This is a genomic window from Streptomyces venezuelae ATCC 10712, assembly GCF_008639165.1.
GTDB classification, from domain to species: Bacteria; Actinomycetota; Actinomycetes; order Streptomycetales; family Streptomycetaceae; genus Streptomyces; species Streptomyces venezuelae.
The window spans coordinates 6,647,485-6,704,265 of sequence record NZ_CP029197.1 but is presented as its reverse complement, the minus strand read 5'-3'; the positions used below and the strand labels follow the sequence as shown (position 1 = coordinate 6,704,265).

The 56,781-nt window shown below is 73.6% G+C and carries 47 protein-coding genes (1 of these 47 only partly in view); 21 read left to right on the top strand and 26 right to left on the bottom strand.

Translation table 11 applies throughout. The features are described 5' to 3' along the window. The 6 genes from DEJ43_RS30805 to pcaDC all read right to left on the bottom strand — a co-directional run. A protein-coding gene (locus DEJ43_RS30805; RefSeq protein WP_015037330.1) for a glutamate ABC transporter substrate-binding protein crosses the window boundary here: on the bottom strand, positions 1–618 show its 5' portion. 300 nt of this gene lie to the left of the window's left edge; only the first 618 of its 918 coding nucleotides appear in the window; it begins with the start codon at positions 616–618; its stop codon lies off the left edge, out of view. Positions 619–632: 14 nt separating this feature from the next. After that, positions 633–1,379 (bottom strand): amino acid ABC transporter ATP-binding protein, encoded by a 747-nt coding sequence (locus DEJ43_RS30800; protein ID WP_015037329.1) that lies wholly within the window; start codon positions 1,377–1,379, stop codon positions 633–635. Between the two features lie 161 nt (positions 1,380–1,540). Next, a complete protein-coding gene (locus DEJ43_RS30795; RefSeq protein ID WP_015037328.1) occupies positions 1,541–1,984 on the bottom strand; it encodes a DUF6278 family protein in 444 nt (147 codons plus the stop codon). 108 nt (positions 1,985–2,092) lie between these two features. Beyond that, entirely contained in the window at positions 2,093–2,878 is a 786-nt protein-coding gene (locus DEJ43_RS30790; RefSeq protein ID WP_041663075.1) for an exodeoxyribonuclease III, read from the bottom strand. 78 nt (positions 2,879–2,956) lie between these two features. After that, positions 2,957–3,592, bottom strand: coding sequence for an MBL fold metallo-hydrolase (locus DEJ43_RS30785; RefSeq protein ID WP_015037326.1), 636 nt, complete (start codon positions 3,590–3,592; stop codon positions 2,957–2,959). 9 nt (positions 3,593–3,601) lie between these two features. Continuing rightward, on the bottom strand, positions 3,602–4,852 hold the full coding sequence (gene pcaDC, locus DEJ43_RS30780; RefSeq protein WP_015037325.1) for a bifunctional 3-oxoadipate enol-lactonase/4-carboxymuconolactone decarboxylase PcaDC: 1,251 nt from the start codon (positions 4,850–4,852) through the stop codon (positions 3,602–3,604). 237 nt (positions 4,853–5,089) lie between these two features. Between pcaDC and DEJ43_RS30775 the strand changes: the two genes are divergently transcribed. Beyond that, a complete protein-coding gene (locus DEJ43_RS30775) occupies positions 5,090–5,428 on the top strand; it encodes a hypothetical protein (protein ID WP_015037324.1) in 339 nt (112 codons plus the stop codon). A 59-nt stretch (positions 5,429–5,487) separates the two neighbouring features. Here DEJ43_RS30775 and DEJ43_RS30770 read toward each other — a convergent pair whose 3' ends face one another. Continuing rightward, positions 5,488–8,283: an AfsR/SARP family transcriptional regulator gene (locus tag DEJ43_RS30770; RefSeq protein ID WP_015037323.1), complete on the bottom strand. Its 2,796-nt coding sequence runs from the start codon at positions 8,281–8,283 to the stop codon at positions 5,488–5,490. Between the two features lie 328 nt (positions 8,284–8,611). Between DEJ43_RS30770 and DEJ43_RS30765 the strand changes: the two genes are divergently transcribed. The 6 genes from DEJ43_RS30765 (at position 8,612) to DEJ43_RS30740 (ending at position 18,773) form a co-directional block, all read left to right on the top strand. After that, positions 8,612–12,514: a Pls/PosA family non-ribosomal peptide synthetase gene (locus DEJ43_RS30765; RefSeq protein ID WP_015037322.1), complete on the top strand. Its 3,903-nt coding sequence runs from the start codon at positions 8,612–8,614 to the stop codon at positions 12,512–12,514. Between the two features lie 38 nt (positions 12,515–12,552). Then, positions 12,553–13,959, top strand: a complete 1,407-nt coding sequence (locus DEJ43_RS30760; protein ID WP_015037321.1) for a M1 family metallopeptidase — start codon at positions 12,553–12,555, stop codon at positions 13,957–13,959. A gap of 206 nt (positions 13,960–14,165) precedes the next feature. Then, positions 14,166–14,696 carry a hypothetical protein gene (locus DEJ43_RS30755; RefSeq protein WP_015037320.1) on the top strand — a complete coding sequence of 177 codons (531 nt, stop codon included), beginning with the start codon at positions 14,166–14,168 and terminating at the stop codon, positions 14,694–14,696. A gap of 186 nt (positions 14,697–14,882) precedes the next feature. After that, positions 14,883–16,100, top strand: coding sequence for a cytochrome P450 (locus DEJ43_RS30750; protein ID WP_041663074.1), 1,218 nt, complete (start codon positions 14,883–14,885; stop codon positions 16,098–16,100). 4 nt (positions 16,101–16,104) lie between these two features. Continuing rightward, positions 16,105–16,326 (top strand): ferredoxin, encoded by a 222-nt coding sequence (locus tag DEJ43_RS30745; protein WP_015037318.1) that lies wholly within the window; start codon positions 16,105–16,107, stop codon positions 16,324–16,326. Between the two features lie 194 nt (positions 16,327–16,520). Then, entirely contained in the window at positions 16,521–18,773 is a 2,253-nt protein-coding gene (locus DEJ43_RS30740) for an MMPL family transporter (RefSeq protein ID WP_015037317.1), read from the top strand. Positions 18,774–18,884: 111 nt separating this feature from the next. Here DEJ43_RS30740 and DEJ43_RS30735 read toward each other — a convergent pair whose 3' ends face one another. After that, positions 18,885–20,372: an MFS transporter gene (locus tag DEJ43_RS30735; RefSeq protein WP_015037316.1), complete on the bottom strand. Its 1,488-nt coding sequence runs from the start codon at positions 20,370–20,372 to the stop codon at positions 18,885–18,887. A 199-nt stretch (positions 20,373–20,571) separates the two neighbouring features. Between DEJ43_RS30735 and DEJ43_RS30730 the strand changes: the two genes are divergently transcribed. After that, positions 20,572–21,012 carry a MarR family winged helix-turn-helix transcriptional regulator gene (locus DEJ43_RS30730; RefSeq protein WP_015037315.1) on the top strand — a complete coding sequence of 147 codons (441 nt, stop codon included), beginning with the start codon at positions 20,572–20,574 and terminating at the stop codon, positions 21,010–21,012. A gap of 19 nt (positions 21,013–21,031) precedes the next feature. Here DEJ43_RS30730 and DEJ43_RS30725 read toward each other — a convergent pair whose 3' ends face one another. Continuing rightward, on the bottom strand, positions 21,032–24,763 hold the full coding sequence (locus DEJ43_RS30725) for a TIR domain-containing protein (protein WP_015037314.1): 3,732 nt from the start codon (positions 24,761–24,763) through the stop codon (positions 21,032–21,034). Positions 24,764–24,896: 133 nt separating this feature from the next. On the opposite strand from DEJ43_RS30725, the gene DEJ43_RS30720 reads away from it, so the two are divergent. From DEJ43_RS30720 to DEJ43_RS30695, 6 genes are read left to right on the top strand one after another with little or no spacing between them, the layout of a single operon-like run. Beyond that, positions 24,897–25,787, top strand: a complete 891-nt coding sequence (locus tag DEJ43_RS30720) for a DUF4231 domain-containing protein (RefSeq protein ID WP_015037313.1) — start codon at positions 24,897–24,899, stop codon at positions 25,785–25,787. Beyond that, positions 25,787–27,883 (top strand): NACHT domain-containing protein, encoded by a 2,097-nt coding sequence (locus tag DEJ43_RS30715; RefSeq protein ID WP_015037312.1) that lies wholly within the window; start codon positions 25,787–25,789, stop codon positions 27,881–27,883. The genes DEJ43_RS30720 and DEJ43_RS30715 overlap by 1 nt, the downstream gene beginning before the upstream one ends. A gap of 55 nt (positions 27,884–27,938) precedes the next feature. After that, positions 27,939–28,850 carry an AAA family ATPase gene (locus tag DEJ43_RS30710; RefSeq protein WP_015037311.1) on the top strand — a complete coding sequence of 304 codons (912 nt, stop codon included), beginning with the start codon at positions 27,939–27,941 and terminating at the stop codon, positions 28,848–28,850. Between the two features lie 25 nt (positions 28,851–28,875). Next, positions 28,876–30,000, top strand: coding sequence for a hypothetical protein (locus DEJ43_RS30705; RefSeq protein WP_071892251.1), 1,125 nt, complete (start codon positions 28,876–28,878; stop codon positions 29,998–30,000). A 53-nt stretch (positions 30,001–30,053) separates the two neighbouring features. After that, on the top strand, positions 30,054–32,957 hold the full coding sequence (locus tag DEJ43_RS30700) for an alpha-glucosidase C-terminal domain-containing protein (protein ID WP_150253479.1): 2,904 nt from the start codon (positions 30,054–30,056) through the stop codon (positions 32,955–32,957). A gap of 5 nt (positions 32,958–32,962) precedes the next feature. Then, positions 32,963–34,231: a toll/interleukin-1 receptor domain-containing protein gene (locus tag DEJ43_RS30695; protein WP_015037308.1), complete on the top strand. Its 1,269-nt coding sequence runs from the start codon at positions 32,963–32,965 to the stop codon at positions 34,229–34,231. 41 nt (positions 34,232–34,272) lie between these two features. On the opposite strand, the gene DEJ43_RS30690 is transcribed toward DEJ43_RS30695, so the two are convergent. From DEJ43_RS30690 to DEJ43_RS30665, 6 genes are all read right to left on the bottom strand, one after another. After that, positions 34,273–34,851 (bottom strand): hypothetical protein, encoded by a 579-nt coding sequence (locus tag DEJ43_RS30690; RefSeq protein WP_015037307.1) that lies wholly within the window; start codon positions 34,849–34,851, stop codon positions 34,273–34,275. Next, a complete protein-coding gene (locus DEJ43_RS30685) occupies positions 34,848–36,023 on the bottom strand; it encodes an ROK family glucokinase (RefSeq protein WP_015037306.1) in 1,176 nt (391 codons plus the stop codon). Before DEJ43_RS30685 ends, DEJ43_RS30690 begins: the two co-directional genes overlap by 4 nt. A gap of 56 nt (positions 36,024–36,079) precedes the next feature. Then, positions 36,080–36,874 carry an ATP-binding cassette domain-containing protein gene (locus DEJ43_RS30680; protein ID WP_015037305.1) on the bottom strand — a complete coding sequence of 265 codons (795 nt, stop codon included), beginning with the start codon at positions 36,872–36,874 and terminating at the stop codon, positions 36,080–36,082. After that, positions 36,871–37,923, bottom strand: coding sequence for an ABC transporter permease (locus tag DEJ43_RS30675; RefSeq protein ID WP_015037304.1), 1,053 nt, complete (start codon positions 37,921–37,923; stop codon positions 36,871–36,873). The genes DEJ43_RS30680 and DEJ43_RS30675 overlap by 4 nt, the downstream gene beginning before the upstream one ends. After that, positions 37,920–38,939: a sugar ABC transporter substrate-binding protein gene (locus DEJ43_RS30670; RefSeq protein WP_015037303.1), complete on the bottom strand. Its 1,020-nt coding sequence runs from the start codon at positions 38,937–38,939 to the stop codon at positions 37,920–37,922. Before DEJ43_RS30670 ends, DEJ43_RS30675 begins: the two co-directional genes overlap by 4 nt. Positions 38,940–39,038: 99 nt before the next feature. Then, positions 39,039–39,797 carry a GntR family transcriptional regulator gene (locus DEJ43_RS30665; protein ID WP_069202184.1) on the bottom strand — a complete coding sequence of 253 codons (759 nt, stop codon included), beginning with the start codon at positions 39,795–39,797 and terminating at the stop codon, positions 39,039–39,041. A 100-nt stretch (positions 39,798–39,897) separates the two neighbouring features. Between DEJ43_RS30665 and DEJ43_RS30660 the strand changes: the two genes are divergently transcribed. After that, entirely contained in the window at positions 39,898–40,902 is a 1,005-nt protein-coding gene (locus tag DEJ43_RS30660; RefSeq protein ID WP_015037301.1) for a Gfo/Idh/MocA family protein, read from the top strand. Between the two features lie 22 nt (positions 40,903–40,924). On the opposite strand, the gene DEJ43_RS30655 is transcribed toward DEJ43_RS30660, so the two are convergent. Genes DEJ43_RS30655 through DEJ43_RS30645 form a run of 3 tightly spaced genes read right to left on the bottom strand, consistent with a single transcriptional unit; the run spans position 40,925 to position 44,023 of the window. Beyond that, on the bottom strand, positions 40,925–42,103 hold the full coding sequence (locus DEJ43_RS30655; RefSeq protein ID WP_041663070.1) for a cytochrome P450 family protein: 1,179 nt from the start codon (positions 42,101–42,103) through the stop codon (positions 40,925–40,927). Between the two features lie 37 nt (positions 42,104–42,140). Further along, positions 42,141–42,812, bottom strand: coding sequence for a response regulator (locus DEJ43_RS30650; RefSeq protein ID WP_015037299.1), 672 nt, complete (start codon positions 42,810–42,812; stop codon positions 42,141–42,143). Further along, positions 42,809–44,023 (bottom strand): sensor histidine kinase, encoded by a 1,215-nt coding sequence (locus DEJ43_RS30645; RefSeq protein WP_015037298.1) that lies wholly within the window; start codon positions 44,021–44,023, stop codon positions 42,809–42,811. Before DEJ43_RS30645 ends, DEJ43_RS30650 begins: the two co-directional genes overlap by 4 nt. A 146-nt stretch (positions 44,024–44,169) precedes the next feature. Here DEJ43_RS30645 and DEJ43_RS30640 point away from each other — a divergent pair, with 146 nt between their 5' ends. After that, a complete protein-coding gene (locus DEJ43_RS30640) occupies positions 44,170–44,394 on the top strand; it encodes a hypothetical protein (protein ID WP_015037297.1) in 225 nt (74 codons plus the stop codon). A gap of 75 nt (positions 44,395–44,469) precedes the next feature. On the opposite strand, the gene DEJ43_RS30635 is transcribed toward DEJ43_RS30640, so the two are convergent. The 3 genes from DEJ43_RS30635 to DEJ43_RS30625 all read right to left on the bottom strand — a co-directional run bounded on the left by DEJ43_RS30635 (position 44,470) and on the right by DEJ43_RS30625 (position 46,553). Further along, complete coding sequence (locus DEJ43_RS30635; protein WP_015037296.1) at positions 44,470–44,826, bottom strand: hypothetical protein; 357 nt, start codon at positions 44,824–44,826, stop codon at positions 44,470–44,472. Between the two features lie 11 nt (positions 44,827–44,837). Next, entirely contained in the window at positions 44,838–45,773 is a 936-nt protein-coding gene (locus DEJ43_RS30630; protein WP_015037295.1) for a DMT family transporter, read from the bottom strand. 168 nt (positions 45,774–45,941) lie between these two features. Further along, positions 45,942–46,553 carry a dihydrofolate reductase family protein gene (locus DEJ43_RS30625; protein WP_041663069.1) on the bottom strand — a complete coding sequence of 204 codons (612 nt, stop codon included), beginning with the start codon at positions 46,551–46,553 and terminating at the stop codon, positions 45,942–45,944. A gap of 215 nt (positions 46,554–46,768) precedes the next feature. On the opposite strand from DEJ43_RS30625, the gene DEJ43_RS30620 reads away from it, so the two are divergent. After that, the gene (locus tag DEJ43_RS30620) at positions 46,769–47,509 is read left to right on the top strand and encodes an SDR family NAD(P)-dependent oxidoreductase (RefSeq protein ID WP_015037293.1); all 741 of its coding nucleotides are present in this window, start codon (positions 46,769–46,771) and stop codon (positions 47,507–47,509) included. A gap of 279 nt (positions 47,510–47,788) precedes the next feature. On the opposite strand, the gene alc is transcribed toward DEJ43_RS30620, so the two are convergent. Next, positions 47,789–48,907 (bottom strand): allantoicase, encoded by a 1,119-nt coding sequence (gene alc, locus DEJ43_RS30615; protein WP_015037292.1) that lies wholly within the window; start codon positions 48,905–48,907, stop codon positions 47,789–47,791. Positions 48,908–48,910: 3 nt separating this feature from the next. Next, entirely contained in the window at positions 48,911–50,248 is a 1,338-nt protein-coding gene (allB, locus tag DEJ43_RS30610) for an allantoinase AllB (protein WP_015037291.1), read from the bottom strand. Positions 50,249–50,574: 326 nt separating this feature from the next. Here allB and DEJ43_RS30605 point away from each other — a divergent pair, with 326 nt between their 5' ends. Continuing rightward, positions 50,575–51,381 (top strand): IclR family transcriptional regulator, encoded by an 807-nt coding sequence (locus DEJ43_RS30605; RefSeq protein WP_041663068.1) that lies wholly within the window; start codon positions 50,575–50,577, stop codon positions 51,379–51,381. 259 nt (positions 51,382–51,640) lie between these two features. Here the strand turns inward: DEJ43_RS30605 and DEJ43_RS30600 are convergent, their stop codons facing one another. Further along, complete coding sequence (locus DEJ43_RS30600; protein ID WP_071892247.1) at positions 51,641–52,324, bottom strand: ABC transporter ATP-binding protein; 684 nt, start codon at positions 52,322–52,324, stop codon at positions 51,641–51,643. After that, the gene (locus DEJ43_RS30595; protein ID WP_041663067.1) at positions 52,321–53,400 is read right to left on the bottom strand and encodes an ABC transporter permease; all 1,080 of its coding nucleotides are present in this window, start codon (positions 53,398–53,400) and stop codon (positions 52,321–52,323) included. Before DEJ43_RS30595 ends, DEJ43_RS30600 begins: the two co-directional genes overlap by 4 nt. A 176-nt stretch (positions 53,401–53,576) precedes the next feature. Between DEJ43_RS30595 and DEJ43_RS30590 the strand changes: the two genes are divergently transcribed. Together DEJ43_RS30590 and DEJ43_RS30585 are read left to right on the top strand one after the other, a co-directional pair. Beyond that, the gene (locus tag DEJ43_RS30590; protein ID WP_015037287.1) at positions 53,577–54,815 is read left to right on the top strand and encodes a sensor histidine kinase; all 1,239 of its coding nucleotides are present in this window, start codon (positions 53,577–53,579) and stop codon (positions 54,813–54,815) included. 5 nt (positions 54,816–54,820) lie between these two features. Then, entirely contained in the window at positions 54,821–55,447 is a 627-nt protein-coding gene (locus DEJ43_RS30585; protein ID WP_015037286.1) for a response regulator, read from the top strand. A 44-nt stretch (positions 55,448–55,491) separates the two neighbouring features. Here DEJ43_RS30585 and DEJ43_RS30580 read toward each other — a convergent pair whose 3' ends face one another. After that, positions 55,492–55,827, bottom strand: a complete 336-nt coding sequence (locus DEJ43_RS30580; RefSeq protein ID WP_015037285.1) for a DUF5955 family protein — start codon at positions 55,825–55,827, stop codon at positions 55,492–55,494. A 186-nt stretch (positions 55,828–56,013) separates the two neighbouring features. Here DEJ43_RS30580 and DEJ43_RS30575 point away from each other — a divergent pair, with 186 nt between their 5' ends. Next, positions 56,014–56,640 carry a nucleotidyltransferase family protein gene (locus DEJ43_RS30575; protein WP_015037284.1) on the top strand — a complete coding sequence of 209 codons (627 nt, stop codon included), beginning with the start codon at positions 56,014–56,016 and terminating at the stop codon, positions 56,638–56,640. The last annotated feature ends 141 nt before the right edge of the window (positions 56,641–56,781 follow it).

The window sequence follows — 56,781 nt, the reverse complement described above, 5'->3', positions numbered from 1 at the left end:
CGAGTACGTGTCGTAGGCGACGAGTTCGGCCTTCGGGTAGTCCTTCTGGATCCGCTGGTACGGGGTGGAGCCGGCGGCCGAGCAGACCCGCTTGCCCGCGAGGTCCTGGGGGCCGTGGATGTCGTTCTCGTCGGTGCGGACGAGCAGTGACTGGCCGGCCAGGTAGTAGGGGCCGGCGAAGCCGACGAGCTTCTTGCGGTTGTCGTTGATGGTGTAGGTGCCGACGTAGTAGTCGATCTGCCCGTTCTGCAGGGCGGTTTCGCGGTTGGCCGAGGCGATCGTACGGAAGGAGATGCCGGCCGGGTCGAAGCCGAGGGAGGCCGCCATCATCTTGGCGATCTCGATGTCGAAGCCGGAGTAGCGGCCGGTGGCCGGGTCCCGCTCGCCCATGTAGGGCTGGTCCTCCTTGGCGCCGACGACGAGGTGGCCGCGCTTCTTCGCCCGGTTCCAGGTGCTGGAGTCGGGCAGCGTGAAGCCCGACTGAACCTGGTAGACGGGGAGTTGGTCGGGCTGTGGGCCCTTGACCGGTGGGCTGCCCTCCCGGCCGCAGCCGCCGAGCGCCGCCGTCACGGCGAGCAGCAGGGCGAGCAGGGCCGGGGTGTGGTGCGTGCGCTGCATGGTTCCCACCCCGCTCAGTGCTTGAGGATCTTGGACAGGAAGTCCTTGGCGCGGTCGCTGCGCGGGGCGGTGAAGAAGTCCTCCGGCGCGCGGTCCTCGACGATCTTCCCGTCGGCCATGAAGACGACCCGGTTGGCGGCGGAGCGGGCGAAGCCCATCTCGTGGGTGACGACCACCATCGTCATTCCCTCGTGGGCGAGTTGCTGCATGACCTCAAGGACCTCGTTGATCATCTCGGGGTCGAGGGCGGAGGTCGGCTCGTCGAAGAGCAGCGCCTTGGGGTCCATGGCGAGGGCGCGGGCGATGGCGACGCGCTGCTGCTGGCCGCCGGAGAGCTGGGCGGGGTACTTGTCGGCGTGGGCGGCGAGGCCGACCCGGTCGAGGAGTTCGCGGGACCGCCGGTCGGCGTCCTCCTTCTTGCGCTTGCGGACCTTGATCTGTGCGAGGGAGACGTTCGCGAGGACGGTCTTGTGCGCGAAGAGGTTGAAGGACTGGAAGACCATGCCGACCTCGGCGCGCAGCCGGGCGAGCGCCTTGCCCTCCTCGGGGAGGGCCTGTCCGTCGATGACGATCTCGCCCGACTCCACGGTCTCCAGGCGGTTCATCGCCCGGCAGAGGGTGGACTTGCCGGAGCCGGACGGGCCGATGACGACGACCACCTCCCCCCGGCCGACGGTGAGATCGATGGACTGGAGGACGTGCAACGTGCCGTAGTGCTTGTTGACGCCACGCAGTTCGATCAGCGGATCGACGACGGCCATACGCTGCCCTGCCCCATTTCTCAGCGGTGTCGAGTCAGCGCAAACTATCCACCAGAAAAGGGACTTCACGCCCGACACGCATGAAACCGCAATAAGCCGTATTTACTGCAAAAGGGTGGCGTGAGCGGTCGTGCGGGCCCGCCGCGAGCGCGGCGACGTCATCAGTACTCGGCGGCCTCGGCGTACACCTGGGAGAGCTCGGGCGACCCCGTCATGGCCCAGTCGAGACCGGCCTCGACGACCTGGATCTCCCGGCCGGAGGCCAGCCGCACCACCGGGCCGCCGCCCGGCCACACCTGCCAGCGGGCACCCGGCACGTTCCGCACGACGACCGTGCCGAGGTACAGCCCGGCGTCGTTCCCGATCCAGGGCAGCTCCTCCGGGTCGTCGCGCCAGCGCGGCGGCAGCTGGTCCAGCTCCTGGAGGGAGCGCGGGGTGTCGTCGAGCTCCACCCCGGACTGCGCGACCCGGGCGCGCAGCAGCTCGCACTCGGCGAGCAGCTCGGCCACCCCGTCGGGGTCACGGTCGAAGGCAGCGGCCAGCGGGGAGTCGGCCGGCTCGGTTTCGTGCCGCTTGCGCCAGTTGTCCAGAAACGGGATGTTCATCCGACCAGCGTCGCACCGCCACCTCCTGGTCGACCACCCGGCGCGCGGAGATCGTTTCCGCCGCCGGGCGCCCCGTGCGCCCGCCGTGTCCGGCGGCTGCCCTTCGGATCAGGCCTTGACGTCGAGGTCGACGACGACGGGCGCGTGGTCCGAGGCGCCCTTGCCCTTGCGCTCCTCACGGTCCACATAGCTGTCCGTGACGGCCTCGGCGAAGGGCTTGTTGCCGTAGACCAGGTCGATGCGCATGCCCCGGTTCTTCGGGAAGCAGAGCTGGCGGTAGTCCCAGTACGTGAAGGGGTGGTCGTACTTCAGGGGGCGCGGGACCACGTCGGACAGACCGGCCTCGCGCAGGCCGGCGAGCGCGGCCCGCTCGGGCTCCGTCACGTGGGTGAGGCCCTCGAAGGCGGCCCGGTCCCAGACGTCGTCGTCGGTCGGCGCGATGTTGTAGTCACCCAGGACAGCGAAGGGACGGTCCCCCGCCGCGTCCTCCGCGACGGCCGCCTTCAGCGCCTCCAGCCAGCGCAGCTTGTACGCGTAGTGCTCGTGGGCGACCTCCCGGCCGTTCGGCACGTAGACCGACCAGACGCGGACCGGGCCGCAGGTCGCGGAGATCGCGCGGGGCTCGTCCATCCCGTCGTACTCCGGGCCGCCCGGCAGCCCCGTGACCACGTCGGCGAGGCCGACGCGGGAGACCAGGGCCACGCCGTTCCACCGGCCCGTGGCGTTGACCACCGACTCGTACCCGAGGGCGCGCAGCTCCTCGGTGGGGAACTGCTCGGCGGTGCACTTGGTCTCCTGGACGCACAGCACGTCCGTGCCGCTGCTCTCCAGCCAGGCGAGGAGCCGGGGCAGCCGGGCGGTGATCGAATTGACGTTCCAGGTGGCGATGCGCATGAGGGCAAGCCTACGTGCGGGGTCCGACAATCGACGCCGTGCCGGGCGCGGGCGGCGCCGGGCGGGCCGCCGCCCGGCTCAGAGCTCGGCGGAGGCGCCCGGGGCGAGCCGCTGGTGGTCGGTGCCGCCGAGCGCGCCGATCTGCCGGTCGTAGATGGGCCGGGCGAGGTCGGTGAGCAGGGCGTCGTGGATGTCGTACGCCCGGCGCGGCCCCAGTTCGCGGACGTAGTCGATGACCTCGGAGATCTTGCTCCACGGCGCCATGACGGGCAGCAGCAGCGTGTCCACCGCGTGGTCCGGCACGGTGAGCGCGTCCCCGGGGTGGAAGACGGCGCCGTCGTCGACCAGGTACCCCACGTTCGTGATGCGCGGGATGTCCGGGTGGATCACGGCGTGCAGCTCGCCGTGCACCTGCACGTCGAACCCGGCCGCCGTGAACGAGTCACCGTGACCGACCGTGTGCACCCGGCCGGGGAAGGCCGCCGAGAGCCGGTCGGCGACGCTCCGCAGCGTCCAGAGCTCGGCGGCCGGGTCGGCCTCCAGGGCCGCCCGCAGCCGGCCCTCGTCGAAGTGGTCGGGGTGCTCGTGCGTGACGAGCAGGACGTCCGCCCCGAGGGCCGCGTCCTCCTCGGTGAAATTGCCGGGGTCGATGACGAGCGTCCGCCCGTCCTTCTCCAGCCGGACGCACGCGTGGGACTTCTTCGTCAGCTTCACGCGGCCAGGCTACGCCGGAGGCCTTGTCTCCTCCTCGACGACCCGGCCCACCACCCGGAGGGCGGTCTCGGCGGCGGGAAAGCCGCAGTACACGCCCGCGTGGAGGACGATCTCGCGCAGCTCGTCGGGCGAGAGGCCGTTGCGGAGGGCGGCGCGGGTGTGGTCGGCGAGGGCCTCCCGGTGGCCCCCGGCGATGAGCGCCGTGAGGGTCACGACGCTGCGGGTGCGCCGGTCGAGCCCCTCCCGGCTCCAGACCTCGCCCCAGGCGTACCGGGTGACCAGCTCCTGGAAACCGCCCTCGGGGTCGTCCGCGAGGGCCTGGTCGACATGGGCGTCGCCGAGGACCTCGCGCCGCAGCCCGAGCCCCTTCTCGTACGGGTCGGGGCGACCCGCCTCGGCGGGCTCGGCGGCCGGGGCGGGCTCGGCCACCGGCACCGGCGCGGCCGGCATCGGCGGCACGGTCAGCGGGCCGCTGGTGTCGGGGGCCGTACCGGCGAAGTGGTCGACGAGCAGATCGGTGACGGCGGCGGGCTGCTCGACGGGCGCCAGGTGCGAGGCGCCGGGCACCACCGCGAGCCGCGCGTCGGCGATCCCGGCGACCAGGGTGCGGGCCTCGGCGGGCCCGGTGACCTGGTCCTCGGAGCCGACCAGGACGAGGGCCGGGACGGTGATCCGGTCCAGGGCCTCGCGTACGTCGAAGACGGCGAGGGCCTCGCAGGCGGCGACGTAGCAGGCGGGGTCCGTGGTGCGGACCATCTGTACGGCCCAGTCCACGATCGCGGGCTGCGCGCCGGCGAACACCGAGGTGAACCACTGCTCGGGCGCGGTGCGGGCCATCGGTTCGAGACCGTTGGCCCGGACGATGACTCCGCGCTGGCGGAACTCGTCGGCGCTGCCGAACCGGGGCGAGGTCGCGACCAGCGCGAGGGAGGCGACCCGGTGGGGCGCGCGCAGGGCCAGGTCGAGACCGACGGCCCCGCCGAGGGAGCAGCCCGCGTACCCGAAGCGCTGCACGCCGATGGCGTCGAGGGTGGCGAGCAGCCGGTCACCGAGCTCGGCGACGGAGGTGAAGGGCCGCGCGGGCGCCCCGCCGTGCCCGGGAAGGTCGAATCGGACGACCCGCCAGTCCCGGGTGAGCTCGGGTATCTGCCGGTCCCACATGTGCCACGTGGTCCCCAGCGAGGGTCCGAGTACCAGGACCGGAGCGTCTTCCCGCCCGTCGAGGCGGTATTGCAGGGTGTTCGTCGGTGTCTCGCTCACCCGCAAGACCCTCTCATCTCCCACGGAGCCCGCCGCAGCCGGGGCCCGGCGGCGCCGGTCGCGCACGCGGGGCGGGGGGCACGCGGCGGCGACGCGCGCGGCGCGGGTCACACCCCTCCACCAGGGCGTTCAAGGTCGGGGCAAGGTTTCCGCAGGGCCCGGTCGGCAGGGTGGTTCCCGGCGAAGGCGCACGGCCCTCGCCCGCCTCGTGCAACGGCGTCGAGAAGGGAAACCTCCATGAAGCGAACGCTTTCCGCACTGCTGGCCGCCACCGCCGCGGCCGCCGGTCTCATGATCATGCCGGGGTCGGCCGAAGCGGCCGGCGGCTGCAAGACCATGAGCGCCCCCGGTGGCGGCTCCGCCTATGTGTGCAAGCACTACTACTCGCAGGGCGGTGGTCTGTACTACGGCGACTTCTCGGTGGGCAGCGCCTCCTCCCGCGTGTACGCGCAGGCCTACTACGACGGCAGCGTAGTGACCGTCACCGACCGCGGCGGCAGCACCAGCGGAGGCTTCAGCGACCTCGCGAAGTTCCACGTCCGGGTCTGCAACAGCGGGTGCAGCGCCTGGTTCTGACCGGACGCCGGAGGCGTGGGCGCCCGCCGCGACGGGGGTCGGGGGCGCCCGGGCGGCGGCTACGCGTCGCCGAGCGCCTCCAGGCGGCCGCGGACGTCGTCGGCCTCGGCGGCGCGGTCCTGGGACCGGTACAGCTCAAGGGCCCTGAGCCAGGCGTCGCGCGCGTCCGCGTCCTGCCCCAGGGCGCGGTGGGTGTCACCGGCGTGGGCGAGGGTGTCGGCCTCGTTGGCGGTGTCGTGGACCTCCCGGAACAGTTCCAGGGCCTGCCCGTAGTGGTCCAGGGCGTCGCGGTACCGGCCGGTCCGGTGGGCTATGTAGCCCAGGCTGTCCAGGGTCGACGCGCCGTGGGCCGGCAGGCCCTCCGCGCGGAACAGCGCGAGGGCCCGCTCGCAGTGGGCGCGTGCCTCCGTGTGCCGGCCGAGCCGGGCGTGCATCCAGCCGACCGCGTTGAGCTGGTTCGCCTGCCAGAGCGGATGGTCGACCTCCTGGTACAGGCGCAGCGCGTGCGTCGCGTGGTCGAGGGCGCGCTCGTCGTCGCCCCGCTCCTCCCAGACGCGCCCGAGGGTGCGGTAGATGTGGGCCCGCGCCGCGAGGTCGTCGCTCCGCTCCGCCAGGGCGAGGGCGCGGTGCAGGTGGTCGAGGGCCCTCGGGTGGTCGCCGGCCCGGGCGTCGGCGAATCCCAGGCGCCAGTGGGCGAGCGTCCGCGCGCCGTCGCCGTCGTGTTCGGCCGCGGCCAGGGCGGCCCGCCACACCGTGCCGTACTCCTGCAGCCGGTGTCCGCCCAGGTGGTAGGAGATGAGCGTCCACGCCAGCTGCCAGACGACCCGGTGCCGTCCGAGGGCGGCGGCCTGCGACTGGGCGGCCAGCAGGCACTCGTGCTCGTCGTGGAACCACCGGAGCGCCGCCGCGGTGTCGTCGGGGGTGACGGGGCGGCTGCCGGCGGCGGGAGGTTCCGGTTCGGGCCGGAACGGCGTGTACGGGCCGTCCAGCAGGAGGTTGGCGGCGAACGCGGTGTGGAGGTAGTGGTCGAGGAGCCGGGCCCGGGCCGACGCGGCCTGCTCGGCGGGCAGGCCGTCGGCGAGCTCGGTCGCGTACAGGCGGACGAGGTCGTGCATCCGGTACCGCCCCGGGCGGTGCTGCCGCAGGAGGTGCGCGCCCTCCAGTTCGGTCAGCAGCACGCGGGTCCCGGCCGGCGGGAGTCCCGCGAGGCCGGCGGCGGCCGCGAGGCCGAGGTCCGGGCCCTGCGCCAGGCCGAGGAGGGAGAACAGCCGGGCCGCGTCGGGGGTGAGGGCCCGGTGGGAGGCGGCGAGGACGGCGCGCACGTTCACCGCCACGTCTCCGGGGTCGAGCGCGGTGAGGCGGTCGGCGGCCCTGACGAGTTCCTCGGCGAGGACGGCGAGCCGGAAGTCGGGGTACAGGGCGGCGCGGGCGGCCACGATGCCGAGGGCGAGCGGCAGACCGGCGCAGTGCTCCACGATCGCGGCGACGGCCGCGGGCTCCGCGGAGGTGCGCTCGGCACCCAGCCGGCCCTCCAGGAGTGCGTACGCCTCCGCGGGGCTGAGGACGTCCACCGGCAGCAGCCGGGCGCCGTGCGCGGCCACCAGCGCGGACAGGCGGTTGCGGCTGGTGACGAGCACCGTGCAGGAGGCGCTGCCGGGCAGCAGCGGGCGTACCTGTTCGGCGTCGCGGACGTCGTCCAGGACGACCAGCACGCGCCGGTCCGCGAGCAGGCTCCGGTACAGGGCGGACTGGGCCCCGGGGTCGGTGGGCACGCGGTCGCGGGCGACGCCGAGGGCTTCCAGAAAGCCGCGCAGGGCCACGTGCGGGGGCAGCGGCGGGGTGCTGGGGTCGAAGCCGTACAGGTTGGCGTACAGCTGCCCGTCGGGGAACCGCTGGATGTTCCGGTCGGCCCACTGGGCGGCCAGCCAGCTCTTGCCGACGCCGCCGGGGCCGCAGATCACCGAGAGCGCCAGGGTGCCTTCCGGCCGGTCCGCGAGGGACTTGGTGAGCTGTCCCAGCTCCTCGTCGCGGCCGGTGAACAGGGCGGGCGGGGCAGGGAGTTGACGCGGCACCGGGGTGGGGTTCGCGGGGGCCGCCCGGACGGGGGCGGCGAGGGAGGCGTCGGCGGCGAGGATGCGTCGCTGCAGTTCCCGGAGCGGCGGGCCCGGATCGATCCCGAGTTCTTCGGCGAGGGCGCGGCGGGTCCGCCGGTACTGCCGCAGCGCGTCGGCCGGGCGTCCGGAGTGGTGGAGGGCGAGCATGAGCTGGCCGGCCACGCGTTCGTCCAGGGGGTGGGCGGTGGCGTGCGCGGTGAGGCCGGGGAGGACGTGCGCGTGGTGACCGTGGCGCAGGGCGATGTCGTTGCGGTCGAGTTCGGCGGTGAAGCGCTCGTGGTGGAGGGTCTCGCGGAGGGCGGTGAACCAGGGCGTGTCCAGGGCGCCGAAGGCCGGTCCTCGCCATAACCGGAGGGCCTGGTCGAGCAGGTCGGCCGCGCCGTCGTCGTCCGGGCTCCGGCGGGCCTTTGCGACGAGCTCGCGGAACAGGTGCAGGTCGATCTCCGACGCCTCGCCGGCCAGCCGGTACCCGCCGGCTTCGCGGCGGATCCGGACTCCGTCGCCGTCGGCCGGCTCCAGGGCCTGGCGCAGCCGGGAGACGTAGCTGTAGAGCGTGGGGCGCCACCGCTGGGGCGGCCGCTCGCCCCAGACGCGGTCGCCGAGCCGGTCGACGGAGACGGTGCGGCCGGCGTCGACGAGCAGCGCGGCCAGTACGGACCGCTGGCGTGGGTGCCCGAGCCCGACGGGCCTGCCGTCGACGCGCGCCTCGATCTCGCCGAGTACTGCGAACTGTGTCCTCACCGCATCCCGCTCCGAAAGCCGCGCCCCAGTGATCGTTTCATCCCACTGTGACGCAGGCCTTCGTGAACCTTTCGCGGTTTGCCGCTAGTTGACCGGAAGCGACCGGCCCGCCGGTCCCGCACCGATCCTTCACGGACCCGTCGTCCCGCCGATCCGCCGAACGGCCCCCCATTACCGCCCCGAACCGGCCACGCGCAAGACATTCGCGGGAGAAACCGGGGGGTCGCACTAGACTGGCGGGCTGTGTTGGCGCCGGAACGGAACAACCTGGGCAGACCCGGGCTCCGCCGGCGACCCGGACGTTGCCGGGAACGAGACGCGAGGTCCGATGGCAGCCACACCTGAGCGCGGTGAGACCACTCTGCTCGACGACGGGGCCACGCGGGAGGAGTCCGGCAAGGCGGCCCGGTTCACCGCAGGACCCGCCGCCCCCGTGCGCACCCTCGTCGACGTCTTCGAGGCCTCCGTCCGGGACCACCCCGACGAGCTCGCCCTGGACGACGGCACCGCTCGGCTGACCTACCGGGCGCTGGCCGCCGAGGTCGAGCGGCGGCGCCGCGCCCTCGCCGCCGCCGGGGTGGGCCTCGGCGACCGGGTCGGCGTCCGGGTCCCCTCCGGGACGAACGAGCTGTACGTGGCCGTCCTCGCCGTCCTCGCCGCGGGCGCCGCCTATGTGCCGGTCGACGCCGAGGACCCCGACGAGCGCGCCGAACTGGTCTTCGGCGAGGCCGGGGTGCGGGCCGTGGTCGGCGCCGGGCAGCGGATCGACGCCACCGGCCGGGACGGGGAGGGCGCGCCCGCCGCGCGGCCCGGCCCCGAGCACGACGCCTGGATCATCTTCACCTCCGGCTCGACGGGCCGGCCCAAGGGCGTCGCCGTCAGCCACCGCAGCGCCGCCGCCTTCGTGGACGCCGAGGCCGCGCTCTTCCTCGTCGACGAGCCGATCGGCCCCGGCGACCGCGTCATGGCGGGCCTCTCCGTCGCCTTCGACGCCTCCTGCGAGGAGATGTGGCTCGCCTGGCGCCACGGCGCCTGCCTCGTCCCCGTACCCCGCTCGCAGGTGCGCAGCGGCGCCGACCTCGGGCCGTGGCTGGTCGAGCAGGAGATCACCGTGGTCTCCACGGTGCCGACCCTCGCCGCGCTGTGGGAGCCGGAGGCCCTGGCCGAGGTCCGGCTGCTGATCTTCGGCGGCGAGGCCTGCCCGCCCGAACTGACCCAGCGTCTGGTCACCGAGGGCCGCGAGGTGTGGAACACGTACGGCCCGACCGAGGCCACCGTCGTCGCCTGCGCCTCCCTCCTGACCGGCGAGGAGCCGATCAGGATCGGCCTCCCGCTGAACGGCTGGGAGCTGGCCGTCGTCGACGAGTCCGGCGAGCCCGTGCCGATGGGCGGCAGCGGCCAGCTGGTGATCGGCGGCGTCGGCCTCGCCCGCTACCTCGACCCGGAGAAGGACGCCGAGAAGTACGCCCCGCTGGAGTCGCTCGGCTGGGAGCGCGCGTACCGCAGCGGCGATCTCGTCCGCGCCGAGCCCGAGGGCCTGGTCTTCCTCGGCCGCGGCGACGAGCAGATCAAGCTCGGCGGCCGCCGCATCGAACTGGGCGAGGTGGACTCCGCCCTCCAGGCCCTGCCGGGCGTCGCCGGAGCGGCCGCCGCCGTCCGGACCGCGCGCGGCGGCAACCAGCTGCTCGTCGGCTATCTCGTCACCCAGGACGGCTGGGACCACGCGACCGCGGTCGAGCGGCTGCGCGCCGAACTCCCCGCCGCCCTCGTACCGCTGCTGGCGCCGGTCGCCGAGCTGCCGACCCGCACCTCGGGGAAGGTCGACCGGGACGCGCTGCCCTGGCCCCTGCCCGATCTGGAGACCGCGGGCCCCGCCGAGCAGCTGTACGGCACCGAGGCCTGGCTCGCCGAGCAGTGGGCCGAGACCCTCGGTGTGGCCGTCACCGGCGCCGCCGACGACTTCTTCGCCATCGGCGGCAACAGCCTCGCCGCCGCCCAGCTCACCACCCGGCTGCGCACCCGCTATCCGAGCGCGGCCGTCGTCGACATCTACCAGCAGCCCACCCTGCGCAAGCTGGCCCGGCGCCTGGAGAGGTCCGTCCAGGACGACGGGGCCGTACGGACCGTCGCACCGGTGCCGTTCCGGACGAAACTCCTCCAGAGCGTCCTGCTGCTCCCCCTGCTCACCGTGGTCGGGCTGCGCTGGACGGTGGCGCTGCTCGCCCTGGGCAACGTCCTGCACCGGTTCGGGGCGTACCCGTGGGCGCCGACCGCCTCGTGGTGGCTCGTCGCCGCCGGCGCGGCGCTGCTCTTCAGCCCGCCCGGCCGGCTCGCGATCGCGGCGGGCGGCGCCCGGCTGCTGCTGCGCGGGGTGAAGGCGGGCCGCCATCCGCGCGGCGGCAGCGTCCATCTGCGGCTGTGGACGGCCGAGCGGCTCGCCGAGTGCGTCGGCGCGACCTCGCTCACCGGTGCCTGGCTGGAACGTTACGCCCGGGCGCTGGGCGCCAAGGTCGGCCCCGAGGTGGACCTGCACGCGCTGCCGCCGGTCACCGGCATGCTCAAGCTCGGCCGTGGCTGCGCCGTGGAGTCCGAGGTGGACCTGTCCGGCTACTGGCTGGACGGCGACCGGCTGGAGATCGGGCCGGTCAAGGTCGGCGCGGGCGCGGTGGTCGGCACCCGCAGCATGCTGTTCCCCGGCGCGCGGGTCGGCAAGCGGGCCGAGGTGGCGCCCGGTTCCGCCGTGGCCGGACAGATCCCGACCGGCCAGCGCTGGGCCGGAGCCCCCGCGGGCAAGCTCGGCAAGGCCAAGCGGAACTGGCCCAAGGAGCGGCCGGCGCGCAGGGTCCGCTGGCGGGCCGTCTACGGTGCGACCGGATTCCTGCTCACCGCGCTGCCGGTGCTCGCGGCGCTGCCCGCGCTGCTGGTCGCGAGCCGCTTCGTGCCCGCCGGCGCCGGGCTCGCCGAGGCGCTGCGGGGCGCGCTGCTCGCCGTGGTGCCCGGGGCGCTCGCGTACGGCTTCGCGTACGCGGCGCTCGTCCTGGTCTCCGTACGGCTGCTGAGCCTCGGTCTGCGCACCGGCAGCCACCCCGCGCACAGCAGGGTCGCCTGGCAGGCGTGGACGGTGACGCAACTGATGGACCTGGCACGGGAGACGCTCTTCCCGCTGTACGCCGGGCTGATCACCCCGGTGTGGCTGCGGCTGCTGGGGATGCGGATCGGCCGGGGCGCCGAGGTGTCGACGGTGCTCGCGCTGCCGAGCCTGACGACCGTCGGCGAGGGCGCGTTCCTCGCCGACGACACGCTGACCGCCCCGTACGAGCTGGGCGGCGGCTGGGTGCGCATCGGGCACTCCGAGATCGGCCGCCGGGCCTTCCTCGGCAACTCCGGGATGACCGCGCCGGGCCGTACGGTGCCGGACGACGGTCTGGTCGGCGTGCTGTCCGCGACGCCGAAGAAGGCGAAGAAGGGCAGCTCGTATCTGGGCCTGCCGCCGGTCAGGCTGCCCCGGTCCGCCGCCGACACCGACGGCAGCAGGACGTACGAACCGCCCGCGCGGCTGCTGTGGGCGCGCGGACTCGTGGAGCTGTTCCGGCTCGTCCCGGTGTTCTGCTCGGCCGCCCTCGCCGTCCTGACGGTGGCGGCCCTGTGCGCCCTCGCCGCCGCCGGCCGGGGGGCCGGGGTCGCGGCGCTGCTGTCCGGCGCCGTGCTGCTCGCGGCCGGCGCCGCCGCGTGCCTGGTCTCGGTGGCGGCCAAGTGGCTGCTCGTCGGCCGGCACCGGACGGGCGAACACCCGCTGTGGAGCGGCTTCGTGTGGCGCAACGAGCTGGCCGACACGTTCGTCGAGGTCCTCGCCGTGCCGTGGCTGATCGGCGCGGTGCCCGGCACGCCGGTCATGTCCCTGTGGCTGCGCGGTCTCGGGGCGCGGATCGGCCGGGGCGTGTGGTGCGAGAGCTACTGGCTGCCCGAGGCCGACCTGGTCGTCCTCGGTGACGCGGTCAGCGTGAACCGGGGCTGTGTGTTGCAGACACACCTCTTCCACGACCGGATCTTGAGGACGGATACTGTGGTCCTCCGCGAGGGCGCCACGCTGGGCCCGGGCGGAATCGTCCTGCCCGGCAGTTCGGTCGGGGCCCGCAGCACGCTGGGGCCCGCGTCTCTCGTGATGGCCGGGGAATCGGTCCCCGCCGACACCCGCTGGCTGGGCAATCCGATCGAGGCGTGGCGGGCCTGAACGGGCCGCGCGAGCACAGCACAGGGCAGGGAGCGGCAGTGGGCGGCGAGCGGACAACGGCGACGGACCCGTACTTCCCGGACCACGGCGACTCCCGTTACCGAGTGCACCGGTACGAACTCGCCCTGGAGTACCGTCCCGGCCCCAACCGGCTCGCGGGGACGGCCCGGCTCAGCGCGATCGCCGGCCGGGCGCCGCTCAGCGAGTTCCACCTCAACCTCTCCGATTTCAGGGTCGGCCGGATCCTCGTGGACGGCCGGGCGCCGCACTACACCCACCGCGGCGGCAGGCTCCGGGTCCGCCCGGCCAAGCCGCTGCCCGCCGGCGCCGCCTTCACCGTGGAGGTGCACTACGCGGGCAACCCCAGGCCGGTGCGCAGCCCGTGGGGCGGGCTCGGCTGGGAGGAGCTGACCGACGGAGCGCTGGTGGCCAGCCAGCCCGTCGGCGCGCCCTCCTGGTACCCGTGCAACGACCGGCCCGCCGACAAGGCCTCGTACCAGATCTCGGTCAACACCCCCTCCGCGTACACCGTGGTGGCGGGCGGGCGGCTGCTGACCCGGACGACCAAGGCCAGCACGACCACATGGGTGTACGAGCAGTCCGCGCCCACCTCCAGCTACCTGGTCGGCCTCTCGATCGGCATGTACCAGACGGTGCTGCTCGGCGACCCGGGGCTCGGCGGGGTGCCGCAGAGCGCCCACGTACCGGCGCACCTCCTGCCGCGCTTCTCCCGCGACTTCGCCCGGCAGCCCGCCATGATGCAGCTGTTCGAGGAGCTCTTCGGGCCGTACCCGTTCGGCGAGTACGCGGTGGTCGTCGCCGACGAGGAGCTCGACGTCCCGGTGGAGGCCCAGGGGCTCTCCCTCTTCGGCGCCAACCACGTCGACGGGGCGCGCGGCTCCGAGCGGCTCGTCGCCCACGAGCTGGCGCACCAGTGGTTCGGGAACAGCGTGACCATCGCCGACTGGCGGCACATCTGGCTGAACGAGGGGCTCGCCAAGTACGCCGAGTGGCTCTGGTCGGAGCGTTCCGGCGGCCGGGGCGCGCAGGAACTGGCCGCCGCCGCGCACCGGATGCTGTCCGCCCAGCCGCAGGACCTGAAGCTCGCCGACCCCGGCCGCAAGCTGATGTTCGACGACCGGCTGTACGAGCGCGGCGGCCTCACCGTGCACGCGATCCGCTGCGCTCTCGGCGACCGCGCGTTCTTCCGCATGCTGCGCGACTGGGCGACGGTGCACCGCCACGGCGTGGTGACCACGGCGGTCTTCGCCGCGCACGTGGCCCGCTACGCGGACGAGCCGGTGGCCGAGCTCCTCTCGGCCTGGCTGCACCAGCCGTCCCTGCCGCCGCTGCCGTCACCGCAGGGTTCGCCGTCGATACCGCAGCGCCCAACGTATCCGCCGACGAACGGCGGCGGCGGGGGGCGGGGGCAGGCCTCGGCGTAGGGGCGCTTCCGCCCGCCGGCCGGCGGTGCACGCGGATCGCGTCGGCGTGCGGGTGGCTCGCCGGGTCGCGCCCCCAGCCCCGCCATGACCCGCCCAGCACATCCAGCACGCCAGTTCACGCCATCTGGCGCCACATTGCGCCACGTGATGCCATCTGGCGCCATGATGGCTTGCGATGGCGCCACATTGGTGTCACTATCGTGCACATGGACCTGACCCCGTACGTCGAACACCTCCGCGGCGAACTCACGGCCGCCGCCGACGCCGGCGGGGACGAGGCCCGCGCCCTGGCCGTACGGCTGACCGCCCCACTGGAGTCGGCCGCCCGGCTGACCCTGCTCGACGCGCTGTCGGCCGCGTCGGCGGAGATCACCCGCGAACTGGCCCCGGGGTCGGTGGACATGCGACTGCGGGGACTGGACCCCGAGTTCGTGGTGACGCCCCCGCAGCCGTCCGGCACGGACACGGCCACACCGCTGGCACCGCTGGCGCCATCCATGGCGCCACTGGCACCACTCCCGGGCGACGGTGACGAGGGCGGCACGGCCCGCATCAACTTCCGGCTCCCCACCCACCTCAAGGCCCGGGTGGACGACGCGGCGGGCCAGGAGGGCCTGTCGACCAACGCCTGGCTCGTACGGGCGGCGGCCCGGGCCCTCGAACCGGGCGACGGCACGCCCCGCCCCGCCGGCCCGGCCACCCGGGACGGCCTGAGCATCCGGGGCTGGGCCCGCTAGCCCCGGACCGAGACCGGCGGGGCTCCGGCCCCCCTTCACCCTTCACCCCACACCCACGCTCCCCCTGCGCCGACACCCATGAGGGCCAGGAGGACGGCACCGCCATGCCTCGACCCGGCGACCGCCCTCCGGCCCCGCCCCGGCCCGGCGTACAACCCGGCCGGGCTTCTCATCACGGAGGACAACGTGCAGAACGAACAGACCCCTGCCACCGCACCCGTCACGCTTCCCACCGGGCGAGCCGCCGGCTGCCCCTTCGACCCGCCCGCCGGACTCGCCGAGGTCCGCGCCACCGGCCCGCTGGCCCGGATGACGTACCCCGACGGACACATCGGCTGGCTGGCCACCGGCCACGCCGCGGTGCGCTCCGTCCTGGGCGACCCCCGGTTCAGCTCGCGGTACGAGCTGATGCACTACCCCTTCCCCGGCGGCCCCGAGGGCCCGCCGGCACCCGCCCCCGTCGGCGACATGACCGGGATGGACGCACCCGAGCACACCCGCTTCCGGCGGCTGCTCACCGGCAAGTTCACCGTCCGCCGGATGCGGCAGCTCACCGACCGGGTCGCGGAGCTCACCGCCGGGCACCTGGACGCGATGGAGCGCGGCGGCCCGGGCGTCGACCTGGTCGAGGCCTTCGCACGACCGCTGCCCGCGCTGATGATCTGCGAGCTGCTCGGCGTGCCGTACGCGGACCGCGAGCGCTTCCAGGAGCACGCTCAGACGATCATGTCGATGGACGTGTCGCCCGAGGAGATGGAGGCCGCGTTCACCGCGTTCCTCGGGTACATGGCGGAGCTGGTCGCGGCCAAGCGGGCCGAGCCCTCCGACGACCTGCTCGGCGACCTGGCCCAGGACTCCGACCTCACCGACGAGGAACTCGTCGGCGTCGGAGGCTTCCTGCTCGCCGCCGGCCTCGACACCACCGCCAACATGATCGCCCACGGAACGTTCGCGCTCCTCACCCACCCGGAACAGGCGGACGCGCTGCGCGCGGACCCGGCCCTTGCCCCGGGCGCCGTGGAGGAGCTGATGCGCTATCTGACCGTCGCCCACACCGGAGTGCGGACCGCCCTGGAGGACGTCGAGGTGGAAGGCGTGCTCATCAGGGCGGGCGAGAGCGTCACCCTCTCCCTTGAGGCCGCCAACCGGGACCCGGAGCGGTTCCCCGACCCCGACACCCTCGACGTACACCGCAAGGCCACGGGGCACCTGGGCTTCGGGCACGGCATCCACCAGTGCCTGGGCCAGCAACTGGCCCGCGTCGAGATGACGGTGGCCCTGCCCGCGCTGCTGAGGCGGTTCCCCACGCTGCGGCTCGACGTGCCGGCCGAGGAGGTGCCGCTGCGGACCGAGATGAACGTGTACGGCGTGCACCGGCTGCCCGTCACCTGGGACGAGGTCTGATCCCGTGGACGTACGAGTCGACCGCGCGCGCTGTCTCGGGGCCGGGATGTGCGCCCTGACCGCCCCTCAGGTCTTCGACCAGGACCAGGAGGAGGGCCTGGTCACCCTCCTCGCCGCCCGCCCGGCGCGGGAGCAGCACGCGGCGGTGCGCGTGGCGGCCGGGGTGTGCCCGGCGTCGGCCATCACGGTCACGGCCGCCGCCGAGGACACCGACCCGGCCGTCTGAGGACGCCGGATCCCCCCACCGCCCCCGCACGCACGCCCCGCGCGGGGCCCCATCGGACCGCCGGCCCCGCGCGGTGCGACCACCCACGGACCGCCGGCCCCGCGCGGGGCCACCCACCGCCCCCGCACGCACGCCCTGCGCGGGGCCACCCACCGACCCACGCCCGCCACCCTCACCGACAGGATTCCTCCACCGTGGCCACCTTCCTCTCCGCACTGGGCCGCTTCGCCTTCCGAAGGCGGGGCCTGGTCGTCCTGCTGTGGTTCCTCGCCCTCGTGGGCGCGGGATTCGCGGCCTCCACCGCCGCCGCCCCGCCCGCCGACACCTTCTCGATGCCCGGCACGGAGTCGCAGAAGGCCTTCGACCTCCTCCGGGACAGGTTCCCCGCCGCCCGGGCGGACGGCGCCGCCGCCCGCGTCGTCGTCCGGGCTCCCGGCACCGAGAAGATCACCGACCCGGCCCGCAGGGCGCAGGTCGACCGGCTCGTGGCCGACCTGGGGAAGTCCCCCCAAGTCGCGTCCGTGGCCGACCCGTTCAAGGCGAACGCCGTGAGCGGTGACCGGACGACCACGTACGCCTACGTCACGTACGAGGCGGCGGCCACCGAGCTGACGGACGCGGCGCACCAGGGCCTCGACGAAGCGATGGAGCGGGCCAGGGACGCGGGGCTCGTCGTCGAGGCGGGCGGCGACGCCGTCAAGATCGAGCAGACGATGAGCGGCACCGGCGAGAAGGCCGGCATCCTCGTCTCCGCCGTGGTCCTGGTGCTCACCTTCGGCTCGCTGGTGGCCGCCGGGATGCCGCTGCTGACGGCGCTGATCGGCGTCGGGATCGGCATCAGCGCCATCACCGCGCTGGGAAGCACCTTCGGTCTGTCGTCCACGACGTCGACGCTCGCGATGATGATCGGCCTCGCCGTCGGCATCGACTACGCCCTGTTCATCGTGTCCCGCTACCGCTCCGAGATCACCGAGGGACGCGAGCGGGCGGAGGCCGCAGGACGGGCGGTGGGAACGGCGGGCTCGGCCGTCGTCTTCGCCGGGCTCACCGTGATCATCGCACTGGCGGGCCTCGCGGTGGTCGACGTCCCGATGCTCACCAAGATGGGCCTCACCGCGGCCGGTACGGTCGCCGTGGCCGTCCTCGTGGCGATCACGTTCGTACCGGCGCTGCTCGGTTTCGCGCCCGTCAGGGTGCTGGCCCGCGCGGACCGCAAGCGACACCTGGGCAAGCCGCTGTCGCGGCGTCAGCAGCGGCGGGCGGCCCGGCGCGAGGCGCGCCGCAGGCCCAACCTGGGGGCCCGCTGGGCCGGTTTCGTCCTGCGGCACCCGGTGGCCGTCCTGCTCGTCGGCGTCATGAGCCTGGGCGCGGTCGCGGTCCCGGCCGCGAGTCTCGAACTCGGGCTGCCGAGCGAGGGGTCGATGGCCCCGCACACCACCCAGCGCAAGGCGTACGACCTGCTGTCCGGCTCGTTCGGACCGGGCTTCAACGGGCCGCTGACGGTCACCGTCGAGGCGAAGGACGCGAAGGCCGCGGCCGAGCGGCTGCGCACGGAGCTGGAGCGGGTCGACGGGGTCGCGGCCGTGTCCCCCGCCACCACGAACCCGGCGGGAGACACCGCCGTCCTCACGGTCGTCCCGAGGACGGGTCCGGCCGACACGGCGACCGAGGAGCTGGTGCGCACCCTGCGGGGTGCGGCGGGCGGCCTGGAGTCCCGTACGGGCGCCGCGGAGATCCTGGTCGCCGGGCAGACCGCGATGTTCATCGACTTCTCGCGGACCCTGGACGACGCGCTGCTGCCGTACCTCGGCCTGGTCGTCGGCCTGGCGTTCCTCCTCCTGATGCTGGTCTTCCGCTCCGTGCTCGTCCCGCTCAAGGCCGCCCTGGGCTTCCTGCTGTCGGTGAGCGCGGCCCTCGGCGCCGTCGTCGCGGTGTTCCAGTGGGGGTGGCTGGCGGACCTGTTCGGCGTCGACCAGCCTGGGCCTGTGATGAGCACCCTGCCGATCTTCATGATCGGCGTGGTCTTCGGCCTGGCGATGGACTACGAGGTCTTCCTGGTCTCCCGGATGCGTGAGGCGCACGTCCACGGCGCCCGCCCGGGCGAGGCGGTCGTCACCGGCTTCCGGTACGGCGGCCGGGTGGTCGGCGCGGCGGCGATCATCATGACGAGCGTCTTCGCCGGCTTCGTCCTGGAGGACGACGACTTCGTGAAGATGATCGGCTTCGGCCTGGCCACGGCGGTCCTCTTCGACGCCTTCGTGGTCCGCATGGTCATCGTGCCCGCCCTCTTCGGCCTCCTCGGCAAGGCGGCCTGGTGGTTCCCGACGTGGCTGGACCGCCTGCTCCCGAACATCGACGTGGAGGGCGAGAAGCTGTCGGCCCGCCGGCCGGTCCCCGCGGACCCGGAGGCGGATCACCCGCAGCGGGACCACCACTTCGTGGGCTGACCGCCGGGAGCGGCCGACCACCGGGATCGGCGACCACCGAGGTCGAAGGAGGCGAGGGCGGGGCCGGCAATCGGCCCCGCCCTCGCTCCGTGTGCGCTGTCGGCCCGGCCGTCAGGCAGCCGTCGCCTTCTCCGGCGTGGGCGCCGGCTCGGGTGCCGGGGCCGTCACCGGGGCCGGGCGCTTGCGGAGGCCCAGGGCGGCGATGGCGGCCACCAGGGCGAAGGCCGTCGCGCCGGTCCAGAAGGTGAGGGTGAAGCCGGATTCGGCGGGGAGGGCCGGGGCTCCGGCCGGCAGGTGCTCGAGGGTCTTGGAGGCCAGGATCGTGGTGACGACCGCGCTGCCGATCGCACTGCCCGTGGAGCGGGAGATGGAGTTGATGCCGTTGGCGATGCCGCTCTGGTGGTGCGGGACGCTCGCCATGATGACGGCGGGCATCGCCGCGTAACCGAAGCTCACGGCCGCGCCGACGACGACGCCCGCGCCGATCACCGACGCCGTGTGGGCGTGGTCGAGGGCGAGCCAGGCGAAGCCCAGGGCGCCGAGGCCGGCCGCCAGGCCGAGGGCCGTACGCGGGCCCCGGTGGCGGACCAGCTGGCCGCCGATCGGGGAGGCGAGCAGCGAGACGATCGCGCCGGGCAGCAGGAACTCGACGGAGGCGCGCAGGATGGTCGCCCCGAAGCCGTAGCCGGTGAGGGCCTCGGGCATCTGGACGAGGTAGGAGACGCCGAGGAAGTTCGCGAACATGCCGAAGCCGACGAGGACGCCGGCCAGGTTGGCCATCAGGACGGGCCGGTGGACGAACATCTTCATGTCGACGAGGGGCTCGCGGACCTTGAGCTCGGTGAAGACCCAGACGGCCGCCATGACGGCCGCGCCGGCGAAGCTGCCGAGCGTACGGCCGGAGGTCCAGCCCCACTCGTGGCCCTGTGAGATGGGCAGCAGGAGCAGCAGCAGCGTGATGCCGAGGGTGAGCGCGCCGAGGAAGTCGGTGCGTCCGCCGGTCTTGTGGCGGGTGGCCGGGACGAGCAGCACGACGGCGATCAGGGCGAGCGCGGCGAAGCCGGTGGCCATCCAGAAGGCGCTGCGGTAGTCGGCGCCGGAGCCGGAGGTGAGCAGGCCGGTCGCGACGAGCGCGAGACCGCTGCCGAACGCGAGGGTGCCGCTGACCAGCGACATGGCGCCGGGCAGCTTCTGCGGCCTGACCTCCTCGCGGAGGACGGAGAGCGCGAGCGGGAAGATCGCGGTCGCGGCGCCCTGGAGCACGCGGCCGAGGATCAGCAGCGGCAGCGAGGTGGCGAGGGCGGCGACGACGGAGCCGGCGACCATGACGCCGAGGACGGCGACCAGGGTGGGCTTCTTGCCGTGCTGGTCGCCGAAGCGGCCGAGCAGCGGGGTGAAGACGGCGGCGGAGAGCAGGGTGGCGGTGGTCACCCAGCTCACGTTGGCGGTGGAGGTGCCGAGGTCGGTGCGGATCAGGCCGAGGATGGGGACCGGCAGGGTCTGCATCATCGAGACGACCATGGCGGCGAGGCTCAGGGCGAAGACGATGACCGTCTCGCGCCGGGGGTCGGCGGCGGGCGGCGCAGGGGTGTGACTCATGGCAGGTGGGGCCTTTTCAGTGCCTGGGGTTCCGCGCCCGGGGGCTTCGCGGCTTCGTCGCTGCGTGGCCTCGGCGGCGCTGGAGCTTCAGATCTTCGATGTTTGACGTCATCAAGTACTTCGCCGACGGTAGACCGGGATACTTGAGGTGGTCAAGTAAACAATTGATAATGTCAAGCGTTCTGAGTACGCTCGCACCATGAGCGCGACGACCCCCGAGACCCCCACCAAGCTCCAGCTCATGGAGCTGCTCGCCGCCATCGGCACGGCCCAGTGGCGCGATTTCGCGGCCGCCGCGGCCCACCACGGGCTCACCTCCACCCAGGCCAAGGTCCTCGCACAGCTCAACAGCCCGCTGCCGATGCGCGCCCTCGCCACCCTCCTCGTGTGCGACGCGTCCAACGTCACCGGCATCATCGACCGCCTGGAGGCCCGCTCCCTGGTCCGCCGCGAGCCCGACCCCGCCGACCGCCGCGTCAAGAACGTCGTCGCGACCGACGAGGGCCGGGACGTCATCCGCCGCGTCCGCGAGGAGATGCAGGCCACGAGCGGCGCACTCGACACCCTCGACGCGGAGGAGAGCGCCACCCTCCACACCCTCCTCGCCCGCCTGCGCCCGGGCATGGAGAAGAACGCCTGACCCTCGGTCGCCCGGCCCCTCAGCACACCTGCCGGAAGCGCTCCCCCGGGGCCGCTTCCTGCCACTGGTCGGCCGTCATCGGGCCGCCCGTGATCGCACACAACGCCTCGAGCCAGCGGCGCGGACCCACCACGAGCCCCGAGAGCCCGCCGTCGCGGAGCGCGTAGAGCCGGTCACCCGCCCCGGTGAACCCGATGTCACCCGACTCGATCGTCGCTCCCTGGACCGTGATGCTCCGCTCCAGACCCGTGTCCCAGAGCTGGAGCCTCCGGTCGCCGGTGACGGAGGCCAGGGTGCGGCCGTCGGGCGCGACGGCGACGCCCACCGTCCGCTCACCGGAGTCCGGGGCCACCCGGACGATCCGGCGGGCCCGCGGGTCGTACAGGACCAGCGCGGGGTTGCCGGCTCCGACCCCGCCGAGGACGAGCAGACCGTCGGGCGTGAACGCGACGGCGACCGATCGCCCCAGACGGTCTCCCAACGGCTCCCCGGTGGCGGTGTCCCAGACCTGAACCCGCTGGATTCCCCCGCCCACCGCGATCATCGCACCGTCCGGGCTCACCGCCACGGACTCGACGACACCGACCTCCATGTCGGGGCCGAAGCGGGGGCCGCGACGCCAGGAGTCCGTGTGCCAGGTGTACACCGACCGGCCGTGCTCCTCGCCGAGATAGAGCCGCGATCCGTCCGGCGAGAACACGAGCGCGGCGGGCACGATCCGGGGCGACGGAATGCCCTGGCCCGCGAGCACGGTCACCCGGCGGCCATTCGCCGTCTCGAACACCTCCACCTGGGCGTTCCGCTGCCATCCCGCACCCCGTGCCTCCGCGACGGCCAGCAGCGCCCCGTCCGGGGAGAGGGCGACGCGGAACGCGTCCGCAGCGGGGCGCACGGTCCGCAGGAGCCGGCCGTCGGACCGGCGGAGCAGCCGCACCCTGCCGGCCGCGTCGAGGACCGCCAGGGTGTCGCCGCGCGCCGCGATGCCGAAGCCGTACGGCTTCGCGCCCGCCGCGTCGAGACGGGTGAGGAGCCGGCCGGCCGGGCCGCGGTCCCACAGCGTCACCGTGCCGTTCGAACCCGCTCCCGCCATCAGCCGGCCGCGGGCGCCGAGCGCGATGGCGTGACCGGGCAGGTCGGCCTCCCTCCGGCCGGACCGTGCGCTGTAGACGGTGTGTCCCGCCGTCCTCTGGAAGGTCGAGACGGACGAGGTGGCCACGGTGAACCACCTCCCGTCGTCACTGAGGGACACCCGGGGGATGTACCCGCCGACGACGGCCGGGGCGGCGACCGTGCTGAGCCGTTTGCGGGCCCTGAGGTCCCACACCTCGTACCGGCCCCGGTCGGCGGTCCGGCCGACGGCGAGGTAGCGGCCGTCGTGGGTGATCGCCTCGAAGCGCATCTCCTTCCCCACGGTCCACGCGGTGTGCCCGGCGGGGGTCAGCACCCGGATGGTGCCGGCGTCGATCATGACGGGCGCGCCCGACTCGGTGACGCCCACGAGCCGGCCGGCGGGCAGCGGCGTGGGCGCCTTCCCGGGGTCCGTCAGGTGGCCCATCGCGGCGGGCTCGCCGTCCCGCGCGGAGATCACCGTGGCCCTGCCGTACGCGCCGGCGGCCAGCATGTACCCGGGCACCTGGTCGACGAGCGTCCCGGAGTCGATGTCCCACAGCCCTATCCGGTCCGGCGTTCCGGGCGTGCCGGCCGGCTTCACCATCAGGGTCTTCCCGTCCCGGCTCAGATCCGCCCAGGCGAAGACGCCGGTCAACCCGAGGCTCCCCAGGTCCGCCTGCCCGACCTCCTTCGCCGTCCGGGTGTCGACGAGCACGACGACGCTCCCGCGCCTCACCCCGAGCAGACGGCCGTCGGCGCTCATGTCCCCGCCCGCCAGCCGCGTCCCGCTCACGATGCCGCGGGAGCGCATCGCCACGGTGTCCCACACCTGGGCCGTCCCGTCCTCGCGCCAGATGACGAGCACCGACTCGTCCACGCTCAGGGACACATCGGAGACCGGGGCGCCCCCCGCGGGGACCACTCCCCGTACCTTGTCGAACCGGCCGAGCTGCCGGACCAGGGACTCGCGGGCCTCGGCCGTGTCGGCCTGGGTGAAGGCGGCGGCGCTGAGCAGGGCCGCCTGCCGGACGTCTCCCGCGGCGCGTTCGTTCGCCGCGGCGGCCAGTCGACGCGACCCGGCCTCCCTGCGCTGGGCCACGGTCGCGGACTCGCCCGTGACCACGAGCGCGGCAAGGGCCGCGAGGGCGACGCCGACGGAGACCGCGGCGACCCGGAGCCGGCCCGCGCGGCGCCGGGCGGCCGACCGGCTCGCCCTCAGGAACGCGACCTGCTCGTCCGTGAGCGCCACGCGGCCGTCCTCGTCGTCGGGCGCCATGTGCCGCCACGCCTCGGCGACGGCCAGTTCGTGGCCGCGCAGCAGCAGCGCTCCACTGCGGCCGCCGCTGTGCCATTCGTACGCGCGCAGCCCGATCCGGGTGTGGAACGCGGTCCAGCGGTGCCGGCTCTTCACGAAGGAGTGGATGCGCCCCACCCCGGGTGTGAACTGCTCCGGGCGGGTCATCCTCAGGAACTGGTAGTCGGCGAGCGGCTCCCAGCCGTTCTCACGGAGCGCGGCGCCCGCGCCCTGCTCGAGCGAGGGGTCGATGACGACGGGCAGGACGCGCTTGCCCAGGGCGAGCGCGCGCTCGCACTCCAGCCAGCAGTACTTGGACCGCAGCGAGTCCCGGCTGAGGAGCACGATCAGCGCGTCGGAGCCGCGGATGGCCTCGTCGATGCTCTCGCGCCACTTGGCCGACGGTTCGATGTCCAGCCAGTCCACCCACACCTCGCGCAGGGACGCGGCGAGTTCCTCGTGGAGGCGCCGGGCGAAGGCGGCGTCGCGCCGCGAGTAGCTGACGAACACCTTGCCCGTCGTCTCGCGCGGGGGCCCCTGCCCCTGGGCCTCGGACAGTTCCTCGAAGACCCGCCCGGCCAGGGCGGTGCGCGCCACCGTCTCCCGGGCGGCGGCCGCCGCCCCACCGGCGATCAGTCCCGCGCCGGCCGCGAGGACCGGCCAGTACGGACGGTCGTAGGCCACCCCGAAGGGGGTGTCGGCGATCCGGCCGCCGAGGGAGCGGTAGAAGTCCTCCAGGGTGCGCAGTTCGGGGATGAACGACCGGGTGCGGCGGACGAGCGGGACGGTGAGGTACTGAAGGAACCAGGCGGTCACTCCGTAGACGAGGGCTCCGAGCACTCCGTACCAGGCGATGAACAGCTCCGGCCGGCTGGACGCGCCGGCCGCCGCCGAGGGCGGTGCCGGTGCCGGGGGTGGCGGCGCGGCTGGGGCCGCGGCCCGGGGTGGGGCCGGCGGCGCCCACGTCAACGCCCCTGTCCAGCGCAGGAGTACGAGGGCGAGGGCAGCCGGCGGAAGCCAGTACACGGGCTGTCGCGTCAGCGGGTGGTGCAACCAGAACACGCCGCCCGCGAGGACGCCCGTCACGACGACCAGCAGGGCCCGCTCCGGATCCACCAGCCTCCGCCACCGCACCGACGGCCGCCGAAGGCCGACGGCGCCGTACCGCGCCCGGTGCGCCCGGTGCGCCCGCAGCAGTCGGCGTTCCCTCAGCGGCTCGAAGGGGACGAACACGGCCGCGGGGACGGCCAGTCCCGCGAGAGCGAACAGCGGTCCGACGAGCGGCACGCACAGGGCCCAGGCCAGCAGGCACGAGACCAGCCACCACAGACGTCGACGCACAGTCATTCGTGACTCCGTCCCCCCACGGGCATCGCCTGTCCCAGGGTAGACACTTCCGACCGTTTTGAACTCCCCATCGGTCAACTCTCCTTGCGGAAGCGGAGTTTCGTCCGGCGTCGGCAACGTCCAGAATCTCCCTGTGACAGTGACGCAGGAACAAGCGACGATCCAGCAGGTGTGGGACCAGCAGAGCGTCTGGTCCCAGAGCGCGAACCGGCTCAAGAAGTCGGTCGAGACGGCGCGTTCGCGGGCCCTCGCGCTGGCGGTCACGGCGGCCGTGCTGGCGACGGCCGCCTCGCAGGTGATGGACCGGAGCGCCTGGGCCGGCACGGCACTGGCCTTCGTCGCCGCCCTCGCCGCCGGGATGTCGCCCCTGCTCGCCCAGCGGGGCGGCGCCGCCCGGACGAGCGACTGGATCAGGACGCGGGCCGTGTCCGAGGCGCTCAAGGGGGAGATCTACAGCTGCCTCGCCGGCGTCGGCCCCTACGCGGACCGGGCGAGCGCCCCGACGGTCCTCGCCGACCGGGCGCGCCGCTTCCGCGGCGACGCCACCGACCTCGTACGGCACACGGCGGGGGTCTCCCCCGTGGCGCGCCCCCTGCCGCCCGTCGTCGACATGGACAGCTACGTCGAGCAGCGGCTGCGCCGCCAGATCGACACGTACTACCGGCCCAAGGCCGCCTGGATGCAGCGCAGGGTCGAGCGGTTCGGCCGGGTCGAGCTCGGGTTCGGAGCGCTGGGCGCCCTGCTGGCGGCGGCCGCCGGCGCCTTCACGATCGGCGGGCTCGCCGCCTGGGCCGCGGTGATCGCCTCGGTGTCCATCGCGGTGACCGCGCACGCCATAGCCCAGCGGTACACCTACCAGCACCTCGAATTCCTGCGTACGGCCGAGGAGTTGCAGCAGCTCCTGGACCGGTGGACGACCGCGCGCCCGGCCGACGGCGAAGGCACCGGGGCCTTCGTGTCCCAGTGCGAGCACGTCATCTCCATCCAGAACGAGGCGTGGATGATCCGCTGGACCGTGGGCTGATGGCGGCGGACGAGGCGGAGCCGTGGAGCGAGGCTTCGCGTGACATGGCGTTCGAGCGGGTGTACGCCGACTTCCTCCTGGCGCACCGGCCGGGGTTCGAGCGGACCGACCCGTCCCCGTCGCTCTCCGTGTTCGCCTCGCCCTCCGACGCATCCGTGACCGATATCGTCGATGCCCTCGCCGAGGGCGGGCGCGTGGTGCTGCGGGGGGACGCCGCGTCGGGCAGGACGACGTACATCCACCGCCTCGCCGTCGAGGCGGCGTACGGAATCCGTCACGGGCAGAACACGTCGGCGGGCGCGCGCGTGCCCTTCCTCATCCGCGTACAGGACTTCGGCAGGGGGCGGGAGCTGCCACGGCCGGCGGACCTCCTCCAGGGAAACGGCCAAGAGCGACCGGTGCCCGAGCCGCCGGACGGGTGGTGCGAGCGCCTCCTGGACTCCGGCCGGGGCATGGTGCTCGTCGACGGCCTCGACGAGGTTCCTCGGGATGTGCAGGAGCGGGTGCGGGAGTGGCTGAGACACCTGCTCTCGCTGTACCCCTCCCTCGCGTGCCTGGTGACGGCGGGAGCGGAACCCGGCAGCGCCCCGTGGCTGGAATCCCTGGGCTTCGCCGAGTTCCGGATCGGTGCGATGGAGTTCGCCGACGTCCGCAGGTTCGTCCGCGAGTGGCCCAAGGCCGACGACCGCGTGCCCGCCGAGCGGTGGGACGCCCTCCTGCGGGCCGTGGAGACCAGCGCGGGGCTGCGGGAACTCATGACCACCCCGGTCATGTGCGGGGCGGTCTGCGCGCTGTTCGAAGGGAGCCACGGGCGCCTGCCGATCAGCCGCAGCGCGCTCTGCGAGACGCTCCTGCCCTCCCCGGAGCCGTCACGTGAGGCCGGAGCCACCGCCCCGACGAGCGAGGCGGTGGCCCGGAACCTCTCGGCGGCGCAGCAGAAGGCCGCACTGCGGGGCATCGCCCTCTCGGTCCTGCGCAACGGGACGGGCCGGGCCACGCACCAGCAGGTCCTGCACCAGATCCACGTGGTGCTCGGCTCCCGGTACGACGACTCCGACGAGGCCGAGGCCGTCCTGTGGAGCCTGCTGAGCCGCAGCGGCATGCTCACGACCTCCGGCAGGAGTGACATCACCTTCGTCCATCCCATCTTCGTCTCCTACCTGGCCGCGGGGCTGTTCCTGGACCCGGAGGGGCTTCACGAACTGGTCGACCAGGCCCATGACGCCCACTGGCGGGACACCGTCGTCCTCGCCGCCGAGCTCGCGGCACGGCGTGAGCGTGCCGAGCTGATCCGGGCGATCCTGCACCGCGCCGACGCCGAGCCCGAGCACAGGACGGCGCTCTGGCTGGTGGCCGCACAGGCCGCGGAGGCGGTCCCGGAGCTCGACCCGGACATCCGGGAGGTGGTCGAGGACATCAGGGCGGCCGTCATTCCGCCCCGGAGCGAACAAGCCGCCGTGGAGCTGGCCCAGTTCGGGCCGCGCGTCATCGACCTGTTTCCCGGGCCGGACGACGTCCCGCCCGACGACCCCTTCGTTCCCCTTCTCCACCGAACGGCGGAGCTGATCGGAGGAGAGGTGGCGGAGGCGTATCGCGCCCTTCTCCCGGCGGGCGTGTCGTACCTCGGTCAGCCCGTACGGCCCCGCTCCCCGCTCCCCTCCTTCGCCCTGGAGACCTGGGACGATCGGGCGGCGGCCCGCGAGAGCTCGCCCGAAGGCGACACGCGGCGAGCCGTCCGCCGCGGCGGCGACCCGCTCGTCCCCGCACTCTGGGACCTTCCGGACCTGCACACCCTGGTCATCGAGGACAACCCGCTGCTGACCGAACTCAGCGCACTGACCACCCTGACGAAGCTCCGCACGCTCGTCATCACGAGGTGCCCCCGCCTCCGCGACCTGACGTCCCTGCGGAACAGCGGCGTGATGTTCCTCCAGCTCGACGCCGAACCCGACGACGACCAGATCACCGCGCTGGCGTCCTCGCCCCGGCTGCGCGCCCTGTATCTGCCGCGCGTGCACGCGGCGTTCGACGCCGCCCGGCTCGGCAGGAGGCTGCCCGGGGTGGCCGTTCTCGGCAGGCAGCGCATCCGCGAGTGACATCGGCCCCGGGCAGGGCAGAATGAGCGCACTGGCCGGTGGCGGAGGAGGGCATGTGCTGCGGTACGACAAGGAGTTCGACCCCGCGGCCTACCAGGACGGCACGGCGCGCACCGGTCGGTGCGAGGGTGCCGAGGGGGACTCCGGGGCCGGATACGCGGCGGACGACGAGGTCTACGTCTTCGATGACGAGCGGGTGGTCCTGGCCGTCAACGTCGCGCTGAAGACCGGCCGTCCGCTGCTCCTCTTCGGCCCGCCGGGCTCCGGCAAGTCCTCGCTCGCCCCGAACGTCGCCCGCGTCCTGGGCTGGAACTACCACGCCCATGTGGTGACGGCGAGGACCGAACCCGAGGACCTCCTCTGGCGGTTCGACGCCCTGAAGCGGCTCAACGACGCCCAGGCCCACATGCTCGACGACGACATCGGCGCCTACTACGCGCAGGGGCCGCTCTGGCGCGCCTTCGCGCCCGAGAACGGCCGCCGGTCGGTCGTCCTGCTCGACGAGATCGACAAGGCGGACCCCGACCTTCCCAACAGCCTTCTGGGCCCGCTGGGTTCGCTGTCGTTCCCCATGCCGTGGGACGACCGCGAGTCGGTCTCCGCCGCGCCCGGCCAGGAGCCGTTCGTCGTCATCACCTCCAACGACGAGCGTGAGCTGCCGCGGCCGTTCCTGCGGCGCTGCGTCGTCTTCGAGTTCGGCCCGCCCTCCCGGAGCCATCTGCTGCGGGTCGCCGCGTCGCACCTCGGCGAGGACTACGACGAGCAGCTCACCGGTCAGGTGGCCGACTACATCCTGTCGCTGCGGGACGTCGTGACCGACCCTGCGGCGGGGCCGAGCACCGCGGAGTTCCTGGACGCGCTCAAGGCCTGCCACCAGCTGGGGGTCACACCCGGCACGGAGGAGTGGGACATGCTCCGGACGATCACGCTGCACAAGCGGCGTGAAGGGCTGGAGCCCCTCGCATGAGCGGGCGCGGGGAGGTGTGCCCCGGATGAGCGGGCGCGGCGAGGTGTTCCTCGGCGATCTCGCGCGCGCGGTGGCGGGACTGCGGCCCGCCGACGCGGAGACCATGGCCGCCGTGGCCCGACTGCTGGGTCTGGAGCCGGACTTGGCACGGGAGACGGCGGCGGACTCGGCGGCCGCGGAGAGGGCGTACGGCGATCCGGCGAGCCCGCCGCCCCCTCCCCGTACACCCGTGCCACGCCCCTCCGCCGAGGGTGGCCGTCCCGAGGGCCGCGGGGAGGCGCCGTCCCGGGCCGTGCCCGCCGCCGTACGCCCGGCCCGCACCCGCCCGTTGGCCGGCGGGCCCGATCTGCGGGCCCGCCGCAACCGGGAGCGCGTCAGGAGGCTCGGGGACCGGCCGGTGGACTTCTCCCTCACGGCGCTCGACCCCCTCCCGGGGACGGCCGGGGAGCGGCGTGACGGCAGCCCGTCCCCGGCGCCCGACCCGGAGCTCCTGCGGCGCGGGGTGGTGACCACCGGGCTGCGCCACGAGCCGCCGTGGAAGCGGGACTGGGAGCGGGGCGTGATGTTCGCCGCCGTGGCCACCACGACCGAGAGCACGGTGTGCGACCAGCCCGCCCTGCTGCGCAAGGTGGCGCGCCAGGAGGTGCTGCGGTCGCTTCCGCTGCGCCGCCGGCTCACCACCCGGCGCGGCGCCCAGCTCCTTCTGGACCACGGCAGGGCGATGGCCCCGTTCCGGGACGACCGGGCGTGGCTGGGCGAGCTGGCCGGCAGCGTCGCCGGACGGGACCGGGTCGAGGTGCTGCGCTTCCGCGGCACGCCCGGGCGGGGCGTGGTGCGCGACGATCCGCGGGTCCGTGCCGCCTACCGGCCGCCCGCGCCGGGAACCCCGGTGGTCCTCTTCTCCGACCTGGGCAGGATGCGGCCTGCGTTCGCCTCGGGGGCCGTCGCGGGGCCGGACGAGTGGCGTGCGTTCGTCGATTCCGTGGTCCACGCCGGGTGCCCGGTGGTCTGTGTGACGCCTTATCAGGCCGCCGACTACTCACTCGCGTTACGTCGCGTCGTGGCGTTCATCCCCTTGGACCACCGGATTTCGCTGCGGCACGCGCACGACGCGACCTCGCGGGTGCGACGGGCGCTGGAGGGGGTGTGATGCGGCGGGCCGGCATGCCGGGAGTCCTGGGAGACCCGTCCTGGGTTCGCGCGGTGAGCGACGAGGACCCGGGCGGGAACGCCGAGGCCGCGCTGGAGGACCTCGCCGTGACGCGGCCCGATGTTGTCCGGCTCGCCGAGTGCCTCTGCCTCGCCGCCGGTGTCGAGCGGGCGTTCCTGCGCAGGGCGAGGCTGCGCTTCCTGCCCCGTTCCACCGCGGGCCTGGAGGCCGAACTGTGGTTCTCGCCGCTGGTGGAGGCGGCGGGCGACCAGATGCTGCTTCTGGACCCGGTCATGTCCGGGGCCCTGCGCCGCCGCCTGGCCCGTGGGCCCGTCGCACACGCGGAGGCGGTACGGGAGTTCACCGTCGAGGCGCACCGTGAGGCGCCGCCCCTGATGCGCTGGTTCGAGGAGCTGCTCTGGGCGGGCTCCTTCCCCGCCGAGGACGGCCACCGGCGGGTGCGGGACGCGCTGGCGCGGATGCTCCTCGCGGTCACCGCCGGGGAGGACGACGCGGCGGACGACCTGGGGCGGTGGGCGCTGCATTACCTGCCCCGGCTCCCCGAGGGGGTGCTGCGGTACGACGACGCCTGGCGCATCCAGGTGGCGTCCTCGGAACGGCTGGGTCTCGAACCGCCGCGCGATCCGTTCGCGCGCCCCGATGCGGTCGCCGAAGGCGCCCGGGCGCTCGTACGACGTGAGGTCGCCGTCGGGGTCGTCGCCCGGTCGGGCGGGCTCGTGCTGAGCAGGCCGGTCGCACCGGGCTCCGTGGCGGTCCGCGCTTCCGGGGGCCGCACGGTCCGGCTGGACGTCGCAGGCCTCCTCGAACCGCCGCCTCGGACCGCGCCCATGCGGGTCGAACTCCCCGCGGACCGGACCGTCATGCTGCCCCTCTCCGCGGTCCAGCGGCTGCACCGCTCGGGCACGCCGGGCTTGAGCGTCGTCCATCCGGGCCGCGCTCTGGAGGTGGCCGTGGCGTCGAGGCCGGAACGTACGCCGAGGCCGGGAGCTTCGTACATCGCGTCCCTGATGCGCGACGGGACGATCGTGCTCCATGACCACGAGGGCGAGCCGGTCTCGACGGTGCCCGCTCCCTCGAGCGGCGCGACCCGGCGTTCGCTCGCCCTGTCCGCGCGGGGCACCACACTCGCCTGGATCGAGAGCAACAGCGTCCACCAGTGCGCGGTGGTCCCGGAGCCGGGCCGCGCCCGGGTCACCCCCGGCAACGGAGAGGTGGTGAGCGTCCAGTTCCCTCCGGGCGGCGGTGAGACGCCGACGTGGGCGATCCTTTCCGACGGCGTGCTCGTTCACTGTGACGTGGGCGCGCCGGTCGGGCCCGAACGCCCGGCCGATGGCGGCGTGAGCGCCATCTGGCCCTTCCTCAGGGACCAGCCGCCGGCCGTGCTCGACGACCACGGCCGCCTGTGGCTCAGCGGGACGCACAGGCCGCGTCAGCTCCTCGCCGAGGGCGTCACCGCCGTCAGCGGCTGCCACGCCGGGAACTGGCTCGTCGCGGCGCGGAGGGACGGCTCCGTGCTCGCCTGGAGACGCGAGCGCATGGAGTTCGGCAACCTGGTGGGCCAGGCCCCCTGGGAGGTCACCGACCTCGCCGTCGGCGCCGACGCCACCCAGGTCGCGGCGGTGGGCGGTGACGGGCGCGTCCTCGTCTGCGACCTGTCCGGGTCCCCGACGCAGACCCGCGTGCTCCAGGTCGACTTCTCCGCCGACCGGGTGTTCGCCCACCCCGGAGGCTGGACGGTGGCGGGATCGGGAGGCCCCGTCGAGCTGCGGACCGAGGACGGCCGGCGTCACGTCGTCTCCCTGGACCGCGAACCCGACCGCCGCGCGCCCGACGTCCCCTCCTGGATCGTCGGCTGTGTCCTCGCCGAGGTCGACGCGTCCGAGCTGTGGCGCCGTCCGGCCGTCGCTCCGTCCGAGGTGATGAGGGACATCGCGGGGACGGGCGTGCGGTGCGTGGTGGTGGGGCCGTTCGTACCTCCGCCGCTCGGCGACGAGGACGGGGCCTTCGACGGGCTCGACGGGAGTGTCCCCGTGATCGAGGCGGCGCACGCTCACGACGTGCGCTTCGTCGTCGATCTCGTCGTGTCGGGGGACGAGTCCGGGCGGATCGACGCGGTGGCCCGGGCGAGCCTGTACGACGGGGTGCGCCGGTGGCTCGGCCGGGGCGCCGACGGCGTACGGATCGGCGGGCGAGGCGCGGTCGGGCGGCGGCTCCTGCGCGACCTGCACCATCTGCTGCAGGGTTACGGCCAAGGGGTCCTGATGCGGAATCAATCCCGATGGCCGACCCCGGCGTCGTTCGACGATCCGAGGGACGCGTTGTCGCTCGCGGACGCCTGCCACGTGGTGACCCTGCTGCCGGAGAACGTGCTCGCCGAGGCGATCGTCCCGCCGGCCCCACCGGACGTGTACCGCTTCGGTACGTACGAGGGATGGCTGAGACGGGCCCAGCGGGCCCTGGCCGCGGCGCGCCCGGGTGCCCAGTGGGCGCACCCGCTGCCCGAGCAGCTTCAGGACCCGGCCCAGCGCGCACTCGCGGCAGCCGTCCTCCTCAGCCTGCCCGGCTGCCCCACGCTGCCCGTCGAGCTGCTCCGCGAGCCGGGTACCGCCGCCCTGCTGCGGATACGGCACGCCCATCTCGCTCTTTCCAAGGGCGGCCTCGAGTCCGTTTCCTTCGACCGCCCCGAGGTGCTGGGCTTCCTCCGGACGCACGGGCCGGAGACGGTCCTCTGTCTGGCGAACACGGCGGAGGAGCCGGTGGCGGTGACCGTGCCCGTCGAGTTCCTGTCGGGCGAGGGGGCGGTCCGTCTCCTGGACCTGTGCGACGGCCGCGCGTTCACGTGCGACGTGCGGACGACCGTGACCGTCGACGGCCTCGGCGTCCGCTGGCTCCTCGCGGCGCCCCCCGCCCCGTCCGTCCTCGGCACCCGGGGGTAGCGCCGGTGGTACGTCGTCCTCGGATCTTCCTCAGTCACAGCTCCTCCAAGTGCACCGTCGAGAGCGGCTGCCAGTGCCGGCGCTATCTGGAGTCGCTGGAGAGCCACCTCAAGGACAGCGGCTTCGACCCCGTGGTCGACAGGGCGTTCCTGAACGGCGGCGACGAGTGGCACCAGGAGGTCCTCAAGGAGATCATGACCTCCCACGGGATGGTCATCCTGATCTCCCCCCACGCCCTGGTCTCGCACTACGTGCTGGAGGAGGCGATCGTCGCCACCGCGCGGAAGGTGGCGAGCGAGGACGCGTTCCTGATACTTCCCGTCCTCCTGCCCGGCGTACGGCGCAGCCACCTCGCCGACAGCGGGCTCAAGAAGCTGAACCTCGGCCGCTTCGACATGGTCGACTGGTCCGCCAAGGCCGGACCGGCGAAGCCGCCGCCGAAGATCGCCGCCAGTCTCCTCCCCCTGGCCGAGCGGCTCGGCGCGGTGCCGTACCCCGAGGTCACCGCGTTCGTCGCCGGCCGGATGTCCGACGTCCCGTCCGTCGTTCTCGAGGAGGCCGCTACGGTCCTCGGCGTCCCGACCCTGGCCCATGCGACCGACCACTCCCGCCACCGGGTCGCCCAGGGGCTCCTCACCGAGCGCCCGGTGCGGGGCCCGGGAGACGCCTGCCCGATGCGGGTCGCGCTGAAGGGTCTCCTCCCGCAGGTCAGGCAGGCCACGGAACGGGCGGACATCGTCGATGTGGTCGTGCCCTACGCCCGGGTGCCGAAGACCGACGCCGAGCGGCTGCGCGGGGTGGCGCTGGGTGCCGGCGAGCGGGTCGCGCTGCTCCCGGCCGAGCTGGGGGAGACACCCGACATGTACGTCCGCAGGGCGAGCGAGACGCCCGAGCCGTGGACGGTGTGCAGGCCGGGGCCGCGCCTCGACGTGCCGGGGTACGTCGAGGGGATCGTGGCGGACATCCGCGCGCTGCTGATCGAGGAGTTCTATCTGGACTCGGGGTGCGGGGACGACGAGCTGAGCGGCGAGCTGGCCCGCCACGAGGCGGAGTCGGGGCCGTTCACCGTCGTGCTCCGGCAGCCGCCGGACGCGCGCCTGGTCGACGCGCTCCTGACGCACTTCCCCCGGCTGCTGTTCCTCTTCGCCCACCCCGGGGCGGAGGCGGCGGGCCGGGTCCGCCTGGAGGGGATGACGCCGGGGCAGGAGCGGGACATGGTCCGGACGCACCGGCAGTTCATGGCCCGCTCGGCCGACCGGCGCGACTGCCGCTGAGACGCCCGGCGGCCGGTGCCGGCCGGAGACCCTGCCCGCTCTCAGGGGCTCGTCGTCGACACCGCGTACACGCGCGGGAAGGCGGGCTCGGTGAGGTCGACCGTGATGTCGGTCGCCGGGCGCGGCTCCTCGCGCTTGACCGTCGTGCCCGCCCAGTTCATGCCCTCGACGAACTTCCAGCCCGCGATGTCGGCGTCCCGCTCCGCGACGGTGATGCGGCCCGACGTGAGGGCCGCGCGGGAGGTGCCGGACTCGGCCAGGAAGGTGTCGAGGCCGGTGGCGGTCGTCGTGAACTGGACGTACAGCCTGCTGGTCTTCCAGTTGCTGGTCTCGTAGTAGGCGACGTCCCAGGCCCCGGCGGGGACCGGGACCTCGAAGACCCGGCGCTTCATCAGCGAGGGCCAGTTCGCCTGGAGGCCGGCGGCCGAGGACTCGCGTTCCTTGTCGCGGCCGCTGTCACGGCTCTGTCCGGCGGAGATCACGAGGTAGCCGGCCGGGATGCCCACGAGCAGCACGATGATGACGGCCGTGAGCCAGCGGCGGCGGATCATGTGCCGACGGTCCTCGGGGAGCTTCCCCTGGGGTTCGGGCGGCGGGCCGGACGGGTGGGGCAGGGTCATGAAGGCGGGTCCTCGGGGGTACGGGGGGTCCGGCCCGAGGTCCCGTTGCGCAGGGCCTGGGCGTAGCGCTCGTACCGTTCGTACCGCTCGACGCGGCGCCGGTTGGCGCGGCGGAAGCGGCGGGCGACGAGCCGGGCGAGGTCGGCGGCGCCGACCATGCCCGCCTCGGGGCCGAGCTGGGCGCGGGTGATGCGGGCCTCGGGGCGATAGCCGCGGCCGGTGAGGTGGCGGCGGAAGGCGTCCCGCGCGGGGCCGATGAGGAGGTCGTCGGCGGCCGAGACGCCGCCGCCGATGACGAAGCAGGAGGGGTCGAGGGCGGCGGCGAGGTTGGCGATGCCGACGCCGAGCCACTGGCCGATGTCCTGGAAGAGCTCGATGCACATGGCGTCGCCCTCGCGGGCGAGCTCGGTGATGAGCGGTCCGGTGATCTCGGGGACGTTGCCCTTGACCCGTTCGATGATCCCGTGCGCGACCGGGGAGTCGGCGGCGGCCAGCTCGCGGGCCTCGCGGACCAGGGCGTTGCCGGAGCTGTACTGCTCCCAGCAGCCGCGGTTGCCGCAGGGGCAGCGGTGTCCGCCGGGGACGACCTGCATGTGCCCGAACTCGCCGGCCACGCCGTACCTGCCGCGCTTGACCTGGCCGCCCTCGAGGATGGCGCCGCCGATTCCGGTGCCGAGGGTGATCATGACCAGGTGGTCCTCGCCGCGTCCGGCGCCGAAGCGCCATTCGGCCCAGGCGGCGGTGTTCGCGTCGTTGTCGACCATGACGGGGACGGCGAGGCGGCCCTGGAGGGCGTCGCGGAGGGGTTCGTTGCGCCAGGCGAGGTGCGGGGCGAACAGGACGGTGGCGCGCTCGGCGTCGACCCAGCCGGCCGCGCCGATGCCGACGGCGTGCACGTCGTGCCGGTCGGAGAGGTCGAGGACGAGTTCGACGATGGTGTCCTCGACGACCTTGGGGCTCTTGGACTTGTCCGGGGTCTCCGTGCGGAGCTTCTCCAGGATGTTGCCGTCGGCGTCGACGACACCGGCCATCACCTTCGTACCGCCGATGTCGATGCCGACGGTCGGCACCCGGGGCGCCGTCAGGTGGGAGCGCCGCTCCCGGGTGCCGACGGTCCGCAGCACGGTGCCCCGGGCCGATCCCCGGTGGGCGAGGTCACGGTAGGTACTCATCGGCTCCGATTCTGCCAGGTGGGGTGTGAAGGGGCCGTGTGATCGCGGCGCGTCCGTCACGGTCCGGAGGGCCGCTCCAGTTCGTGGCGGAGGTCCTCGAGCTCGGTGCCGCCGGCCATCTGCCGGGTCAACTCGTCGAGCGTGACGGAGCCCTTGGTGTGGCTGCCGGCCATGACTCCGCGCTTGAGCAGGACGAACCGGTCGCCGACGAGGTAGGCGTGGTGTGGGTTGTGGGTGATGAGGACCACGCCGAGGCCCTGGTCGCGGGCGGCGGCGACGTACTTCAGGACGACGCCGGACTGCTTGACGCCGAGCGCGGCGGTCGGCTCGTCGAGGACGAGGACCTTGGCGCCGAAGTGGACGGCCCTGGCGATGGCCACGCACTGGCGCTCGCCGCCGGACAGGGTGCCGATGGGCTGGTCGACGTCGCGCAGGTCGATGCCCATGCGGAGCAGCGCCTCGCGGGTGGTCCGCCGCATCAGGCCGACGTCGAGCCGCTTGAAGGGACCGGAGCCCTTGGTGGGCTCGGAGCCGAGGAAGAAGTTCCGCCAGACGGGCATGAGCGGGACGACGGCGAGGTCCTGGTAGACGGTGGCGATGCCCCGGTCGAGGGCGTCGCGCGGGTTGGCGAGGGTGACCTCCTCGCCCTCGACGCGGAAGGTGCCGGCGTCGTGCCGGTGCAGGCCGGCGACGATCTTGATGAGGGTGGACTTGCCGGCGCCGTTGTCGCCGAGGACGCAGGTGATCTCGCCGGAGCGGACCTCCAGGGAGACCTCTTCGAGGGCGCGGATGTTGCCGTAGTACTTGCTGACGTCGTCGAGCTCGACGAGCGCGGGGGCTTCGGTCGTCACTTGGTGGCCTCCACGCGCTTGCGGATCCAGGCGTTCAGCAGGGTCGCCAGGAGGAGCATCGCTCCCAGGAAGAACTTGAACCAGTCCGGGTTCCACTCGGCGTACACGATGCCCTTGCTGGTCATGCCGAAGATCAGCGCGCCGACCGCCGAGCCGATGGCGGAGCCGTATCCGCCGGTGATCAGACAGCCGCCGATGACGGCCGCGATGATGTAGATCAGCTCGTTGCCGACGCCTTCGCCGGACTGGACGACGTCGAAGGAGAGCAGCAGGTGCTGGCCGGAGATCCAGGCGCAGAAGGCCACGCCCATGTAGAGGCCGATCTTCGTGCGGTAGACGGGGACGCCGACCGCGCGGGCCGCGTCGGCGCCGCCGCCGACGGCGAAGATCCAGTTGCCGAAGCGGGTGCGGAGCAGGATCCAGGTGGCGAGCGCGACCAGGCCGAGCCACCACAGGATGGTGACCTTGAACTCGACGCCGCCGATGGTCAGCTGGGAGGCGAAGAGCTTGCGGGCGGAGGAGAAGCCCTCCATGTCGGCGATGGTCTTGGTGGAGACGGTGCCGCTGATCAGCTTGGTGAGGCCGAGGTTCAGGCCGGTCAGCATGAGGAAGGTGCCGAGCGTGATGATGAAGCTGGGCAGTTTCGTACGGGTCAGCATGAAGCCGTTGAAGACGCCGATGGCCAGGGTGACGAGCAGCGAGACGCCGACGCCGACCCAGACGTTCGCCGTCATCTGGTAGCTGAACATCGAGGAGACCAGGGCGGAGCTGGTGACCAGGACACCGGCGGACAGGTCGAACTCGCCGCCGATCATGAGCAGCGCGACGGGGACGGCCATGATGCCGATGGTGGAGGCCGCGTAGAGGACGGTCCCGAGGCTGGAGGGCTTCAGGAAGCTGTCGGCGACGACCGCGAAGAAGACGAAGACGGCGACCGCGCCGACGACCGAGCCGAGCTCCGGGCGGGCGAGCAGCTTCTTCAGCGGGGTGGTGCGCAGGAGCCGCTCGTCGACGTGGTCGATGCCCGGCGCGCCCGTGGGGGAACTCATCGGGTGCCACGCTCCGCGTACTCGACGAGCTTGGCGGCGTCGTCCTTGGTGATGATCTGCGGGCCGGTGAGGACCGGCTTGCCGCCGCCGAGGACGTTGGCGTTGTAGCGGTAGAGCCAGATCAGGTCGACGGCCTCGTAGCCCTGGAGGTAGGGCTGCTGGTCGACGGCGAAGCCGAGGGTGCCGGCCTGGAGGGCGGTGGCGACCTTGGCGTTGAGGTCGAAGGTGTCGATCTCGGCCTTGCTCCCGGCGCTCTTCGCGGCCTGGACGGCGGCGTCGGCGAAGGGGGCGCCGAGGGTGACGACGGCGTCGACGTCCTTGTCGGACTGGAGCTTGGCCTCGATGGAGGCCTTCACGTCGGGCATATTGGTGCCGTCGACGTAGAGGTTGACCAGTTCGCCGCCGAAGGTCTTCTTCGTTCCGGCGCAGCGCTGTTCGTGGCCGACGTTGCCCTGCTCGTGCAGGACGCAGAGCGCCTTCTTCTTGCCGCGCTTGTCGAGTTCCTCGCCGACGGCCTCGCCGGCGACGGTCTCGTCCTGGCCGATGTGGGTGAGGGCGCCGTAGGCCTTGGACTGCTCGGCGCCCGAGTTCACGGTGATCACCGGGATGCCGGCCTTGACGGCCTTCTCGACGGCGGCCTTCATGGCGTCGGGCTTCGCGAGGGTGACGATCAGTCCGTCGACGCCCTTGGCGACGTACGAGTCGATCAGCTGCGCCTGCTGCTGGGCCTCGTCGCTGTGGGCGTACAGGAAGTTGATGTTGTCCTTGGCGGCGGCCTGCTTGGCGCCCTTCTGGACGATGTCCCAGAAGGTGTCGCCGTCGCCCGAGTGGGTCACCATGGCGACGGTCCAGCGGGGGGTGTCGACGGCCGCCCTGCCCTGGGCCTCGGCGGCCTTGCGGGCGTCCTCGGCCCGCTTTCCGCCGGTGCTGCTGCACCCGGCGAGCGCCCCTGTGAGTGCGAGCGCGAGCACGGCGCCGACGACGGCGCGTACCCCTCCTGTCCGAAGCCTGGTCACGAGGCCGTGCCCTCCTTTGTGTCCTTTGCATGCATTGCAGTCGTGCATTGCAGTATCGGTCATGCGGGTCGTACGGCTCGGCAGGGGGGCCGCCCCGGGTTACGGACGGACCATCAGCTGGAACTCGAAGGAGTAGCGGTCGGCGCGGTAGAGGTGGGAGCCGTACTCGACGGGGCGGCCGGTGTCGTCGAAGGTGACGCGTTCCATCGTCAGGAGCGGGGCGCCCTCCCGCTCGTCGAGCAGCGCCGCCTCTGCGGCGGTCGCGGCGCGGGCGCCGACGGCCTGGCGGGCGCTGTGCAGGGTGACCGCGGCGGAGCGGAGCAGCCGGTAGAGGCCGGTGGTCTCCAGGCGTTCGGTGCCCGGGTCGACGAGCCCGGCGGGCAGGTGGTTGCGCAGGTACGCCATGGGTTCGCCGTGCGCGGTGCGGAGCCGTTCGAGGTAGCGGACCTCGCTGCCCTCGGGGACCCGCAGGGCGGCGGCGACCTCGCCGGTGGCGGGTTCGAGGCGGTCGACCAGGACCCGGGTGGCGGGGAGCTGTCCGGCGGCGTCCAGGTCGTCGTAGAGGCTGCTCAGTTCCAGGGGGCGGCGGACGGTGCTGTGCACGACCTGGGTGCCGACGCCCCGGCGGCGGACGAGGAGGCCCTTGTCGACGAGGGTCTGGATGGCCTGGCGGACGGTGGGGCGGGAGAGGCCGAGGCGGGTGGCGAGGTCGATCTCGTTGCCGAGGAGGGTGCCCGGGGTCAGCGTGCCGTTCTCCACGGCGCTCTCCAGCTGCCGGGCCAGCTGGAAGTAGAGCGGGACCGGGCTTGTGCGGTCCACGGAGAGCGGGGGCAGGGCGGATCCGGACTGCTTGGACACGGGGGGAGCGTAGCCCGGTGCGCTGATGACGGGAAGTCGTGACGTCCGGTTGTCCTGACAAATCCTTGACACCGGGGACGGGGGCCTCCACGGTGGGGCCATGCGCATCGGACTCATCGGTACGGGCCGGATCGGGAGCTTCCACGCGGGTGTGCTGGCCCGCCACCCGGAGGTCGAGTCGCTGGTCGTGGCGGACGCGGACGCCGCGCGGGCGGCCGGGGTCGCGGGCGCGCTGGGCGCGGTGGCGGCCCCGGACGTCGAGGCGCTGTTCGGGCACGCCCTGGACGCCGTGGTGATCGCCTCGGCGACGGCCGCGCACGCGCAGCTGATCGCGCGGGCGGCGTCCGCCGGTCTTCCGGCCTTCTGCGAGAAGCCGATCTCCCTGGACGTGCCGGGGACGACGGCGGCGCTCGCGGCTGTGGCGGAGGCGGGGACGGAGCTCCAGCTGGGGTTCATGCGGCGCTTCGACGCCGGGTACCGGGCGGCGCGGGAGGCGGTGCGCTCGGGGCGGCTCGGCCGGCTGCACACCGTACGGGCGGCGACCTCGGACGCCGAGCCGCCGCCCGCCGCGTACCTGCCGCTCTCCGGCGGGCTCTTCCGGGACTGTCTGGTGCACGACTTCGACGTCGTGCGCTGGGTGACCGGGCGGGAGGTGACGGAGGTGTACGCGACGGGCTCGGACGCGGGCCCCGCGATGTTCCGGGAGGCCGGGGACGTGTCCACGGCCGCCGCGCTGCTCACCCTGGACGACGGGACGCTGGTCACGGCGACGGCGACCCGGTGCAACGGCGCCGGGTACGACGTCCGCATGGAGCTTGCGGGCGACCGGGACCAGATCGCGGTGGGCCTGGACGACCGCACCCCGCTCGTCTCGGTGGAGCCGTGGGCGCCGGCCCCGCCGGGGAAGCCCTGGCCGGGCTTCCTTGAGCGGTTCGGCCCGGCGTACGAGGCGGAGCTCGACGCCTTCGTCCGGCTGGTCCGGGGCGAGGGCCCCAACGCCTGCGACGGACGTGAGGCCCTGGCGGCGCTGCGGATCGCCGAGGCCTGCGAGGCCTCGCGGCGGGAGCGGCGGCCGGTGCGGGTCGACGAGGTGCCGTCGCGGTAGGCGAGGGTGCCTGGAGCGCCGGTCACCACCTGACCGGGAGGTGTCGGACGCCGCGCATCAGGAGGCCGGGGAGCCATTCCCAGGGCTCGCCCTCCGGGTCGAGTTCCAGGTCCGGGAAGCGGTCGAGGAGGGTACGGAGGGCGATCCGGCCCTCCAGGCGGGCCAGCGGGGCGCCCAGGCAGTAGTGGATGCCGTGGCCGAAGGCGAGGTGGCCGCGGGTGTCCCGGCGGATGTCGAAGCGGTCGGGGTCGGGGAAGCGGGCGGGGTCGCGGTCGAGCGCCCCGATGCCGACGAGCACGTACTGGCCCGCCGCGATCTCCCGCCCGCCGATGGTGACGGCCTCCCGGGTGAAGCGGAACGTGCCGGTCTCCACCGGTCCGTCGTACCGCAGGGACTCCTCGATCGTCCCGTCCAGGAGGTCCGGGTCGGCGCGGAGGGCCGCGAGCTGCTCGGGGTGGGTGAGCAGGTTGCGGACGGTGTTGGCGATCAGGTTGACGGTGGTCTCGTGGCCCGCGATGAGCAGCAGATAGGCCATGGCGCGGAGTTCGGGGCCGGAGAGCCGGTCGCCGTCCTCGGCGCGGGCGGTGATCAGGGCGGAGAGCAGGTCGTCGGTGGGTCCGGCGGCCCGCTTGTCCTCGATGAGCGCGTCGAGATAGGCCGCGAAGTCCACCATCGCCTGGCCGAACTCCTGGTCGCCGGTGGGCGTGACCAGCTGGTTCGACCAGCGGCGGAAGGTGTCGCGGTCCTCGGCGGGGACGCCGAGGAGCTCGCAGATGACGATGATCGGCAGCGGGTAGGCGAAGGCGTCGACGAGGTCGGCACGGCCTGCCGGTTCCATGGCGTCGGCGAGCTCCGTGGTCAGCTGCTGGATGCGGGGGCGCAGGCCCTCCACCCGACGGCCGGTGAACTCACCGGTGACCAGGCGGCGCAGCCGGGTGTGGTCGGGCGCGTCCGCGGCGAGGAGGTGGACGCCGATGATGTCCTCCTCCGGCGGCCGTACGCCGATCACGGAGGGGGACTTGGCGAGCCGGGGGTCGGCGAGTGCGGCGCGCCCCTCCTCGTGGCCGACGACCAGCCAGAACTGGAAGCCGTCGGGCATCCGGACCTCGTGGACGGGTCCCGCTTCGCGGAGTTTCGCGTAGTAGGGGTACGGATTCGCGGTGAAGTCCGCGCCGTACTCCCCCAGTTCGATGACGGACATCACCGAAGGCTATCGGACAGACCTGCCGTCGAAACGATCACTTCTGGCCGTCCTCTTCGAGGAGTCCCGCGTCGTGGACCAGGAGGGCGATCTGGACGCGGTTGTTGAGGCCGAGCTTGGCGAGCACCCGCGACACATGGGTCTTGACCGTCGGCACGCTCATGTACAGCTCGGTGGCGATCTCCGCGTTGGACAGACCGCGGCCGACGGCGACGGCCACCTCCCGCTCGCGGTCGGCGAGTTCACCGAGCCGGCCGGCGGCCGCGGTCCGCGGCGTCCGCTCCGGCTGCCCGGCGACATGGGTCATCAACTGCCGGGTGACGGCCGGGGAGAGCACCGGGTCCCCGGCGGCCACCCGGCGCACGGCGGCGACGATCTCGGCCGGCGGGGTGTCCTTGAGGACGAAGCCCGCGGCGCCGGCCCGCAGGGCGCGCAGCACCTGCTCGTCGGCGTGGAAGGTGGTGAGGACGACGACCTCGGGCGCGCCGGGCGTGCCGCGGAGGCGTTCGGTGGCGGTGAGCCCGTCCACCTCGGGCATGCGGATGTCCATGAGGACGACGTCGGGGGCGTACCGGGCGACGAGTTCGGGGACCTCGCCGCCGTCGGCGCCCTCGCCGACGATCTCGAGGCCCTCGGCTCCACCGAGCATCAGGGTGAGGCCCGCGCGGACCAGGGGGTCGTCGTCGACGATGAGCAGCCGGATGGTCATGGGGGCCACGGTAGCCAGGCGTGGAGGGCGAAGCCGCCGTCGGGGGCGGGCCCGTGGTCCATCCGGCCGCCGGCGAGGGCCGCGCGCTCGGTGAGTCCGATGAGTCCCTGGCCGGAACCGGGGACGTGCGGGACGGGTCCGGCCGGTGCCGGATTGTGGATGTCGACGGTCAGGCCTTCGCCGGGACGGCCGCGCACGGTGACGGTGACCGTGGTGCCCGGGGCGTGCTTGCGGGCATTGGTGAGGCCTTCCTGGGCGATCCGGTAGACGGTGCGGCCGGTCGCCGCGGGCACGGCGGCCGGGTCGCCGACGGTGGTGTCGAGATGGACGTCCGCCCCGGCCTCGCGGGACTCCTCGATCAGCGCGTCGAGGGTGGCGAGGGTGGGCTGTGGCCGGTCGCCGGCCTCGCCTCCCTCGCCGGGCGCGCGCAGGACGCCGATGATCTCGCGGAGGTCCTGGAGGGCTTCGTGGGCGCTGTCGCGGATCACCCCGGCGGCCCGGGCGACCTGTTCGGGCGGTGCGTCGGGCCGGAACTCCAGGGCTCCGGCGTGCACGCTGAGCAGGGTGAGCCGGTGGGCGAGGACGTCGTGCATCTCGCGGGCGATGGCCTCGCGGGCCAGCCGCTGGGCCTGGGCGGCGCGCAGCTCGGCCTCGGCCTCGGCGCGGCGGGCGCGCTCCCTGAGGGCCTCGACGAGCTGGCGGCGGGAGCGGACGAGCATGCCCCACGCCGTGACGAGCAGGATGAGGGTGAACCCGAGGGCGATGGAGAGCCCGGTGTTGGTGGTGGGGTCGGGCCGGATGAAGGCCTGCGCGGTGGAGGCGGCGACGGCGAGCGCCCCGATGGCCGCGACCTCCCGGAAGGGCCTGCGTACGGCGACGCTGAACAGGCTCGCGAGGAGCGCGCCGGCGGCGACCGGTGCCACCACGTTGAGCAGTGCGAGGGCGACCGCGAGCCCGACGGGCCAGCGGCGGCGAAGCCAGAGGGCGCAGCAGCCGGCGGCGCCGAGGAGCTGGTCGACGAGGGTGACGGCCTCGCTGGTGTACTGCGCGCTGGTGTCGGCGGCGATGAGGCCGACGAAGGCGGCGAGCAGGAAGAGGGAGGTGTCCACGATCCAGTCGCGGACGGTACGGCGAGGTCGCGGCGCCCCGCTCCCGCCCGGTTCGACCAGGTGGGAGGGGAGCAGCCAGCGCTGCCGGTCCGTGCGAGTCATATCCGCAATGTACGCAGGTGGGGGCGGTGCGCGGAGCATGAACGGCGCTGTCGGCTACCGAAGTCGCGGAGGTCGATACTTCGGTCGCGGCGCCCGTGGACCCACGGCGGACGCGGGCGGCCGACCGGCCGCGCCATGATCATCACATGAAGAAATTTCTGGAGGTCACCGGTTTCCTGCTCGCTCTCTTCGGTGTGGCCGGGGTGGTGCGCGACCTGACGGACGGCTGGTTCGGGCTCTTCGGCGTGACCGGGTTCCTCACGGACAACGTGTGGTTCCTGGAGGGCCGTGAGCTGTTCACCAACATCGTGATCGCGGTGCTCGGCCTGGTCCTCATGATCCTGTCGGACCGGGTGGCGAAGAAGTCCTGACGGGCCGGCGGGACCGCCGCGGCGGGACGTCCGGGTGGACGTCCCGCGGCGGCACCCTCGGGTGGACGCGGCGGCTCAGCCCTTCGCCGTGTTGAGCCGGGTCACCTCGGCCAGGTGCTCGGACATCCGGTGGGAGACGGCGCCGCTGGTGTAGAGGACGCCGCCGATCACGGCGAGCGGGACGGACCCGCCGACCAGGGCGAGCATGCCGGGCCAGTCCCGGGCCTCGACGCACTCCTCGTCGTGGACGTACTCACTGGTGAGGAGGGCGGGGCAGGGGCTGCCGCCGCCGTCACCGTCCTCGTACGGGGTGAGGAGCAGGACGCCGGCCCAGACCCAGAGCAGCGCGGCGACCGTGAGCAGGCCGAGGCCCCAGCCCTGGGTGCGGCGGGCCCGGGCGCGGAAGTCGTTGTCGTAGCTGAGTGAACGCATGGTCGAAGAACCTACCCGGCGCTCCGGTCGGCGGACCTGCGGCCCCAACTGGTGCCCGCGAGCACGAGGATCGCGCCCGCGAGGCCGAGGACGCCGGGCCGGTCGCCGGCGAGGGCGATGCCCGCGGCGGCGGCCCAGAGCGGTTCCGTACCGAGCAGGAGGCTGACCCGGGACGGAGAGGTCCGGCGGACCGCCCACATCTGCACGAAGAACGCGAACAGCGTGCAGAAGACGGAGAGGAACAGCAGGCCCGCCCACTCGCGGGGACCGAAGTCGAGGGCCACCGCCCAGGGCGAGTCGCCGGTGCCGGGGAAGGCCGCGATGACGGCGAAGACGGCGACGGCGGAGCCGAGCTGCACGGTGGTGAGGGAGAGCGAGTCGGCCGAACGGACCGCCGTGATCCGGGACATCGCCAGGACGTGGACGGTACGGGCGAGGGCGGCGAGCAGCATCAGCAGATCGCCGAGCGAGGGGGTGGTGAAGCCGCCGCCCTGGGTGAGGAGCACGACGCCGAGGACGGAGAGCCCGGCGGCGCCGAGGAAGGCCCGGGGCGGCCGGACCCGGGTGACCGCCGCCTCGGCGAGCGGGGTGAAGATCATGGTGAGGCTGATGATCAGGCCCGCGTTGGTCGCGGAGGTGTGGACGACGCCGTACGTCTCCAGGAGGAAGATCCCGCTGAGGATCAGGCCCAGCGTCGCGGCGCCGCGCCACTGGGCGGCGGTCAGGGCCCGCAGCCTGGCCCACCCGGCGACGACCAGGACGGGCAGCACTACCGCGAACCTCAGCACGAGGACGGCGATGACGGTGTGGGTGGTGGTGATGCCCTTGGCCGCGAGGTAGCTGGTTCCCCAGACGACGGCGACGAGCAGGACGGGCAGGTCGGTGAGCCAGGCCCGGCGCGGGGCGTCGAGGGACACGGGGGCGGTGATCGACGGCGAAGCTGACATGGCGGCCGGAGTCTCCAACGGTGATGGCGGGGTGGAGACTTCGACGGCTCGCACACGGAGCGATCACGGTACCCGGGCGGGCGTGTGGTGGCTACACGTTTCGGGGGCCCGCGTCCGTCGGACGGAGCTGCCCGTCGGACGGAGCTACCTGTCAGACGGAGCTGCCTGTCAGACGTAGCTGCCGTACTGGGGGCGGCCCACGAGCTCGTACGTGCCGATGGCGACGCCCGCGGCGGTGGTCCGTGCGTCGGTCTGCCGGAAGGCCGTCGGGCGGACGCCCTCGGCGAAGAGGCGCAGGCCGGTGCCGAGGATCACCGGGAAGACCAGGAGGTGCATCGTGTCGATCAGATCGTGGTCGAGCAGGGTCCGGGCGAGACCGGCGCTGCCGTGCATCTGGATCTCGCCTTCGGTGCGCTCCTTGAGCGCCGCGACCTCCTCGACGACGTTCCCGCGCAGCAGAGTGGCCCCTTCCCAGTCGACGGAGTCGAGGGTGGTGGAGGCGACGTACTTGGGAAGGGCGTTGAGCTTGGTGGCGATCGGGTTCGCGGGGTCCGTCTGCTTCGGCCAGTAACCGGCGAAGATGTCGTACGTGCGGCGCCCGAGGAGGAACGCGGTCGGCCGAGTGAAGACCTCGTCCATGAACCGTCCGAAGTCCTCGTCCCCGTACGGCACGGACCAGCCGCCGTGCGTGAAGCCGCTGCTGGTGTCCTCGTCCGGGCCGCCCGGGGCCTGGTGGACGCCGTCGAGGGTCAGGAACTGGGTGAGGCTGAGCGTGGCCATGGTGGTGCCCTTTCGTCTCCGGTCCATCGTGTCTCAGCAGTACCGACCGCGCCGCCCGGCGGAACTCATCGGTGACCGGGCCGGCCGCGCCTCGGTGAACCGGTCCGCTCCCGGCCGACCGGGTCGGCGTCCGATTCCCGCCAGCCTTCGCAGACGCCGACGACTTTCATTGAACCCGCAACCACTCATGACTTTCTGTCCACGGAGGTAACGGGATGTCCACGATGAACGGCACGGCGGTTCTGGTGACGGGCGGCAGCCGCGGGATCGGCGCGGCCACGGCCGTCCGGCTCGCCCGGGAGGGCGCCGACGTCGCCTTCACCTACGTCAAGGACGAGGCGCGCGCCAAGGAGGTCGCCGCGCGCATCGAGGCGACCGGGCAGAAGGCGCTGCCCCTTCGCGCGGACGCGGCCGACGCGGGGGACGCGGCGGGCGCGGTGGAGTGGGCGGCGGACGCCCTGGGGCGGCTCGACGTCCTGGTGAACAACGCCGGCGTCGGCGTCCTCGGCCCGCTGGACGCCCTGCCCCTCGCGGAGGTGGACCGGGTCCTCGCGGTGAACGTCCGGGCGGTCTTCCTGGCCTCCCAGGCGGCGGCCGGGCGCCTGCCGGAGGGCGGCCGGATCATCACGATCGGCAGCTGCATGGCCCAGCGGGTCCCCGGCCCCGGCGGGGTGCTGTATGCGCTGAGCAAGACGGCCCTGATCGGCCTGACGAAGGGTCTGGCGCGGGAGCTGGGCGGTCGCGGCATCACGGCGAACCTCGTCCACCCGGGCCCGATCGACACCGACATGAACCCGGCGGACGGCCCGTACGCGGAGGGTCAGGCGACGCTGACGGCGCTGGGCCGCTTCGGCACGGCGGAGGAGGTGGCGTCGACGGTCGCGTTCCTGGCGGGCCCGGAGGGCAGGTACGTGACGGGCGCGGAGTTCGCGGTGGACGGGGGGTATGCGGCGTGAGGGGGCAGGCGGCGTGAAGGGGCCTGCGGTGTGACGGGCAGGCGGCGTCTCAGGGCCTGCGGCGTGACAGAGCGTGCGGCCTGACATGGGGGCCTGCGGCATGACACGGGGGCCTGCGGCCTGACGGCGCGTGCGGCAACGGCCCGGAGAAGTGCGGCGAGGGCGCACCGGTGCTGTCGGGCCGGTGCGCCCTCGCGGGCCGGGCGGGGTGTCGTGACCCGCCCAGTTCATGGGGCGGCCGGGGGCGTGTCCCCGACCGATCCGCCGATACGGAGACGGCTACCCGCCCAGCTCCTGGTGGCGGGCGCGCAGCCGGGCCGCGCCGGTCTCCGTGAGGGAGCCGAAGAGGCGGAGACGGGAGATGCCGCCGTCCGGGTAGATGTCGATCCGGACGCGGGAGCCGACCGCCGGGGTGTCGAGCACGAACCGGTGGTTGGTGTCGGGCTGGAGGCGGGTCCTGGGCAGGATCTCGGTCCAGTCCTCGGAGCCCTCGGCGGCGACGGAGAGCGCGGCCCAGCCGGCGCTGTTGCCCTTGAGGTACGCGGTGTCGATCTCGACGGCGCGGATCTCGGACTCGGCGACGAGCTGGTAGCGGATCCAGTCGTTGCCCTTGTCGCGGCGGCGGCGGGTCTCCCAACCGTCGTCCATCTTGCGGGAACGGCCGGGCTGGATGGTGTTGGTCGCCGGGGAGTAGAAGCGGTCGGAGGCGTCCTCGACCTGGCCGCCGTTCTCCAGGGCGGCGAGGTCGAAGGTGCCGAGGACGCCGAGCCAGGCCGGGTCGGGGGCGACTTCGCCGTACACCCGGAGGCGGGCGATGCCGCCGTCGGGGTGCTGGTTGACGCGCAGGTGGGTGAAGCGCTGCTCGACGTCGACGGCGAAGCCGTTGGCGGCGTGGCCGCCGACGGCGGTGCGCGGGACGAGCGTCGTCCACTTCACGTCGTCGGCGAGGAGCTCCTCGGGCGAGGGCGAGCCGGGGACGGAGGCGGCCTCGACGGAGACGGCCTGGGGGTAGTTGCCGCGGAAGTGGGCGGTGTCGACGACGATGCCGCGGACGACGCCGGGCGCGCCGAGCCGTACGAGGGCCCAGTCGTGGTCGTCGTGGGTGGGGTGCGGCTGCTGGGCGGAGACACCGCGGCGGCGGCGGGTCTCCCAGCCGTCCATGATCTTGCCCTTGTGGCCGAAGTGCTCGGGGTCGAACTCGGCGGCCTCGGGCTTGAGCAGGTTCTCGCGCTCGGCGAAGAACTCGTCATTGGCGGCGATCACGCCCGCGCCGAGGCGGCGGTCGGCGAGGTCGGCGTACTGGGTGAAGGGGAAGTCGGCCGTCCGGTAGTCGGCGTAGGGGTCGCCACCGCCGTAAGGGCTGGCGTCGCCGGTGAAGGAGGGTATGCCGGTGCTCACGGGTCAGTTGTTCCTTTCGAGGAGGCGGCCGGAGGGCTCGGGAGCGAGGGTGCCGTGGTCGGCGATCCGCTCACCGCGCAGCCAGGTGGAGGTGACGACGCCGGTGAGGGTCTTGCCGGCGTAGGCCGTGATCCGGTTGCGGTGCTGAAGCTCGGCCGGGTCGACGGTGAAGGTGGCCTCCGGGTCGAGGACGGCGAAGTCGGCGTCGCGGCCGGCCTCGATGGCGCCCTTGCGGGTGAGTCCGGCGAGCCTGGCCGGGCCCTCGGACATCCAGCGGACGACGTCGGTGAGGTCGAAGCCGCGGCGGCGGGCCTCGGTCCAGATGGCGGGCAGGCCGAGCTGCAGGGAGGAGATGCCGCCCCAGGCGGACGCGAAGTCGGGCGTCTTGAGGTCGGCCGTGGACGGCGAGTGGTCGGAGACGATGCAGTCGATCGTGCCGTCGGCGAGCCCCTGCCAGAGGGCGTCCTGGTTGACGGCCTCGCGGATCGGCGGGCAGCACTTGAACTCGGTGGCGCCGTCCGGGATCTCCTCGGCCGTGAGGGTGAGGAAGTGCGGGCAGGACTCGACGGTGACCTTGACGCCCTCGGCCTTGGCGGCGGCGAGGGCGGGCAGCGCGTCGGAGGAGGAGAGGTGCAGGACGTGGACGCGGGCGTTGAGCCGGCGGGCCTGGTTGATCAGGTTCTCGATCGCCGTGTTCTCGGCGTCCCGGGGGCGGGAGGCGAGGAAGTCGGCGTACGCGCCGCCGGAGCGCTGGGGCGCGGCGGCGAGGTGGTGAGGGTCCTCGGCGTGCACGATCATCAGGCCGTCGAAGCCGGAGATCTCGGCGAGGGAGGTCGCGAGCTGCTCCTGGTCGAGCGAGGGGAACTCGTCGACGCCGGAGGGCGAGAGGAAGCACTTGAAGCCGAAGACGCCGGCGTCGTGCAGCGGGCGGAGGTCCTTGACGTTGTCGGGCAGGGCGCCGCCCCAGAAGCCGACGTCGATGTGCGCCTTGGCGCGGGCGACCTCCTGCTTGACGCGCAGGTTCGCGACGGTGGTGGTCGGCGGGAGCGAGTTGAGCGGCATGTCGAGCAGGGTGGTGATGCCGCCGGCGGCGGCCGCGCGGGTGGCGGTCCAGAAGCCTTCCCACTCGGTGCGGCCGGGGTCGTTCACGTGCACGTGGGTGTCGACGAGTCCGGGCAGCACGACGTCGTCGCCGACGTCCTCAAGCCGGGCACCGGCGGGTACCTCGGCGTCGTACGGCAGCACGGCCGCGATCGTCCCTCCGGAGACGGCGATCGACGCCGGGCGTGTCCCCTCGGGGGTGATGACACGCGTCGAGCGCAGGACCAGGTTGACGTCCACCCGTACCCCTTCTTCCAGTGCTTCACGAAGAAATTCAACGAACTGTTGAAGGAGTCTTCACTTCCGGACGACATGTCGTCAAGGGCACAATTCCAGGATCGGGCACCGGCGAACCCGGCTTGGACGTTTCCACAAAGTGGAAACAGGATTCCGTACAGTAGAACGTAGCTCCGCACATGCGGGGTGGACCCGGACCGCCCCGGGCCGTCGCCGACACCGGACAAACACGCCCTGACCGGCCCTGACGCCGACACCGGGACCGTGTGCCCCGGCCGATGGGCCGGTAGGCTGCAGCCTTGCCCGCCTGCCTCGAAAGGACCGTTGACGTGCCGACGTCCAGCGCCAGCACCACCGACGCCGCCAAGCCCGCCGCGAGCGGGGGCGTCCAGTCCCTTGAGCGTGCCTTCGACCTCCTGGAGCGGATGGCCGACGCCGGGGGCGAGGTCGGGCTGAGCGAGCTCTCCGCCAGCAGCGGACTCCCGCTCCCCACCATCCACCGCCTGATGCGCACCCTCGTCGCCTGCGGGTACGTGCGCCAGCAGCCCAACCGGCGGTACGCGCTCGGCCCCCGGCTCATCCGGCTCGGCGAATCCGCCTCCCGGCTCCTCGGCACCTGGGCCCGCCCGTACCTGGCGCGGCTGGTGGAGGAGACCGGCGAGACGGCCAACATGGCGCTGCTCGACGGCGACGAGATCGTGTACGTGGCGCAGGTGCCGTCCAAGCACTCGATGCGCATGTTCACCGAGGTCGGCCGGCGGGTGCTGCCGCACTCCACCGGTGTGGGCAAGGCGCTGCTCGCCCACACCCCGGCGGAGGAGGTCCGGGCGCTGCTCGCCCGCACCGGCATGCCGGCCGCGACGGAGAAGACCATCACCACGCCGGACGGCTTCCTGGACGCGCTGGTCGCGGTCCGCGAGACGGGATACGCGGTCGACGACAACGAGCAGGAGATAGGAGTCCGCTGCCTCGCGGTCTCCGTCCCGGACTCCCCCACGGCAGCCGCCATCTCGATCTCGGGCCCGGCGGGCCGTGTGACGGAAGCGGCCACCGAGAAGATCGTCCCGATCCTGCAGCAGGTGGCCCGCGAACTGTCGGCGGCCCTGGCGAACACGTCGGGCAACGGCGGGGCGTAAGCCCACCGAGACGGGCCGCGGGCCCTGGCGGTCGCCGCGGGGCTGGGCCCGCGGGGCGAGTCGGTCGCGCGGCCGCGCCACGCCGCAGGTCCCGACCACGAGGGGCTGCCGCAGGGGGCGCGGGCCCGGGCCCGGCCGCCCGCCGCGGCAGCCCGTACGCGCGTGCGTGAGGTTGCGTGCGTGAGGTGGAGTCAGCCCCCGCCCGCTGCGGGGTCAGACGGCCGCCCCGTGTGGGCTCAGACCCCTGCCCCGTGCGAGGTCAGACGGCCGCCCCCTGCGGGGTCAGACGGCCGTCCTCGACCTCCACCACCGTCCCCGCCCGCGCCGCATGCGCACGGTCGTGCGTCACCACCACCGTCGCCGTCCCCCGCTCCACCGTCAGCCCTGCCAGCAGCTCCACCACCGCCGCCCCCCGCTCGTGGTCCAGCGCGCTCGTCGGCTCGTCGACGAGGAGGACCGCGGGCTCGTTCATCAGGGCCCGCGCGATGTTCACCCGCTGGCGCTGGCCGCCGGACAGCTGGTGCGGCCGGCGCCCGGCCAGATCCGCGAGGCCCACCGCGTCGAGCAGCTCCATCGCCCGGGGCCGGGCCGCCTTCGGGGCCCGGCCGGACAGGTGGGCCATCACCTGGAGCTGTTCGGCCGCCGTGAGCGAGGGCAGCAGATTGGGCTGCTGGAAGACGATCCCGACCCGCTGCCGCCGCAGCTCCGCCCGCGCCGCCGCGTCCAGCGCCGCCGTGTCCGTACCGGCGACGACCACCCGCCCCCGGTCCGGCGTCACGAGGGTCGCGGCGACCGCGAGCAGGCTGGACTTGCCGGAGCCCGAGGGCCCGACGACGGCGGTGAGGGTCCCGGCGGGGACGGTGAGGGAGACCGCGTCGAGGGCGGTCAGGCGGCCGTCCCCGTCGGGGTAGGTGAGGGTGACGGAGTCGAGGACGAGACTCATCGGGCGCTCCCGAGGGCGATCAGAGGATCGACGGCGGTGATCCGCCGGATGGACAGCGCCGCGCCGAGCACGCCGAGTACGACGATCACCGCGGCCGGGCCGAGGACGGTCAGCGGCTCCAGGACGAACGGCACGTTCCCGCCGCTGACCAGCGCGCCGATGCCGACGGCGAGCGCCGTGCCGAGCAGGGTGCCGGCCGTGAGCATCAGCACCGCCTGCCCGAGGGCGTCCTTGAGGAGGTACGGGGTGGAGGCGCCGAGCGCCTTGAGGACGGCGACGTCGCCGCTGCGCTGGATGGTCCAGACGGTGAAGAAGGCTCCTATGACCAGCGCGGAGATGGCGAAGAGGAAGCCCCGCATGAGCTGTAGGGAGCCGTTCTCGGCCTGGTAGGACCCTATGGCGGTGAGGGCATCGTCGACGGTCCGCGCCTCCGTGCCGACGGCCGCGTCGCCCGCCGCCCAGTCCGTCCCCTCGCCGCCGCGCAGGGCGATGACGGTGGCCTGTTCCGGCGCGGTGGTGCCGCTGTGCCCCAGCCGCTGCCAGTCGTCGAGGGAGGTCCACACCACCGGCGTGTGGCTGTACGAGGCGTCGCCCGCCACCGCCGCGACGGTGAGCTCCAGGGGGCCGAGCCGGACGGCGTCGCCGGGCGCGACGCCCAGCTCCTCGGCCGCGGACTCGGACAGGACGGCCTTGCCGGTGGCGGGGGCGACGGGGGCGAGCCCGCTCGCCGGTTCCGTACCGAAGGCGGAGACGGCGGCGGTACGGTCCCCGGCGGCGGCGTTGAGCGTACGGATGCCGAGCGGCGCGGCGAAGGCGACACCGGGCCGCTGCGACCACCGGCGCCACTGGTCCTCCGTCACCGTGGAATTGGTGAAGGAGACCGACTGCCCGGACGGCGGCGCGGCGAAGGCGAGCCGGTCGGCGGGCAGACCGGTGATCGCGGAGACGTTCTCCCGCGCGAGCCCGGCGGTCAGCCCGGACAGCAGCCCCACGAGCAGGGTGATCAGCACGATCACGGTGCCCATGAGGGCGAAGCGCCCCTTGGCGAATCTGAGGTCTCTCCATGCCACGAACATGCGGACCAGAGTGGTCGGCCGGGGGCCTTTCGGGCATCGCGCCACGGATGGCTCGGCGGTCAATCTTTCGGTTGATGCGAGACGCGGGGCGGGGGGGCAGCCTGAGCGCCGTGGAGACCGAATCAAACTTTCGGTTGAGCCCGTATTGTCCAGCGCTGTCTAGGCTGGGGGGCACCATGGATCCCCGCTCCCTCACCCCCGCCCTGCGCGCACTGCGCCTCTGTCTGCACCTGCTGATGGCGGGGCTGCTCGTGCTCGCGGCGGTACGGGCGGACTCGGCGGCCGGAACGGTGCTCGCGGGGGTGACCGGCGCGGTCTACGCGGCAGGGTCGTACCTCCCGTCGGTACGGAGCTCGCAGCGGGCCGCCGCGGTGTGGCTGGCCGTCCTCGGCGCGTCCTGGGTCGCGCTGCTCTGCCTCACCCCCGAGGCGCTCTGGGTGGCCTTCCCGCTCTACTTCCTCCAGCTACACCTGCTGCCGGTCCGCCGATCGGTGCCGGTGGTCGTCCTGACGGCGGTCGCGGCGATCCTCTCGTACGTGGGGCACGGCGCCCCGCTCAACCCGGGCGTCTTCATCGGGCCGCTGCTCGGCGCGGCCGTCGCGGTGGCCACGGTCCTCGGCTACCAGGCGCTGTACCGGGAGAGCGAGCGGCGGCGCCGGCTGATCGAGGAGCTGATCGCGACGCGGGCCGAGCTGGCGGCGGCGGAGCGGCACGCGGGAACGCTCGCCGAGCGGGAGCGGCTCGCGCGCGAGATCCACGACACGCTCGCCCAGGGCCTGTCGTCGATCCAGCTGCTGCTGCGGGCGGCCGAGCGCGCCCTGCCGCCGGGTTCGCCGGCCGCGGGTCACATCGACGGCGCCCGGCGGGCCGCCCAGGACAACCTGGCGGAGGCGAGGCGCTTCGTACGTGCCCTGACACCCCCTGACCTGGAACACGGTTCCCTCGCGGCGGCCCTGGAACGCCTGTGCGAACCGGGAGCGGATGCCGGGGACGCCCACGAATCGCGAGCAGGTGCCGGGGCCCACGAGCCGCAAGCCGGTGCCGGGGCGCGTCGGCCCGGTGCCGGGCCCCGGGTGCGGTTCTCGGTGAGCGGGACGCCGGTCGAGCTGCCGACCCCCTACGAAGTGGCGCTGCTGCGGATCGCGCAGTCGGCGCTCGCCAACACCGTGCGGCACGCGGCGGCCGCGCGGGCGGAGATCACCCTGTCGTTCATGGACGCCTCGGTGACCCTGGACGTGGTCGACGACGGCGCGGGGTTCGATCCGGGCGCCGTCCGGCCGTCCTCCGACGGCGGTTTCGGGCTTCCGGCGATGCGTTCGCGCGCGGAGTCGCTGGGCGGCACGTTCACCGTCGAGTCCGCCCCCGGCCAGGGCACCGCCGTCGCCGTCTCCCTCCCCCTCCCCGCCGGAGCGTGAAGAGCATGACCATCCGCCTTCTCCTGGCCGACGACCACCCGGTGGTACGGGCGGGTCTGCGCGCGGTCCTCGACACCGAGGCGGACTTCACCGTCGTCGCGGAGGCGGCCACCGCCGAGCGCGCGGTGGAGCTGGCCGCCGCCGGGGGCGTGGACGTGGTCCTGATGGACCTTCAGTTCGGTTCCGGGATGCACGGCTCGGAGGCGACGGCGGCGATCACCGCCGCGCCCGGCGGGCCGAAGGTGCTCGTCCTGACGACGTACGACACGGACGCGGACATCCTGGCGGCGGTGGAGGCGGGGGCCTCCGGCTACCTCCTCAAGGACGCTCCCCCGGAGGAGCTGGCGGCGGCCGTCCGGACCGCCGCCGCCGGTCAGTCGGCGCTCGCCCCGGCGGTGGCGCACCGGCTGATGGACCGGATGCGGACGCCGGCGGAGGCGCTGACCCGGCGCGAGCTTGAGGTGCTCCAGCTGGTCGGTGAGGGCCTGTCGAACCAGCAGATCAGCAAGGTGCTGTTCCTGAGCCAGGCGACGGTGAAGTCCCATCTGGTGCACGTGTTCGCGAAGCTGGGCGTCGACTCGCGTACGGCGGCGGTGGCGGCCGCGACGGCCCGCCGCCTGATCAGGCGCTGACCACTCCGCCGACGGCCGACGGTCTCGCCGGACCGTCCGCCGCGTCAGGCCCCCTGCCCCGCCGGCGGAGGCGGAGGCGGCGGCCCGAAGAGTTCCACCGCTCGGCGGACGTCCGCGAGGCCCTCCGCGAGTGCGCTGACGGAGCCGACCGAGCCCGCGACGAGGAGCAGCGAGCGGCGCAGCCGTCGTACCTCCGGGGCGCCGCTGAGGGCCATCGCGTCGAGCGCGGCGAGTTCGTCCTCGGCGATGCCCCGGTCGGTGAACTCCACGCGGTGGGCGGCCAGTTCGCGGCGGAGCCGGGACACGGCGGACCGCAGTTCGGCCACCCTGGGGTCCACGCCCTCGCCGGTCACTCGCCTCTGCCCCACGCTTCGCAACATGGTTCTCCCCCTCGCACGACTCTGTGCGCAGAACTCCACACTCCGAACACTCCGAGCGGCCCGTCGAGCGGTGGCCGGCGCCGGGGGTCGCGGGTCAGTTAACTCCTTCGCCACCCCGACGCGCCACCCCCCTCCGCCGGAATTCAGGCGACCGTGTCATTCCGCCTGATGAGGTATGCAGTCCTCATGACAACAGCGCGCGATCGAACCGATGTCCGTACTCCCGTCGTCGCGGGTCTGCTGCTCGCCGCCGGGGGCGGGCGGCGGCTCGGGGGGCGCCCCAAGGCCCTCCTGTCCCACCGCGGCCGGCCCTTGGTCGAGCACGCGGTGGGGGTGCTGCGCGCGGCCGGCTGCGAGGTGGTGCACGTGGTCCTGGGCGCCTCGGCCGAGCTCGTACGGGAGCGGGCCGAGCTGCCGGGGTGCGTCCTGGTGGACAACCCGGCGTGGGCCGAGGGCATGGGCTCCTCGCTGCGGGCGGGGCTCGGCTCGCTGGCCGCCGATCCACGCGGGGTGGACGCGGCGCTCGTCCTGCTGGTGGACCAGCCGGGGATCGGGGCGGAGGCGGTGGGCCGGGTCCGGGCGGCGTACGGGTCGCGGGACGCGCTGGCGGCGGCGTCGTACGACGGGGTGCGGGGCCATCCGGTGCTGTTCGGGGCGGCGCACTGGGCGGGGATCGCGGAGCTCGCGGTGGGCGACCGGGGCGCACGGGACTATCTGGCGGCGCACCGGGATGCGATCACGCCGGTGGACTGCTCGGATGTGGCCGAGCCCTACGACATCGACACGGAGGCGGATCTGGCGCACTTGGAGTGAAGGGCGTGGCACCCAGCGCCATGGTCTGTCGATCCGGAGAATCTCGACATCAACAAACCATTGAACTTCCACCATGAGGAAACTAGTATCCACTGTTCAGAAGCGCCTGCTCGTTCAGAAGGCGCTTGCGGCCGTATCTCG

Excerpts from the sequence above, each read along its gene's own strand:
- DEJ43_RS30800 (WP_015037329.1), bottom strand. The coding sequence starts at position 1,379 with ATGGCCGTCGTCGATCCGCTGATCGAACTGCGTGGCGTCAACAAGCAC.
- DEJ43_RS30795 (WP_015037328.1), bottom strand. The coding sequence starts at position 1,984 with ATGAACATCCCGTTTCTGGACAACTGGCGCAAGCGGCACGAAACCGAG.
- DEJ43_RS30790 (WP_041663075.1), bottom strand. The coding sequence starts at position 2,878 with ATGCGCATCGCCACCTGGAACGTCAATTCGATCACCGCCCGGCTGCCC.
- DEJ43_RS30775 (WP_015037324.1), top strand. The coding sequence starts at position 5,090 with ATGAAGCGAACGCTTTCCGCACTGCTGGCCGCCACCGCCGCGGCCGCC.
- DEJ43_RS30765 (WP_015037322.1), top strand. The coding sequence starts at position 8,612 with ATGGCAGCCACACCTGAGCGCGGTGAGACCACTCTGCTCGACGACGGG.
- DEJ43_RS30755 (WP_015037320.1), top strand. The coding sequence starts at position 14,166 with ATGGACCTGACCCCGTACGTCGAACACCTCCGCGGCGAACTCACGGCC.
- DEJ43_RS30735 (WP_015037316.1), bottom strand. The coding sequence starts at position 20,372 with ATGAGTCACACCCCTGCGCCGCCCGCCGCCGACCCCCGGCGCGAGACG.
- DEJ43_RS30730 (WP_015037315.1), top strand. The coding sequence starts at position 20,572 with ATGAGCGCGACGACCCCCGAGACCCCCACCAAGCTCCAGCTCATGGAG.
- DEJ43_RS30725 (WP_015037314.1), bottom strand. The coding sequence starts at position 24,763 with ATGACTGTGCGTCGACGTCTGTGGTGGCTGGTCTCGTGCCTGCTGGCC.
- DEJ43_RS30715 (WP_015037312.1), top strand. The coding sequence starts at position 25,787 with ATGGCGGCGGACGAGGCGGAGCCGTGGAGCGAGGCTTCGCGTGACATG.
- DEJ43_RS30705 (WP_071892251.1), top strand. The coding sequence starts at position 28,876 with ATGAGCGGGCGCGGCGAGGTGTTCCTCGGCGATCTCGCGCGCGCGGTG.
- DEJ43_RS30690 (WP_015037307.1), bottom strand. The coding sequence starts at position 34,851 with ATGACCCTGCCCCACCCGTCCGGCCCGCCGCCCGAACCCCAGGGGAAG.
- DEJ43_RS30685 (WP_015037306.1), bottom strand. The coding sequence starts at position 36,023 with ATGAGTACCTACCGTGACCTCGCCCACCGGGGATCGGCCCGGGGCACC.
- DEJ43_RS30675 (WP_015037304.1), bottom strand. The coding sequence starts at position 37,923 with ATGAGTTCCCCCACGGGCGCGCCGGGCATCGACCACGTCGACGAGCGG.
- DEJ43_RS30660 (WP_015037301.1), top strand. The coding sequence starts at position 39,898 with ATGCGCATCGGACTCATCGGTACGGGCCGGATCGGGAGCTTCCACGCG.
- DEJ43_RS30655 (WP_041663070.1), bottom strand. The coding sequence starts at position 42,103 with ATGTCCGTCATCGAACTGGGGGAGTACGGCGCGGACTTCACCGCGAAT.
- DEJ43_RS30650 (WP_015037299.1), bottom strand. The coding sequence starts at position 42,812 with ATGACCATCCGGCTGCTCATCGTCGACGACGACCCCCTGGTCCGCGCG.
- DEJ43_RS30645 (WP_015037298.1), bottom strand. The coding sequence starts at position 44,023 with ATGACTCGCACGGACCGGCAGCGCTGGCTGCTCCCCTCCCACCTGGTC.
- DEJ43_RS30640 (WP_015037297.1), top strand. The coding sequence starts at position 44,170 with ATGAAGAAATTTCTGGAGGTCACCGGTTTCCTGCTCGCTCTCTTCGGT.
- DEJ43_RS30635 (WP_015037296.1), bottom strand. The coding sequence starts at position 44,826 with ATGCGTTCACTCAGCTACGACAACGACTTCCGCGCCCGGGCCCGCCGC.
- DEJ43_RS30630 (WP_015037295.1), bottom strand. The coding sequence starts at position 45,773 with ATGTCAGCTTCGCCGTCGATCACCGCCCCCGTGTCCCTCGACGCCCCG.
- DEJ43_RS30625 (WP_041663069.1), bottom strand. The coding sequence starts at position 46,553 with ATGGCCACGCTCAGCCTCACCCAGTTCCTGACCCTCGACGGCGTCCAC.
- DEJ43_RS30620 (WP_015037293.1), top strand. The coding sequence starts at position 46,769 with ATGTCCACGATGAACGGCACGGCGGTTCTGGTGACGGGCGGCAGCCGC.
- DEJ43_RS30600 (WP_071892247.1), bottom strand. The coding sequence starts at position 52,324 with ATGAGTCTCGTCCTCGACTCCGTCACCCTCACCTACCCCGACGGGGAC.
- DEJ43_RS30595 (WP_041663067.1), bottom strand. The coding sequence starts at position 53,400 with ATGTTCGTGGCATGGAGAGACCTCAGATTCGCCAAGGGGCGCTTCGCC.
- DEJ43_RS30590 (WP_015037287.1), top strand. The coding sequence starts at position 53,577 with ATGGATCCCCGCTCCCTCACCCCCGCCCTGCGCGCACTGCGCCTCTGT.
- DEJ43_RS30585 (WP_015037286.1), top strand. The coding sequence starts at position 54,821 with ATGACCATCCGCCTTCTCCTGGCCGACGACCACCCGGTGGTACGGGCG.
- DEJ43_RS30580 (WP_015037285.1), bottom strand. The coding sequence starts at position 55,827 with ATGTTGCGAAGCGTGGGGCAGAGGCGAGTGACCGGCGAGGGCGTGGAC.
- DEJ43_RS30575 (WP_015037284.1), top strand. The coding sequence starts at position 56,014 with ATGACAACAGCGCGCGATCGAACCGATGTCCGTACTCCCGTCGTCGCG.